This window comes from Streptosporangium subroseum (assembly GCF_900188345.1).
GTDB classification, from domain to species: Bacteria; Actinomycetota; Actinomycetes; order Streptosporangiales; family Streptosporangiaceae; genus Streptosporangium; species Streptosporangium subroseum.
This window is the reverse complement of the sequence record NZ_FZOD01000039.1, coordinates 1-57,671: the sequence shown is the minus strand read 5'-3', so window position 1 is coordinate 57,671 and position 57,671 is coordinate 1. Positions and strand designations below refer to the sequence as shown.

43 protein-coding genes (1 of these 43 running past the window's edge) are annotated in these 57,671 nt (G+C 70.1%); 25 read left to right on the top strand and 18 right to left on the bottom strand.

The features are described 5' to 3' along the window. Positions 1–2,559, top strand: the 3' portion of a protein-coding gene (locus CHC08_RS50860; RefSeq protein WP_420823592.1) for an Lhr family helicase. The gene continues 2,529 nt to the left of window position 1, outside the view; 2,559 of the gene's 5,088 nt are visible here — the last part of the coding sequence; the start codon falls outside the window, past its left edge; its stop codon occupies positions 2,557–2,559. 299 nt (positions 2,560–2,858) lie between these two features. Continuing rightward, a complete protein-coding gene (locus CHC08_RS30660) occupies positions 2,859–4,358 on the top strand; it encodes an NAD(P)-binding domain-containing protein (RefSeq protein ID WP_089210858.1) in 1,500 nt (499 codons plus the stop codon). A gap of 55 nt (positions 4,359–4,413) precedes the next feature. Here CHC08_RS30660 and CHC08_RS30650 read toward each other — a convergent pair whose 3' ends face one another. From CHC08_RS30650 to CHC08_RS30625, 6 genes are read right to left on the bottom strand one after another with little or no spacing between them, the layout of a single operon-like run. Then, positions 4,414–10,164, bottom strand: a complete 5,751-nt coding sequence (locus CHC08_RS30650; protein ID WP_245878659.1) for a non-ribosomal peptide synthetase/MFS transporter — start codon at positions 10,162–10,164, stop codon at positions 4,414–4,416. Further along, positions 10,161–11,597, bottom strand: coding sequence for a 2-oxo acid dehydrogenase subunit E2 (locus CHC08_RS50855; protein WP_245878658.1), 1,437 nt, complete (start codon positions 11,595–11,597; stop codon positions 10,161–10,163). Before CHC08_RS50855 ends, CHC08_RS30650 begins: the two co-directional genes overlap by 4 nt. Beyond that, the gene (locus CHC08_RS30640) at positions 11,590–12,573 is read right to left on the bottom strand and encodes an alpha-ketoacid dehydrogenase subunit beta (protein ID WP_089210857.1); all 984 of its coding nucleotides are present in this window, start codon (positions 12,571–12,573) and stop codon (positions 11,590–11,592) included. Before CHC08_RS30640 ends, CHC08_RS50855 begins: the two co-directional genes overlap by 8 nt. Beyond that, positions 12,564–13,487 carry a thiamine pyrophosphate-dependent dehydrogenase E1 component subunit alpha gene (locus tag CHC08_RS30635; RefSeq protein WP_089210856.1) on the bottom strand — a complete coding sequence of 308 codons (924 nt, stop codon included), beginning with the start codon at positions 13,485–13,487 and terminating at the stop codon, positions 12,564–12,566. The genes CHC08_RS30640 and CHC08_RS30635 overlap by 10 nt, the downstream gene beginning before the upstream one ends. Further along, positions 13,480–15,111 carry a condensation domain-containing protein gene (locus CHC08_RS30630; RefSeq protein ID WP_089210855.1) on the bottom strand — a complete coding sequence of 544 codons (1,632 nt, stop codon included), beginning with the start codon at positions 15,109–15,111 and terminating at the stop codon, positions 13,480–13,482. The genes CHC08_RS30635 and CHC08_RS30630 overlap by 8 nt, the downstream gene beginning before the upstream one ends. Beyond that, positions 15,111–16,685 (bottom strand): class I adenylate-forming enzyme family protein, encoded by a 1,575-nt coding sequence (locus tag CHC08_RS30625; RefSeq protein ID WP_218825567.1) that lies wholly within the window; start codon positions 16,683–16,685, stop codon positions 15,111–15,113. Before CHC08_RS30625 ends, CHC08_RS30630 begins: the two co-directional genes overlap by 1 nt. 363 nt (positions 16,686–17,048) lie before the next feature. Between CHC08_RS30625 and CHC08_RS30620 the strand changes: the two genes are divergently transcribed. The 5 genes from CHC08_RS30620 to CHC08_RS30600 are packed head-to-tail and all read left to right on the top strand — an operon-like array spanning position 17,049 to position 26,998. Continuing rightward, positions 17,049–23,270, top strand: a complete 6,222-nt coding sequence (locus CHC08_RS30620) for a non-ribosomal peptide synthetase (protein ID WP_089210853.1) — start codon at positions 17,049–17,051, stop codon at positions 23,268–23,270. A 2-nt stretch (positions 23,271–23,272) separates the two neighbouring features. After that, on the top strand, positions 23,273–23,527 hold the full coding sequence (locus CHC08_RS53015; RefSeq protein ID WP_089210852.1) for an MbtH family protein: 255 nt from the start codon (positions 23,273–23,275) through the stop codon (positions 23,525–23,527). Between the two features lie 56 nt (positions 23,528–23,583). Then, positions 23,584–23,835 carry an acyl carrier protein gene (locus CHC08_RS30610; RefSeq protein ID WP_089210881.1) on the top strand — a complete coding sequence of 84 codons (252 nt, stop codon included), beginning with the start codon at positions 23,584–23,586 and terminating at the stop codon, positions 23,833–23,835. A 14-nt stretch (positions 23,836–23,849) separates the two neighbouring features. Continuing rightward, complete coding sequence (locus tag CHC08_RS30605) at positions 23,850–25,175, top strand: condensation domain-containing protein (RefSeq protein WP_089210851.1); 1,326 nt, start codon at positions 23,850–23,852, stop codon at positions 25,173–25,175. Further along, on the top strand, positions 25,172–26,998 hold the full coding sequence (locus tag CHC08_RS30600) for a N,N-dimethylformamidase beta subunit family domain-containing protein (RefSeq protein WP_089210850.1): 1,827 nt from the start codon (positions 25,172–25,174) through the stop codon (positions 26,996–26,998). The genes CHC08_RS30605 and CHC08_RS30600 overlap by 4 nt, the downstream gene beginning before the upstream one ends. Before the next feature lie 287 nt (positions 26,999–27,285). Here CHC08_RS30600 and CHC08_RS30595 read toward each other — a convergent pair whose 3' ends face one another. Continuing rightward, positions 27,286–28,365 (bottom strand): glycoside hydrolase family 16 protein, encoded by a 1,080-nt coding sequence (locus tag CHC08_RS30595; RefSeq protein WP_179282302.1) that lies wholly within the window; start codon positions 28,363–28,365, stop codon positions 27,286–27,288. A 282-nt stretch (positions 28,366–28,647) separates the two neighbouring features. On the opposite strand from CHC08_RS30595, the gene CHC08_RS30590 reads away from it, so the two are divergent. After that, the gene (locus CHC08_RS30590) at positions 28,648–29,016 is read left to right on the top strand and encodes a nuclear transport factor 2 family protein (RefSeq protein WP_179282301.1); all 369 of its coding nucleotides are present in this window, start codon (positions 28,648–28,650) and stop codon (positions 29,014–29,016) included. Positions 29,017–29,162: 146 nt separating this feature from the next. Next, complete coding sequence (locus tag CHC08_RS30585; protein ID WP_179282300.1) at positions 29,163–31,172, top strand: elongation factor G; 2,010 nt, start codon at positions 29,163–29,165, stop codon at positions 31,170–31,172. Positions 31,173–31,314: 142 nt separating this feature from the next. On the opposite strand, the gene CHC08_RS30580 is transcribed toward CHC08_RS30585, so the two are convergent. Next, positions 31,315–31,959, bottom strand: coding sequence for a M15 family metallopeptidase (locus CHC08_RS30580; RefSeq protein WP_089210846.1), 645 nt, complete (start codon positions 31,957–31,959; stop codon positions 31,315–31,317). A gap of 284 nt (positions 31,960–32,243) precedes the next feature. Between CHC08_RS30580 and CHC08_RS30575 the strand changes: the two genes are divergently transcribed. From CHC08_RS30575 to CHC08_RS30560, 4 genes are all read left to right on the top strand, one after another. Continuing rightward, positions 32,244–33,578, top strand: a complete 1,335-nt coding sequence (locus CHC08_RS30575) for an extracellular solute-binding protein (protein ID WP_089210845.1) — start codon at positions 32,244–32,246, stop codon at positions 33,576–33,578. 2 nt (positions 33,579–33,580) lie between these two features. After that, positions 33,581–34,594, top strand: a complete 1,014-nt coding sequence (locus CHC08_RS30570) for a carbohydrate ABC transporter permease (RefSeq protein ID WP_089210844.1) — start codon at positions 33,581–33,583, stop codon at positions 34,592–34,594. After that, positions 34,591–35,490, top strand: coding sequence for a carbohydrate ABC transporter permease (locus CHC08_RS30565; RefSeq protein WP_089210843.1), 900 nt, complete (start codon positions 34,591–34,593; stop codon positions 35,488–35,490). The genes CHC08_RS30570 and CHC08_RS30565 overlap by 4 nt, the downstream gene beginning before the upstream one ends. Before the next feature lie 102 nt (positions 35,491–35,592). Beyond that, positions 35,593–37,047 carry a glycoside hydrolase family 3 protein gene (locus CHC08_RS30560; RefSeq protein ID WP_089210842.1) on the top strand — a complete coding sequence of 485 codons (1,455 nt, stop codon included), beginning with the start codon at positions 35,593–35,595 and terminating at the stop codon, positions 37,045–37,047. A 75-nt stretch (positions 37,048–37,122) separates the two neighbouring features. On the opposite strand, the gene CHC08_RS30555 is transcribed toward CHC08_RS30560, so the two are convergent. Then, a complete protein-coding gene (locus tag CHC08_RS30555) occupies positions 37,123–38,364 on the bottom strand; it encodes a condensation domain-containing protein (RefSeq protein ID WP_089210841.1) in 1,242 nt (413 codons plus the stop codon). 168 nt (positions 38,365–38,532) lie between these two features. Here CHC08_RS30555 and CHC08_RS30550 point away from each other — a divergent pair, with 168 nt between their 5' ends. Together CHC08_RS30550 and CHC08_RS30545 are read left to right on the top strand one after the other, a co-directional pair. Beyond that, on the top strand, positions 38,533–40,044 hold the full coding sequence (locus tag CHC08_RS30550) for a glycoside hydrolase family 3 protein (protein WP_089210840.1): 1,512 nt from the start codon (positions 38,533–38,535) through the stop codon (positions 40,042–40,044). A 251-nt stretch (positions 40,045–40,295) separates the two neighbouring features. Beyond that, entirely contained in the window at positions 40,296–40,745 is a 450-nt protein-coding gene (locus CHC08_RS30545) for a helix-turn-helix domain-containing protein (RefSeq protein ID WP_089210839.1), read from the top strand. A gap of 291 nt (positions 40,746–41,036) precedes the next feature. On the opposite strand, the gene CHC08_RS30540 is transcribed toward CHC08_RS30545, so the two are convergent. The 3 genes from CHC08_RS30540 to CHC08_RS30530 form a co-directional block, all read right to left on the bottom strand. After that, the gene (locus CHC08_RS30540) at positions 41,037–41,357 is read right to left on the bottom strand and encodes a type II toxin-antitoxin system PemK/MazF family toxin (RefSeq protein ID WP_089210838.1); all 321 of its coding nucleotides are present in this window, start codon (positions 41,355–41,357) and stop codon (positions 41,037–41,039) included. Then, on the bottom strand, positions 41,347–41,577 hold the full coding sequence (locus tag CHC08_RS30535) for a hypothetical protein (RefSeq protein WP_089210837.1): 231 nt from the start codon (positions 41,575–41,577) through the stop codon (positions 41,347–41,349). Before CHC08_RS30535 ends, CHC08_RS30540 begins: the two co-directional genes overlap by 11 nt. A 212-nt stretch (positions 41,578–41,789) precedes the next feature. Continuing rightward, entirely contained in the window at positions 41,790–42,968 is a 1,179-nt protein-coding gene (locus CHC08_RS30530; RefSeq protein ID WP_089210836.1) for an ROK family transcriptional regulator, read from the bottom strand. 412 nt (positions 42,969–43,380) lie between these two features. On the opposite strand from CHC08_RS30530, the gene CHC08_RS30525 reads away from it, so the two are divergent. The 3 genes from CHC08_RS30525 to CHC08_RS30515 all read left to right on the top strand — a co-directional run bounded on the left by CHC08_RS30525 (position 43,381) and on the right by CHC08_RS30515 (position 46,497). After that, a complete protein-coding gene (locus CHC08_RS30525) occupies positions 43,381–45,054 on the top strand; it encodes a condensation domain-containing protein (protein WP_089210835.1) in 1,674 nt (557 codons plus the stop codon). Between the two features lie 31 nt (positions 45,055–45,085). Beyond that, positions 45,086–45,535, top strand: a complete 450-nt coding sequence (locus CHC08_RS30520) for an RrF2 family transcriptional regulator (RefSeq protein ID WP_089210834.1) — start codon at positions 45,086–45,088, stop codon at positions 45,533–45,535. A 170-nt stretch (positions 45,536–45,705) separates the two neighbouring features. Beyond that, positions 45,706–46,497 carry an Fpg/Nei family DNA glycosylase gene (locus CHC08_RS30515; RefSeq protein WP_089210833.1) on the top strand — a complete coding sequence of 264 codons (792 nt, stop codon included), beginning with the start codon at positions 45,706–45,708 and terminating at the stop codon, positions 46,495–46,497. Here CHC08_RS30515 and CHC08_RS30510 read toward each other — a convergent pair. The 6 genes from CHC08_RS30510 to CHC08_RS30485 form a co-directional block, all read right to left on the bottom strand. Next, entirely contained in the window at positions 46,494–46,856 is a 363-nt protein-coding gene (locus tag CHC08_RS30510) for a helix-turn-helix domain-containing protein (protein ID WP_089210832.1), read from the bottom strand. The genes CHC08_RS30515 and CHC08_RS30510 overlap by 4 nt on opposite strands. A 207-nt stretch (positions 46,857–47,063) precedes the next feature. Beyond that, positions 47,064–47,567, bottom strand: coding sequence for a CinA family protein (locus CHC08_RS30505; protein WP_089210831.1), 504 nt, complete (start codon positions 47,565–47,567; stop codon positions 47,064–47,066). After that, positions 47,564–48,169: a CDP-diacylglycerol--glycerol-3-phosphate 3-phosphatidyltransferase gene (gene pgsA / locus CHC08_RS30500; protein ID WP_089210830.1), complete on the bottom strand. Its 606-nt coding sequence runs from the start codon at positions 48,167–48,169 to the stop codon at positions 47,564–47,566. The genes CHC08_RS30505 and pgsA overlap by 4 nt, the downstream gene beginning before the upstream one ends. Before the next feature lie 25 nt (positions 48,170–48,194). Beyond that, positions 48,195–49,604, bottom strand: coding sequence for a 30S ribosomal protein S12 methylthiotransferase RimO (rimO, locus tag CHC08_RS30495; RefSeq protein WP_089210880.1), 1,410 nt, complete (start codon positions 49,602–49,604; stop codon positions 48,195–48,197). Positions 49,605–49,684: 80 nt separating this feature from the next. After that, positions 49,685–50,425 carry a helix-turn-helix domain-containing protein gene (locus CHC08_RS30490; RefSeq protein WP_089210829.1) on the bottom strand — a complete coding sequence of 247 codons (741 nt, stop codon included), beginning with the start codon at positions 50,423–50,425 and terminating at the stop codon, positions 49,685–49,687. An 82-nt stretch (positions 50,426–50,507) separates the two neighbouring features. Next, a complete protein-coding gene (locus tag CHC08_RS30485) occupies positions 50,508–53,057 on the bottom strand; it encodes a DNA translocase FtsK (RefSeq protein WP_089210828.1) in 2,550 nt (849 codons plus the stop codon). A gap of 175 nt (positions 53,058–53,232) precedes the next feature. Between CHC08_RS30485 and CHC08_RS30480 the strand changes: the two genes are divergently transcribed. From CHC08_RS30480 to CHC08_RS30450, 7 genes are all read left to right on the top strand, one after another. After that, the gene (locus CHC08_RS30480) at positions 53,233–53,562 is read left to right on the top strand and encodes an ArsR/SmtB family transcription factor (protein ID WP_089210879.1); all 330 of its coding nucleotides are present in this window, start codon (positions 53,233–53,235) and stop codon (positions 53,560–53,562) included. Continuing rightward, entirely contained in the window at positions 53,555–53,788 is a 234-nt protein-coding gene (locus CHC08_RS30475; RefSeq protein WP_143653400.1) for a hypothetical protein, read from the top strand. Before CHC08_RS30480 ends, CHC08_RS30475 begins: the two co-directional genes overlap by 8 nt. A 190-nt stretch (positions 53,789–53,978) precedes the next feature. Beyond that, a complete protein-coding gene (locus CHC08_RS30470) occupies positions 53,979–54,614 on the top strand; it encodes a DedA family protein (RefSeq protein ID WP_179282299.1) in 636 nt (211 codons plus the stop codon). After that, the gene (locus CHC08_RS30465) at positions 54,611–55,492 is read left to right on the top strand and encodes a DMT family transporter (protein WP_089210825.1); all 882 of its coding nucleotides are present in this window, start codon (positions 54,611–54,613) and stop codon (positions 55,490–55,492) included. The genes CHC08_RS30470 and CHC08_RS30465 overlap by 4 nt, the downstream gene beginning before the upstream one ends. A 14-nt stretch (positions 55,493–55,506) precedes the next feature. After that, complete coding sequence (locus tag CHC08_RS30460) at positions 55,507–56,247, top strand: GNAT family N-acetyltransferase (protein ID WP_089210824.1); 741 nt, start codon at positions 55,507–55,509, stop codon at positions 56,245–56,247. Next, entirely contained in the window at positions 56,244–57,128 is an 885-nt protein-coding gene (locus tag CHC08_RS30455; RefSeq protein ID WP_089210823.1) for a lysophospholipid acyltransferase family protein, read from the top strand. The genes CHC08_RS30460 and CHC08_RS30455 overlap by 4 nt, the downstream gene beginning before the upstream one ends. A 52-nt stretch (positions 57,129–57,180) precedes the next feature. Beyond that, on the top strand, positions 57,181–57,671 hold a 491-nt coding region (locus CHC08_RS30450; RefSeq protein ID WP_476718287.1), incomplete at its 3' end, for an inositol-3-phosphate synthase.

Sequence of the window (57,671 nt, the reverse complement as noted above, 5' to 3'; positions counted from 1 at the left end):
ACCGGATACGTCCCGGACGACAGGACGCTGCTGGTCGAGCGGTTCCACGATGAGCTGGGCGACTGGCGGGTCGTGGTGCATTCGCCGTACGGCGCGAGGGTGCACGCGCCGTGGGCGCTGGCGATCGGGCGGCGGCTGCGGGAGCGCTACGGCGTCGACGTGCAGGCCATCCACTCCGACGACGGGATCGTCCTGCGCATCCCCGACACGCTCTCCGATCCCCCCTCGGACGTCGCGATCTTCGATGCGGAGGAGATCGAGCAGATCGTCACCGAGGAGCTCGGCGGCTCGGCGCTGTTCGCGGCGCGCTTCAGGGAGTGCGCGGGGCGGTCGCTGCTGCTTCCGCGCCGCACGCCCGGCAAGCGGACCCCGCTCTGGCAGCAGCGGCAGCGGGCCTCGCACCTGCTCAACGTGGCCAGCCGCTACGGCTCGTTCCCCGTCGTGCTGGAGACGATGCGCGAGTGCCTGCAGGACGTCTTCGACGTGCCGGGGCTGGTGCGGCTCATGCAGGACGTCGCGGCGCGGCGGGTCAGGCTGGTCGAGGTCGAGACCGCCCAGGCGTCGCCGTTCGCGGCATCGCTGCTGTTCAACTACATCGGCGCGTTCATGTACGAGGGGGATGCTCCCCTGGCGGAGCGCCGCGCCCAGGCCCTCTCACTCGACACGAGCCTGCTGGCCGAGCTGCTGGGCCAGGCGGACCTGCGCGAGCTGCTCGATCCCGACGTGATCGCCGACACCGAGCGTGAGCTGGCCCGGCTGGACCGTCCGCTCCGTGACGCCGAGGCCCTGGCCGACCTGCTCCGCTCGCACGGCCCGCTGCTCGCGGCCGACGTGAGCCTGCGCGAGGGCGATCCGGCGTGGCTGGCCGAGCTGGAGACCGCCCGGCGGGCCATCAGGGTGCGGGTGGCCGGGCAGGAGCAGTGGGCGGCGATCGAGGACGCCGCCCGGCTGCGTGACGCGCTCGGCGTGCCGCTGCCCGTGGGGGTGCCGCACGCGTTCCTGGAGCCGGTGGAGGATCCGCTCGGCGACCTCGTCGCCCGGCATGCCCGCACGCGCACTCCCTTCCTCGCCGGTACGGCCGCCGCCAGGTTCGGCCTCGGCCCCGCGGTCGTCACCGACACGTTGCGTCGCCTGGCCGCCTCCGGGCGGGTGGTGAACGGGGAATTCCGGCCCGGCGGGCGCGGTGAGGAGTGGTGCGACGCCGGGGTGCTGCGGATGCTGCGCCGCAGGTCCCTGGCCCGGCTCCGCAAGGAGGTGGAGCCGGTCTCCGCCGAGACTCTGGCGGCCTTCGCCCCCGCCTGGCACGGCATCACCGGTTCCGCACAGAGGGGCAGGCCGCCGATCGACGCGCTGGTGGGCGCGATCGAGCAGTTGCAGGGTGCGGCGGTGCCCGCGTCGGCGCTGGAGACGTTGATCCTGCCTTCGCGGGTGCCCGGCTACGACCCGTCCCTGCTGGACGAGCTGACGTCCTCGGGCGAGGTCATCTGGGCGGGGCAGGGATCGCTGCCGGGCGGAGACGGCTGGGTGGCGCTGTATTTCGCGGACACCGCCCCCCTGCTGATGCCCGGTCCGGCCGAGATCACCCTGACCCCGGTGCACGAGGCGATCCTGGAGGTTCTCGGCGGCGGAGGCGCGCTGTTCTTCCGCGAGCTGGCGAGCCGTACCGGCTCTCTCCTGACCGGTTCGGTCACCGGCGACATGCCCCTGGCCGCGGCGGTGTGGGATCTGGTGTGGTCGGGGCGGATCACCGGCGACACGCTGGCCCCGCTGCGGACCACGCTCGGCACGGGGCGTCCCGCGCACCGCCCGGCTCCCACGCGGAGACGGCGGGCGGTGCTGCCCACCCGGAGCGGGCCTCCGACCGTGGGCGGGCGCTGGTGGCTGCTGCCCGGCCCGGCCGACGACACGACCCAGCGGGCGCACGCCCAGGCCGAGGTGCTGCTCGAACGGCACGGTGTGGTGACCAGGGGCGCGGTCACCGCCGAGCGGTTGCCCGGCGGGTTCGCCGCCGTTTACCAGGTGCTCCGCGCGTTCGAGGAGAGTGGCCGGTGCCGCAGGGGCTACTTCGTCGAAGGTCTGGGCGGCGCCCAGTTCGCCCTCCCCGGCGCCGTCGACCGCATGCGCGCCACCCTCATGCCACCGCCGACCACGACGCCCGACCCGTGGGGCGGGCGCGAACCGGCCCGGGACACGCGGCGGGTGGTGGTGCTGGCGGCGACCGACCCTGCCAACCCGTACGGCGCGGCCCTGCCGTGGCCCGCCCATCCGGGCGAGGTGTCCCACAAGCCGGGGCGGAAGGCCGGATCACTCGTCGTGCTCGTGGACGGGCATCTGGTGCTCTACGTCGAGCGCGGCGGCAAGACCCTGCTCTCCTTCGTCGACGGCGACCGCCTCCAACCCGCCGTGGACGCCCTGGCGCTGGCCGTGCGCGACGGCGCCCTCGGCAAGCTCACCGTGGAGCGCGCGGATGGCACGGCCATCAACGACTCCCCGCTGGGAGCCGCACTGGAGTCGGCCGGGTTCCACCCGACTCCCCGAGGGCTGCGCCTGCGGGCCTGAGAAGACCCTGGAAAGACTCGTCGGCCGCCGTCGACCTGATCGACAGCGTGGTCACCGGCGCTGACGACGCCGTCCCGGAGACGTTCGAAGGACATCTGGGCCTTCGCCCGTCGTCGGTTTCGCGCGGCCGAATATGTCTCCCCGTCTTCCCGAATCCCGTCCGGGTCTCCTACCGTGGACCTTCGGGGCACAGCTTGTGGATCACTCAGATGCGAACGGAGGTTCGGCGCGCAGGCGGATGACCGACAGCTGTGGGTGGGTATCTCCAGAAAAGCGCGCATCTCCCCAGGAGGTTCTCCGTGATCCAGGAGCATCGTTATGTCATAGTCGGCGCGGGTCCGGCCGGGTTGCAGATCGGCTACTTCCTGCAGGAGCGGGGTGCCGACTATCTGATCGTGGAGCGGAAGCATTCCGCCGGAGACTTCTTCAGCCGGTTCCCCCGGCACCGCAGGCTGATCTCGCTCAACAAGGTGCACACCCTGTCGGACGACCCGGAGATCCGGCTCCGCTGGGACTGGAACTCTCTGCTGAGCGACGACCCGTCGCTGCTGTTCCCGCAGTACAGCGACGACTACTTCCCCTCCCCCGACGACCTGCGACGCTATCTCCACGACTTCCACACCACCCACGACCTGCGCATCGCCTTCGGCGTCGGGGTCGACCGGGTGGCCAAGGAGGAGGACGGGTTCCGGCTGGAGACGGCCGCCGGCCCCGAACTCCGGGCCGAGTGCCTGATCTGGGCGGGCGGGTGGGGCGCGCCAAACATTCCTGACATCCCCGGCATCGAGTACGCCGAGGGATACGAGGACATGAGCGTCGACCCCGAGCAGTTCCGCGGCAAGAGGGTGTTGATCCTCGGCAAGGGCAACTCCGCGTTCGAGACGGCCCACGAGCTCATCAGCCACGCGTCGATGATCCACCTGGCCAGCCCCCGGCCGGTCCAGCTGGCCTGGAACACCCGGCGCCCCGGGGACGTGCACGGCATGTTCGGCGCGCTGTTCGACAGCTACCAGTTCAAGGCGCTCCACGCGGTGCTGGACTGCACGGTCGACCGGATCGCGTTCGACGGTGAGACCTACACCGTCGACATCACCTACAGCCACGCCGACGGCGAGACCGCGACGCTGGAATACGACGCGGTCCTGCGCTGCACCGGCTTCCGGATGCACACCGAGATGTTCGCCGACGGCCTGAAGATGGCTCCCTGCGGGAAGTTGCCCGAGATACGGGCGGACTGGGAGTCGGCCAACCTCGACAACCTCTACTTCGCGGGCACGTTGATGCAGGCCCGCGACCTGAATCGGGCGTCCTCCGCGTTCATCGAGGGCTTCCGCTACAACCTGCGGACGATGGATCGCCTGCTCGCCGAACGCTACGACGGCATACGGCTCACGCACACCACCGTCTCCCTCGACGAGCTGACCGGGGCGATCCTCGACCGGCTCAACAGGAGTTCGGCCCTGTGGACCCAGTGCCAGTATTTGATCGACGCGCTGGTGGTCACCGACGGAGGCGTCGAGCGCTACGAGGAGCTGCCTGAGGACTACGCGGTCGAGCGCTTCGGAGACGTGATCACTGTGGGCCTGCGCTGGGGTGAGAACACGTATCCGGTCGAACGCCACCCGGTGCCGTCACGGGCAGCCGAGAGCGCCTTCATCCACCCGGTGATCCGCGTCTTCAGAGGCGGCGTGCTCACCGAGGAGCTGCATCTCCTTGAGGACCTCCTCGCCGAGTGGCGCCACCCCGACCGGCACGTGGCACCGCTGGAGGAGTTCCTGCGGCGGTTGCTGCCCCGCTGAGAAACTCCTCCCGGCCGCACCGCCGAGGTCCTCGCCCGGTGCGGCCGCGGTGAGGTCAGCTCCGGGCGGCGACCGCCTCGGCGAGCGGTTCGCGGGGTTCCTGTCCGAGGCGCTTCTGGATGGTCTGGAAACCGACCAGGTCATCCGGGAGCGCGTCCGGCACGTCCACGTCGAACCGCGACAGCGTCCGGGTCCGCATGGCGACCAGCGCCGTGACGGCGATGGCGACCGCGAACAGGACGTACATCAGGCCGACGCCCCGTCCCTCCCCCGTTCCGAGCACGAGGCCGACGGTGCCGGCGAGGGGGCCGTCCGGCGCGAGCAGCGGCTCGAACAGCGCGCTGCCGTACGGAGCGACCAGGCCGAAGCCGATCGGCAGGGTGGACCAGGCGACCAGGGTGTTGAGCGCGATGACCCGGCCGTGGAAGCGCTGGGGCACCTTGACCTGGACGATCGTGGCGTAGACGCCGTTGAGCATGGTCAGCCAGAACGACATCCCGAAGGCGCCGATCGCGATCAGGAGCAGGTTCTGCTGGAGGCCCGTGATCAGGCAGAAAACGCTGAGGAGAAGGGTGGAGATCATGACACCGTGCAGCCGCCGGCGCCGGGGCCCGCCCCAGACGGTCATGGCGAGGCCGCCGAGGAAGACCCCGAGACCTCCGGCGAACGCGATCCTGCCGACGTCCTCCAGCGTGGCGAAGCCCAGGACCAGCGGCGAGATGAGCAGGAACAGCGGGGACAGGAAGATGTTCAGCACCGCGAAGAAGAACAGCATGCCGCGGAAGCCCCGGTTGCCCCAGGAGAACTTCCAGCCCTCGACCATCTCGGCGACCAGGGTCTCCCTGCGCTTCCACCCCATGCTCTTCGGGAAGCGGACGAAGAGCAGCACGATGATCGCGAAGGCGTAGGAGCCGACGTCCAGGACGAGGATGCCCTCCAGCCCGATCGCCGCCATCAGACCGACCGCGATCAGCGGGACGACCAGCTGGGCGGTGCCGGTGACCATCTGCACCACCCCGTTGGCGTGACCGAGGAAACGCTTGGGGACCAGCTGCGGGAGGGAGGAGTTGTAGGCGAGGCGCTGGAAGGTCAGCGCGACCGACAGCAGGACCAGAAGCGGGTAGATGTGCCAGGTCTGGAGATTTCCGGTCCACAGCAGGACCCCGAGGGCCAGCTGGGTGCCGAACGCGCCGATGTCCCCGGCGAGCATGACCCTGCGCCGGTCGTAGCGGTCGACGAGGGCACCCGCGATGGGGGACACCAGCATGCCGGGGACCAGCGCGAGGACCGAGAACAGGGCGAACCTGGCGAGCGAGCCGGTGTTGATGTAGATCCACAGCGGGACGGCGAACTCGGTCAGCGACGACCCGATGATCGAGACGAGCTGCCCCGCCGCCACGGTGGCGAACCGTTTCATGCTCGGCTGTGGACCGGACCGCGCCGGAGGATCCGTGGCGGTACGGGGCCCCGCCGGTGGGGCGCCGTCCGTGCCCGAATCGGCGAGGACGGGCGCGGAGTGCCCGTCGGCTCCGTCCGGCCCGTGACCTGATCCGTTCCGCGCCGCGTCCTGAAGGACGGACCCGTTCAGCACCACGTCCTGGGTGGCGGACCCGTTCCGCGTCACGTCATGAGGGGCGGATCCGTTCCGCGCCGCCGTATCCAGAGCGGAGGCGGGTTGTGTGAGCGCGGGGTGGGCGGAGCCGCCCTGGGCGGAACGGTTCTGGGTGGAGACGCCTTCGAGCCACCAGGTGGACCGGTCGGTACGGTCCAGCCCGGCGGTGTCGCCGGAGGCGATGGCCAGGTGGGTGCCGGTGACGATGGTGGCGAGTTCCCCGGCCCGATACTTCAGGAAGAAGTGACCCGCCTCGTCCAGCACGACCACGGCGGTGGAGTCCGTCAGGAGATGCCACTCGCGGTAGCGCTCCTGGTAGAACTCGGTGGCCGGATCACGCTCACCCGCCACGGAGATGATCGGCGCGTTGAGCGGTTCGATCCCCTCCTCGAAGAGGCGGGTGAAGTAGCGTTCCGCCTCCTTCGTGCCCTTGCGGCGATTGTCGATCATCAACGCGAGCTGGTCGCGTTCGAGGTCCTCCACGTCGAGGCCGGCGGCCTGCAGGGCGTTGGCCCAGATCTGGTCGCTGCGGAGGCGGTCGGTCAGGTTCGAGAGCCAGGTCAGCACCGAGGCGGGCCGGGCGAAGGGGAAGATGCCCCCGAGATAGATGGCCTCGACCGGACGGCCCGCCGCCTCAAGCCGACGGGCGATCTCCACGGTCAGCATGACGCCGAGCCCGCAGTGCCCGTACAGCGCGAGCGGGCCCTTGATCCCCTGCAGGATCTCCTCCACGCAGCCCTGCGCGACCTCGGCCACGGGCCGGGTCTCCTCGATCAGCCCCATCTCCTGACCGGGGACGGCGACCGCGTGCAGCGCCCAGCCCGCGGGCATGGTGTCGGCCAGCGGCTGGTAGATGGCCGCGCTGCCGCCGCCGTACGGCACGCAGACCAGGGTCGAGGTGGCGGTGCGTGCCGGGGTGAGCCGGTGCAGGAACATGCGCGGCCCGTTGTCGCCCGTCTCAATGAGCTCCGCGAGCTCGCGAACGGTCTTCTGCTTGAACAGGTCCAGGATGGTCACCTGGCGCCCGCCCGCGGGGATGATTTTCCGCATACGGGCGACGACCTGGGCGGCGAGCAGCGAATGTCCGCCCAGGTCGAAGAAGTCGTCCAGCACGCCGACCTGGGCCAGACCGAGCACCTTCGCCCACACCGCCGCGATCGCCTCTTCGAGCGGCGTCCCCGGCGGGACGAATCCGGCCTGCTGATCCGGCCGCTCCTCGTCGGGCTCGGGCAGCCTGGCCCGGTCGACCTTGCCGTGCGACTTCAGGGGCAGCTCGTCCAGCCAGACGAACCGTCCGGGGATCATGTATTCGGGAAGCCGTTCGCCGAGCCGCGTCCGCAGCTCGCTCACACTGATCCGGTCCCCGACCAGATATCCGATCAGCCGGTCCTTGCGCAGCTCGACGACGGCGTACGCGATCCCGGGCTGGTCGGTGAGCACCGACTCGATCTCCGGCAACTCCACCCGGTAGCCCCTGACCTTCACCTGAAGGTCTCGGCGGCCGAGGAAGCACAGGTCGCCGGAGGGCAGCCAGCGGCCGAGGTCGCCGGTCCTGTACATGCGCGCGCCGGGCTCGCCGTACGGGTCGGGCAGGAACCTGTCGGCCGTCAGTCCGGGGCGGCCGAGGTATCCCCGGGCGAGCCGGTCGCCACCGAGGTAGATCTCGCCCGTCATGCCGGGCGGGACCAGCCGCAGGTGCTCGTCCAGCACGTAGACCCCGGCTCCGGGCAGCGGCCTGCCGATCGGCAGGTTCAACGCCCGTTCCTCCTCCCCCGTGACGGCGTACGTGGAGATGCCGACCGTGGCCTCGGTGGGGCCGTAGTGGTTGACCACCGTGGTGTGCGCGGCCAGCTCCCGGGCCCAGCTCCAGGTGGACGCCTCGCCGCCGAGGATGAGGAGCTTGCGCGGGAGCAGCTCGGCCGCGTCCACCCCGGTGAGCAGCGAGGCGAGGTGGGACGGGGTCATCTTCAGGTAGTCGGTACGGCTCAGCTGCCCGGCGAGCTCCTCGGCCGGGGTCTGCGGATCGACCAGGTGCAGCTCGCCGCCGGTCATGAGCGACAGGTAGAAGATCGTCACCCCGAAGTCGAACGAGAGCGACTGCAGCAGCGTGTAGACCGCCGCGGGCTCGACCTCGAACCGCTCCCTGACCCCGGCCAGGTAGTTCAGCACCTGCCGGTGCTGCACCCCGACGCCCTTCGGCCGCCCGGTCGTGCCCGAGGTGTAGATCACGTACGCCAGGTGGTCGGGTGAGACCTCGGGGCGCTCGAACCCGGTCTCGTCCAGCGCCTCGGAGTCCAGGCAGATCACCGGCGCGTCGGGAACCAGGTCGCGCAGGGCGGAGGTGGTGAGGACGGCGACGGCTCCGGCGTCGCCGAGCATGTACGCCAGGCGGTCGCGGGGCTGCTTGGGGTCGAGGGGCACGTAGGCGCCACCGGCCTTCATGACGCCGATGACGGCCGCCGCGAGGTCGGTCGACTGCTCCAGGAAGACGCCGACCCTGGTGTCGGGGCCCACGCCGTACCGGTTCCTCAGCAGGGCGGCGATCCGGGTGGAGCGCTCGTCGAGTTCGGCGTACGTCAGCGAACCGCCGTGCGCCGTGGACGCCGTACCAGAGCTCACGGAGCCGCCGCGCGCCGTGGACGCCGCGCCGGATCTCGCGGAGGCTCCGCGCACCGCGGGCACCGCGTCCGGGGCCAGCGCGTCACCGCAGACCACGGCCGTCGCGCCGGGGGTCAGCGCGGCCTGGGCGGTGACGAGGTCGTGGAGCAGATCGTGTCCGGCCGGCTGGGGGGCGGGGCCGGCGCCGAAGCCCAGGACCAGGTCCCGCTCGTCGCCGGACATCAGCGACAGCTCTCCCACCCGCGTCCGCGGAGCCGCCACTATCGAGCGCAGCAGCGTCTCGAACCGGGACGCCAGCAGTTCCACGGTCTCCCGGTCGAACAGGGCGGTGCTGTAGGTGATGTCGCCGAACAGCCCGTCCGGGCTCTCGAACAGATACAGGCCGAGGTCGTGGCGGGTGGTCCTGGCCGGGAGCCCGACGTAGGACACGCGCCCGTCCTCTTCGCCCGCCTTGAAGTTCTGCAGTGCGAACATGACCTGTGCGAGCGGGGAGCGGCTCACGTCGCGGACCACGTTCAGCTCGCCGACCAGCTGGTCGAACGGGAGCTCCCGGTGCGCGAGGGCGTCCAGCGCGGCCTCGCGCGTGCGGGCCAGGAACGTGTCGAACGACGGGTCGTCCGCCAGGTCCGCGCGCATGACCAGCGTGTTGACGAACATGCCGACGACGCCGTCCAGCTCGGGCAATCCCCGGCCCGCGGTCGGGGATCCGACCGCGAAGTCCTGCTGCCCCGAGTAGCGGGCCAGCAGGACCTGGAAGGCGGCCATCAACGTCATGTACGGCGTGGCACCGGCCGTCGCGCCCAGCTCGGTCAGCCGACGGGTGAGGTCGGCGTCGAGACGGACACCGACGGCGGCCCCCTCGTGGCGCTGCTCGGCGGGGCGCGGCCGGTCGGTGGGCAGTTCGAGGGCGGGCAGCCCGGCGAGCCGGTCACGCCAGTAGTCGAGCTCACGGCGGTGGTCACGGCCCCGCTGCCAGATGGCGTAGTCGCCGTAGCCGACCGGGGCGGGCGGCGGGGTCCTGCCGTCGTGCAGGGCGAGCAGTTCACGGATGATCACATCGCTGGACCAGCCGTCGGTGACGCTGTGATGGGCGGCGATGAGGAGCACGTGGTCGGCGGGCGCGAGCCGTACCAGCACCGTCCGGAAGAGCGGGCCCCGCTCCAGGTCGAACGGGGTGGCGAGGTCCGCGTCGAACAGCTCGATCACGGCGTCCAGGTCCGGCGCCTCGGTGACGCGGAACTCGGCGGGCCGGGGCTCGTCGATGACAAGCTCGGGGGTGCCGTCCTCGGTGGTGAGGAACCGCATCCGCAGGGCCTCGTGGCGCGTGACGATCTCGTCCAGCGCCCGGCGCAGCGCGTCGGCGTCCAGGTCGCCGCTCAGGCGCACCGCGACGGGAACCGTGTAGGTGGTGGTACCCGGCCGGTACTGCTCCATGAACCACAGGCGTTCCTGGGCGTGGGACAGGGGCGGGGTCGTGCCGGGGTCCCGGACCGTGATGGCCTGGGACTCGCCCCGGCGCCGGAGTCGCTGCGCGAGCAGTGCCCGCTTGGCGTCCGAGAGGGTTGTCTCCGTCATGACTTCAGCTCGATCCGGAGTTCGGTGAGGAAGCGCGAGGCGTCCCTGCCATTGATCAGTCGGTGGTCGTAGGCGAGGCCGATGTTCGCGACGGTCCTCGCCGTCACGGCGCCGTCCTCGCCGAGGACGAGCTCCTGCTGCGGCGAGGTGATCGCGAGCGCGCAGACCGTCCCGGGGAAGATGAAGGGGATCGCGAGGATGACGTCGGCGTCGGTGTGCAGGGTGACGGCGATGTTGGCGCCGGCGAGGTCCTTCTCCCGGAAGTCGCCCTCGGTGGCGGCCAGCCGGTAGCGCATGAGCGTGTCGGCGATGCTCCGGAGCGATCCGGTGTCATGGACGACCGGCACGTAGAGACCCTCGCCCATGTCGAACGTGACGCCGACGCGCGGAGCCTCCGCGGGCCGCGCCACGTCCCCGTCGATCGAGGCGAAGAACAGCGGGAACGCCGGATGCAGCCCGGCCACGGCCTGGACGAACAGCTCCGCGAGCCCGACCGGCCTGCGAACCTCCCTGGTCAGTCCCCTGGCTCGTTCCAGCAACGGCCCGACCTCGAACTTCATCAGCGTGTAGGCGGCGGGAATCGTGTCGTGCGAGACGGTGACGGCGCGCGCGACGGCTCGCTGCACCCTGGAGAGCCGGTGCGTACCCGCCGCGTCGCCGGCGGCGGCCGGGGCTTCGGTGCGGGTGATGGCCGGGACGTGGGTACGGCGGTGGGGAACCGGTCGCCGAGACCGGGCGACCGGGGCTCCGGGGCGGCCGGCGGGGGATCCCGTGTGACCGGCTCCGGTGCGGCGGGTTGCCAGGGCCTCCACATCGGAACGGCGGATGACACGCAGGCCCAGGGCCACGACCTCGTCGTGGGAGACGCCGAGCTCCTCCATGGCCGCGCGGGCGAGGTCGGTGACAACCGGCTGAACGGCCGGCTGGATGTCCGGTGCGGCGGTCTTGGAGGTCCCGCTCTCGGGAACCGCGCCCTGAGGAACCGCGGCCCCGATGACCCCGGCCTCAGAGACCGTGCGCTCAGGAATCGCGGCGTCGAGGATCGTGTTCTCGGGAACCGCGCGCTCAGGAACCGCAGCCCCGAGGACCGCGGTCCCGGGAACCGTGCTCGCGGGAACCGTGCTCTCCGGTGCGGCGAGGATTGTGGCGGCCGATCCGGCTGTCGGGGCCGGGACTTCGGGGAAGGCGAGCGGCGGGGTCGCCTCGGGGGTGACGCGGGCCAGGACCGCGCCGGGAGCGATCCAGGTGTTGAGCGCGGCGGCGTGGTGGAGGTAGCCGGACTCCTCCGCCTCCAGCTCGTCCGCCGCCTTGGAGGTCTCCAGGACGGCGACCGGGTCTCCCGCGCCGACGGACATGCCGTCCTCGACGAGCCACTGGACGATCAGATACTCGGTGTCGTTGTTGTTGAGCTTGGGGACGCGGATGTCAGCCACGCAGGGCCTCCCGTACGGCGTGGTGAATCGTGGACTCCCCCACCAGCACCTGACTTTCGAGATGCGCGGCGGTGGGGATCACCTCGGCCCGGGAGTGGACGAGGCGGACGGGCCGGCGCAGACGGTCCCAGAGGCGGTCGTGGAGGAGGTGCGCGACCTCGCTGCCCCAGGTGCCGCCGGCCGTGCTCTCCTCGGCGACCAGGACGACGTCCCCGAGGAACGGCATCAACTTCTCGACGTCCAGCGGGTAGAGCCGGGAGGGCACCAGCAGCCGGCAGGAGATCTCCTGCTCCACCAGCAGGGAGCGCATCGCGGCCAGTGCCCGGTGTGCCATCCCGCCGGGAGCGATGATCACGCAGTCGGGGTAGTCGTCCGCGTCGTGGAGCTCGACCACGGCCAGGTCGTCGTCACCGCTCACCTGGAACAGCGGGTCCACCAGGTCCATCTGCCGGGTGTAGAGGACCTTGTCCTCGAAGAACACGCACGGCTCGCCCCGCTCCAGCATCGACGCGAACACCGCGCGGTTGTCGTGGAAGGGGGACATCTCGTACAGCGACAGCCCCGGCATGCCGACGAAGTGCTTCTGCAGGCTCTGGCTGTGCGTGGGACCGTAGCCCCGGCCGCCGCCGGTCGGGCAGCGCACCACCATCCGCAGCGGCAGCCGCCTGCCGTACATCGACACCGACTTGCTCGCGAAGTTGCAGAGCTGGTCGAAGGCGAGCGCCACGAAGTCGCCGAACATGATCTCGGCTACCGCCGTGTTGCCGGTCAGTGCCAGGCCGGCCGCGACGCCGGTCAGGGCGCCCTCACTGATCGGGGTGCCGATCACGCGGCCGGGGAAACGGGTGGACAGGCCCTTGGTGACCTTGAATGCGCCGCCGTACGGGTCGAGGATGTCCTCGCCGAGCATGTAGGCGGTCGGGTCGTCGTCCAGCAGCCCGTGCAGGGCCGCGTTGAGGTTCTCGGCTACGCGCACGATTCCTCCCGGCGGGAGAGCGGGCGCGCGGCGACCTCGTCGGCGATGCCCTGGACCTGGGCTTTCACCATTCCATCGAGCCGGTGGAACTGCTCGGGGTGGTCGTGGGCGTAGCGGCCGTACCAGTCGTTGTCCCTGGCCGCCTGTACGGCGCCGGCCGGGCGGACGTCGTCGCCCTTGCTGTGCGGGCCGAGCCGGTGGGTCACGAACTCGACCACCAGCGGCCGGCCCTCCCGCACCTCCGCGACGAGGGGTTCGAGCGAGAGCCGGATGTCGTTGACGTCGGTGGAGACGACCAGGTGGTGCCGGATGCCGAACGCCGCCGCCCGGCCGGCCACCGTACCCGCCATCTGCGACGTGGTCGGCGTGGACTGGGCGATGCCGTTGTTCTCCACCACGACCAGCAGCGGAAGCCGCCAGAGCGCGGCGAGGTTCAGCGCCTCGTAGACCGCGCCCTCGCCCCAGGTGCCGTCGCCGATGTAGACGCAGGCGATCGCGCCGGGCTCGGCCCGCTTGAGGTGGAGCGCGACCCCGGCGGCGACCGGCATGCTCTCCCCCTGCACGCCGGTGGACAGGTAGCGGTCCCGGTGGATGTGCTGGCTGCCGCCGACGCCGCCGCAGACCGCGCCCTCCCTGCCCATGATCTCCGCGAGCAGCCCGTGCGGGTCGCGGAACCTGGACAGGTAGTGGCCGTGGCCGCGGTGGTTGCTGAAGACGTGATCGCCCTCGCCGAGCAGCGGGCGCAGCGCGACCGGGACGTACTCCTGGCCGAGGCAGGTGTGCGTGGTGCCGTTGAGATCGCCCCTGCCGTACAGCTCCAGGAGCTTGAGCTCGAAATGCCGGACGAGCAGCAGGAGCTCCAGGTCGTCGTCTCCGAGGCGGGAGAGACGGAGCCCGTCGAGGATCTCAGTCACCGTCGGTGCCGGTGGGGTCGTTGCCGGTCTCGTCGGCGAGGGAGTCCACGACCCCGGCGATCGTCGGGTTGTCGAAGAAGTCGTCCAGCGAGACCTCGACGTCCAGGCGCTTGCGCATGCGGGCGATGATCTGGGTGATGGTCAGGGAGTGACCACCCAGATCGAAGATGTCGTCGTGGTCCTCGATCGGCGAGATGCCCAGGACTTCCTCCCAGATCTCACGTACCTGGTCGGTCAGCGTGGTGACGGAAGCCATCTCGTTCTCCAGAAGTTCGTTCAGTCGCTGGTCGGGATCGTGAATAGCGCGTTCCAGAAGGAGACACAGGTCGGTCGCCACCCTCGCGGCGCCGGGAACGGCCTCCGGGTCGTGGCGCAGGCCGACCTCCAGCCCGCCGGGGCCGTCGACGCACTGCAGGTGCAACGCGCCGCGGACCGCGTGGTTGGAGACCGTCCACTCCACCGAGGCGTCGAGCCCGGTGAAGACCGGGTCGGGGTCGTGGCGGGTGCGGTAGCTGACGGAGACGGGGACCAGCGCGGCGTGCGGCCGGATGCGGGGCATCGCGCGAGACAGCGGCACCTGCCGGAACCGGTAGACCTCGCGGAGTTCGGCGCGGAGGGTGGTGGCGAACGCGCGGAAGGTCGTCTCGGGGGACGGGCTGGAGGCGACGGGGAGCTCGTTGACGAACAGGCCGATGTGGCCCGCCGCCTCGGAGGGCCGGGTGGACAGATCGACGGCGGTGGTCACCTCGGCGTTGCCGTATCCGAGGAGGCAGACGTGCAGCGCGGCCAGCAGCACCTCGAACCGGGTCAGTCCGGGGATCGACGGGTCGGCGGTGAACCGCACCACCCGGCCCTCGCCCGCTCGCCGGGACCGCAGCGACTGTCCGAGGACGAGGGTCTCGCCCGGATCGCGCCACCTGGGCTTCCAGAACTCCCTGGCGGCCGGGAGCATGGAGGTCACCCGGTCGCGCTCGGCTCTGCCGTGGTCGACGGCGTGCAGCGGGGGTGGCGGCTCACCGTTGTAGAGGGCGGCGAGGTCGCGTACCAGGATGTCCTTGGACTGGCCGTCGAAGACCAGGTGATGCGCGACGAAGAGGAGCAGGTGCCGTTCCTGGTCGATCTCGAAGAGGGTGAACCTGGCGAGCGGGCCCTTCTCCAGGTCGAACTCGCGCAGGATCTCCTCCCGCACGGCCGCGTGCACTCCCTGCTCCGCCGCCGTGCGCACGTCCTGTTCCACGGCGTGCACGTCCTGTGCCGTGTGCACGTCCTGCGCTGTGTGCGTGCCCGACGCGTGCACGTCCTGCGCCGCACGCATGTCCTGTGCCGCACGCGTGCCCGACGCGTGCACGTCCCGCGCCGACGTATGCCGTACGGGAACCTGGGCGCCGGGCACCAGCCGCAGCCCGTTGTCCACCTCCGTCACCACGCTGCCCAGCATCGGGTGCCGGTCCACCACCGCCGCGCAGGCCGCCAGCAGCGCCCCGACGTCCAGCTCGCCGTTCAGGTGGACGATGAGCGGCATGTGGTAGGCGGTCCCCACGCTCACGTTCTGCTCGGTGACCCACATTCCCTGCTGGGTGAAGGTGACCTCCGCTCCCTGTCCGGCGAACGCGGCCTCGGCCATCACGCGTTCTCCGTCGCCCGGCGCAGGGCCCGCTTGTCGACCTTGCCTCCGTCGTTGCGGGGCAGGGTGTCGACCGTGACGACGTGCGCGGGCAGCTCGTACGGGGCCAGCCGGTCCATGAGGAAGAGCCGCAGCTCCTCGGGCGCGAGAGGAACCCTGGTGACCAGGGCGACGGAGACGACCGTTCCGAGCACGGGGTGCGGAACCCCGAACGCCGCGGCCTCGATCACGGCCGGGTGCTGGTAGACGGCTTCCTCGACGTGGATCGTGGAGACCTTGTAGGCGCCGGACTTCACCACGTCGCTCTCGCGGTCGACGAGATAGAGGTAGCCCTCGGCGTCGATGCGGCCCAGGTCGCCCATGCGCACCCAGCCGTTGCGGAAGGTCCCGCTCTCCGGGTCGCCGTAGTAGGCGCGCGGTGCCGCCGGGGACCGCATCCAGACCTCGCCGGTCTCCCCCGCGGCCAGCGGCTCGCCCTCGGCCGTGGCGATCCTGACCCGTCCCCCGGCCACCGGACGGCCGACGCTTCCCGGCCGGTCCGGATCGAACATCATGATCGTCTGAGCCGGGGCGGCCTCGGTCGAGGTGTAGTAGTTGGTGATCGTCGCGTTGGGGAAGGCCTTGGTCAGCGCCTGGGCGACGGCGGAGGGCAGGGGCGCGGCGGCCGAGCCGAGCAGCAGGACGTCGGACAGGTCGTGCCGCTCCCCCACGCCCGCCTTCATCAGTTCGATGGCCATCGCGGGGACGAGGAAGACCGTCCCCGCGCGGTAGGACTCGATCAGCGCGGCGAAGCGGCTGGGAGTGAAGCGCGGCAGCGTCACCACGGCCGGGTGCGCGTCGAGCGCGTTGATCAGCATCGTCTGCCCGGCGTTGGTGCCGATCGGGAAGGCGTGGACGAGGTGCGTGGAATGCGCGAACGGACGGCGCTTGGCACCGCAGCCGTAGGCCAGATTGGCATGAGTGGCCGAAACTCCCTTGGGACGGCCCGTGGTGCCCGAGGTGTAGAGGATCTGCGCGAGATCTCCGGGCTCGGGATCCTTGAGGTGCGCGGACTCGACGTCCCTGAGATCTCCGAATCTGAAAGTTACATGCCCCTCGGACTCGGAACCCGTGGACCGCTCGGACCCGGAAACCGTGAGATCTCCGGGTCCGGGAGGAGCTGGATCGGCCGTCTCATAGGACGTTTCGGCATGCAGATCGGCGACCGTCGCGCTCCAGCCGATCTCGGGCACGGTGAGCCCGCCGGCGTGGATCACTCCGGTCGCGCGGCAGTTTTCCAACATGAAGCGCAGGTCAGCCGCGGCGAGGCGATCCGACAGCGGTACGGCCACGGCTCCCGACGTCAGCACCCCGCAGAACGCCACGGCGTAGTTCACCCAGTCCGCGCCTCCGAACACCAGGCCCACTCGGTCGCCTCTGGTCACACCGCGCGCGACCAGGCTGTTGGCGAGCGCGGTGGATCGCTCATGCCATTGGCCGTAGGTGAGCGGCGCCGAACCGTGAACGATCAGCGCGACCCCGTCGGGGTCGATGAGGGCTCGTTCTCTGAGCAACTGGGGGACGGTCAGGTTCACCAAGTGAACCTCCATAAAGGTCGGATGTATATGAGCTCAACACGTACAAGCGGTAGAGTCATAACAGGAAACAATCTTTACTATTTTAGGCCAAGGTTCAGTCTTACATGATCGCCTTGGCCTCGCAAGCCCCTCGCAGAGGCATGAAAGGGCGGCGAAACCACTGGTTGGACCGGTCTTGCGCCCTCGGCGCGGAGGTGTAACACTGACCCCCCAGCGCACTAACTGGAAGGTTTCTTTCCAGAAACAACCCTTCCAAATCCCCGCTTGATTCGGCGAAACTGACGCAGAACGGATTTTCGCGCGCCAGCTTTCGCCGCCATTTCGCAAATAACGAGCCCGCGGTCGACGAAGGAGCTCTGCGTGTTCAAGCCGGAGATCATTTCTCCCCGCCAGCCGGCGGCCGAGTACCCGCTGTCCTACGGCCAGCAGCGGTTGTGGTTTCTTCACCGGTTCGACCCGAGCGACCCCAGCTACAACACCTCCTATGTTTACACGTTGAAAGGTCGTCTTGACACGGTCGCGCTGGAGGCCGCGTTCACCGCCGTGGCGGCGCGGCACGAGAGCCTGCGGACCCGGTTCCGCGAGGTGGCCGGAGAGCCCCTGGCGATCGTCGACCCACCCTCGCCGGTGACCCTGGAGCGGCTGACGGCTCCGGGCGAGAAGGAGGCCTTCGCCCTGGTCTCCACGCTCACCAACGCCGCCTTCGACCTGGCGGCCGCGCCTCCGTTCCGGGTGTCGCTCATCGAGATCGGTCCCGACGAGCATGTGCTCTGCGTCGTCCTGCACCACATCAACGGCGACGGCTGGTCGCTGAACATCCTCCGCACCGAGGTCGCCGCCCACTACGGGAGCCGGGGCACCGCGCCACTGCCCGACCTCCCGTTGCAGTACGGCGAGCACACGCGCCTCCTCCACGCGTCGGGCTCCGAACTCCGCGAGCTCCAGTGGTGGGCCGGACAGCTGGCCGGGGTGCCTTCCCTCGAACTGCCCACCGACCGGCCGCGTCCCGCCCAGCGAACCAGCGCGGGCAGCGAGGTCGAGTTCCAGATCGACGCCGACCTGGCCGCCGCGGTCGGCGCCCTCGGCCGCCGCACCCGCTGCACGCCGTACATGGTGCTGCTCTCCGCCTACCAGGTCCTGCTGGCCCGGCACACCGGCCAGACCGACTTCTGCGTGGGCACCCCGTCGGCCGGCCGCGGGAGCACCGAGCTCGAAACCATGATCGGTTTCCTCTCGACCACGCTGGTCCTCCGCTGCGACCTGTCCGGCGATCCCACCTTCGGCGACCTGCTCAAGCGCACCCGCAAGGTCGTGCTGAACGCGCTCTCCCGGCAGGACGTCCCCTTCGAGCGCCTCGTGGCCGAGCTCGACATGGAGCGGGATCTCAGCCGCACCCCGCTGTTCCAGACGCTGTTCGCCTTCCACACCCACGGCGACGCGACCGATCCCCTGCCCGGAGTCGACGCCGAGCCCTTCCCCAACGGCTGGTTCCCCGCTCGGCTCGACCTGTCGATGGATCTCACCCCGATCGACGACGGCCGGCTGTTCGGCACCGTCATCTACAGCACCGACCTGTTCGACCGCGAGACCGTCGAGCGGCTGGTCGACCGGTTCAAGGAGCTGCTCGCGGCCGTCGTGGCGGATTCCGAGGCGCGTGTGGGATCTCTGCGAATAATGCCGGACACGGAGCTCGGGCTGCTGGAGCGGTGGAACGAGACAGAGGCCGAGCTGCCGGAGGTGACGCTGGTCGACCTGCTGCTCGAACAGGCCGCGGCGACTCCGGACGCGGTGGCGGCGGGCACGCTGACCTATGCCGAGCTGGCCGGACTGGCCGCGGAGCTCGCCGGGCGGCTGGCCTCCGCGGGGATCGGCCGCGGCTCCCTCGTCGCGATCCAGATGGAACGCGGCACGGACATGCTCGTCGCGCTGCTGGGCGTGGCGATGAGCGGTGCGGCGTACCTCCCCGTCGACCCCGACTACCCGCGGGCCCGCGTCTCGTACGTGATCGGGGACTCCGGGGCCGCGCTGGTCCTGACCAGCCTGGACGACCTCCCCCCGGTCCCCGGGACACCCGAGCAACCCCGCCCGGACGACCTCCTCCCGAAGACCGGGGCACCCGAGCGACCTGACCTGGAGGATCTTCTCCTGGGGGCCGGGGGACCCGCGCGGCCCCGCCCGGACGACACGGCCTACGTGCTCTACACCTCGGGGTCCACCGGGAGGCCCAAGGGCGTGGTGGTGTCCCATCGCGCGCTGACCAACTTCCTGCTCGCGATGCGGACCCTGGTCGGATCCTCGCCCCGGGACGTGTGGCTGGCGCTGACCTCGCTGTCGTTCGACATCTCCGCCCTGGAGCTGTACCTGCCGCTGGTGACGGGCGGGCGGGTGGTCGTCGCCGACGCGGAGACGGCACGCGACGGCGTACGGCTCGCGCGCCTGGTCCGGGACGAGGGCGTGACCCATGTTCAGGCGACCCCGTCGGGGTGGCGGGTCCTGCTCACCGGGGACCTGCCCCACGTGGTGGGCCTGACCGGCGGCGAGCCGCTGCCTCCCCGGTTCGCGCGCGAGCTGCGGCCCCGGGTCGACCGGCTCGTCAACGTCTACGGCCCGACCGAGACCACGATCTGGTCCACGGCCTGGGACGTCCCCGAGAATCCCGGCGAGATTGTCATCGGCCGCCCGATCGCCAACACCACCGTCCACGTTCTTGACCCCGCCGGTCATCCCTGCCCGATCGGTGTGCCGGGCGAGCTGCTCATCGGCGGCGCGGGAGTCGCCGACGGCTACCTCGGACGCCCGGCCCTGACCGCCGAACGCTTCGTCCCCGGCCCCGCCGGCTCGCGGGTCTACCGCACGGGAGACCGCGCACGCCATCGGAACGACGGCACCCTGGAGTTCCTCGGCCGGACCGACAACCAGGTCAAGCTCCGGGGTCACCGCATCGAGCTCGGCGAGATCGAGGCCGTGCTGGACGCCCATCCCGGCGTACGGCAGGCGGTGGTCGCCGTACGCGGAGACCGGCTGGTGGCCTTCGCCGTACCGATTGCGACTCCCCCGGCCGAGGGACTGCTCGACGAGCTCAGGGAACACGCCGGGCGCGAGCTGCCCGGCTACATGGTGCCCAGCGTGTTCGTCGCGGTGGAGGCCCTGCCGCTGACGCCGAACGGGAAGATCGACCGAAACGCCCTCCCGGAGGCGAGCGCGGGGCCCGAGCGGAGCGTGACCCCGCCCCGGACCCCGGGCGAGCGGCTGGTCGCACAGGTCTTCACCGAGGTGCTCGGAGAGGCGCTCGGGGGGGCCGAGGTCGGAGCACACGACGATTTCTTCACGCTCGGCGGGCACTCCCTGCTGGCCACCATGGTCACCGCACGGCTCACCGCGCTGTCCGGGGTGGAGATCCCGGTCCGGGAGGTGTTCCTGCGTCCGACGGCCGCCGGGCTGGCGGAGCTGATCGCCGGCACGGAAGGCGGCGAGAAGGACGGACCACGGCCACGGCCGGAGGGAGTGATCCCGCCGCTCTCCTACGGACAGGAACGGCTCTGGTTCCTCAACCGGCTCGACCCGGACGACGCCTCCTACAACATGTGCCTGGTCAGGCGGCTGCGAGGACCGCTGGACCGCGATGCCCTCGGCAGGGCGCTGGACGGTACGGTCGCCCGCCACGAGAGTCTGCGCACCCGGTTCCCCGAGGTGGACGGCGCACCGGTCGTGGTCATCGACCCGCCGGGCCCGGTGGCCGTCGAGGAGACGACCGCCGCGGATGAGGCTGAGGCGCTGGAACGCGTCGCGTCCCTGACCAACACCCCCTTCGGCCTGGCCTCCCGGCCGCCCCTGCGCGTCACCCTGATCAGGATCGCCGAGGACGACCACGTCCTGTGCGTCACGCTCCACCACATCCTCGGCGACGGCTGGTCGCTCAACCTCATCGTCGACGAGCTGTCGCACCTCTACTCGGGCCGGGACGCACTGCCCCCGCTGCCGCTCCAGTTCGGTGACGTCGCCCGCTGGCAGCGCGAGCGCGACACCGGCGACCTGCTCGGTTACTGGCGGGGCATGCTCGCCGATCCCACCCCGCTGGACCTGCCGGTCGACCGGCCGCGCGTCGCCGGGACCTCCAGGCGAGGCGACGTGGCGACGATCCGGCTGGCCGCGGGCGAGGTCGCCGCCCTGAGCCGATTGGGCAGGGAGCACGGCGCCACGATGTTCATGGTCCTGCTCGCCGCCTACCAGGTCCTGCTGTCCCGGCACACCGGTCAGAGCGACATCCTGGTCGGCGCGGCCACCGCGGGCCGGGACCGGGTCCAGCTCGAACCGGTCGTCGGCTACCTCAGCGACACCCTGGTCCTGCGCGGCGACCTGTCGGCCGACCCCACCTTCTCCGGCCTGCTCCGGGAGACGCAGACCCGCGTCCTGGACGCCTTCTCCCACCAGGGCGTCCCGTTCGAGGAGCTGGTCACGGCGCTGAGGGTCGAACGCGACCTCACCCGGACCCCACTGTTCCAGACCATGATCATCCTTCATACCCAGGACTCCGGCCGCCCCCGCGACGCCTTCGCCGGGCTGACCACCACGGGCTTCGACCACGGCATGCGACAGGCCAAGCTCGAACTCATGCTGGAGGCCTGGCAGGACGAGCACGAGCTGGTGCTCACCTTCGTCTACGACACCGAGCTGTTCGACCGGGCCACGGTCGAGGCGATGGCCGCACGGTTCCGCCTGCTCCTCACCGCGCTGCCCGGGGCGTCCGGCGACCAGATCTCCCGGCTGCCGCTCCGCACCGCCGACGACGACGCGCTGCTCCTGTGCCTCTCGGAAGGCCCCGCGCAACCCGCGGCCACCGCCGTACAGGATCTGTTCGCGGCGACCGTACGGACCACGCCGGACGCGGTCGCGGTTGAGTGCGGGGACGCCGCGCTGACCTATGCCGAGTTGGACACCCGCGCGGACGAGCTGGCCGCGCTCCTTCGGGCGCGCGGCGTCGTACCCGGTGACGTGGTCGGCGTCTGCCTGAACCGGTCACCCGACGCCGTCGCCGCCCTGCTCGCGACCTGGCGGGCGGGAGCGGCCTACCTGCCGCTGGATCCGGAGCACCCCGCCGAGCGCCTCGCCTTCATGCTCGCCGACAGCGCCGCCTCCCTCGTCCTCACCTCGGCGGATCTGACCGGCCGCCTGCCCTCCACCACCCCGCTCGCACGCACGGCCGATGCGCCGACCGGCCGGACGCCCAGCCCTCCGAGCGGCGAGGTGGCGGTGCCGGGTGGTGAGGCCGCTTATGTGATCTACACCTCCGGGTCCACCGGCACGCCCAAGGGCGTCGTGGTCGAGCACCGCAACCTGGCCGCCCGCGTCGCGTGGATGCGCCAGGCGTACGGCCTGCACCCCGGCGACCGAGTGGTCCAGTTCGCCTCGCTCAGCTTCGACACCCACGCCGAGGAGATCTATCCGGCGCTGGCCGCCGGAGCCCGGCTGCGGCTCCTTCCCGACGGCGGCGTCACCCTGCCCGACCACCTCGACCGGGTCACCGTGCTCGACCTGCCCACGGCCTACTGGCACGCGCTGGTCGACGAGATCGACGAGATCGCCTGGCCTCCGGCCCTGCGCCTGGTGATCCTCGGCGGCGAGCAGGTGCACGAGGCCGCGGTGACCCGCTGGCGTGAGCGCTTCGGAGATCGGATCCGGCTGGTCAACACCTACGGCCCCACCGAGGCGACGATCATCGCCACGGCCGCCACGCTGGACGGCTCCCCCGGGCGGCAGCCGATCGGCACCCCGATCGGCGACACCCGGGTCCTGGTCCTGGACGACCGCGGTGAGCCCGTACCGCCCGGGGCCCCGGGCGAGCTGTGCATCGGCGGAGCCGGGGTGGCCCGCGGTTACCTCGGCAGGCCGGAGCTGACCGGCGAACGTTTCCCCCTTCTCGGCCGCGAACGGGTCTACCGGACCGGCGACCGGGCACGCTGGCGGGCCGACGGGCAGCTGGAGTTCCTCGGTCGCGAGGACGGCCAGGTCAAGGTCCGCGGTTTCCGGATCGAACTCGGCGAGATCGAGGCACGGCTCCTGGCCCACCCCGGCGTCGGCCAGGCGGCGGTGGCCGTACACCAGGAGACCCTGGTCGGCTACACCGTCGGCACGGCCGGAGGCGAGGAGCTGGCCAGGCACCTGACCGACGGCCTGCCCGCCTACATGGTCCCGGCGCACTGGGTGAGTCTCGACGTCCTGCCGCTGACATCGAACGGCAAGCTCGACCGGGCCGCGCTGCCCGCTCCCGTGACCGAGATCCGGGCGAAGACCGCTCCACGCGGCGACGCCGAGGAGTTGGTCGCCGACGTCTTCGGCGAGGTGCTGGGGATCGAGGGGATCGGCGCCTTCGACGACTTCTTCGCCCTGGGCGGGCACTCGCTGCTCGCCACCCGCGTCATCGCCAGGCTCCGTGCCGCCATCGAGGTGGACGTGCCGATCCGCGCGCTGTTCGCGCGGAGCACCGTGGCCGGGCTCGCGGTCACCGTGGAGGAGCTGCTCGTCGCCGAGCTGTCCGAACTGTCCGACGAAGAGGCCGTCCGCCTCATGGAAACGGGGAGCTGAAAGTGAGTTACCGCGTCGTGGTCAACCACGAGGAGCAGTACTCGATCTGGCCCGCGGGCCAGGACCTTCCGGACGGCTGGCGGGCCGACGGTTTCTCCGGCGGCAAGGAGGACTGTCTGGCCCACATCGACCAGGTCTGGACCGACATGCGCCCGCTCAGCGCCAGGAACACCGGCGCGAAGGCCGCGATGGAGGCCGAAGCAGAGGTCACCGTAAAGGCTGCCGCAGAGGCCGCCCCGGAGGTCACAGGTGTCTGACAAGTGGACCCGGCTCTCGGCGGATGACGACCGGGACGGCGCGGAAGGAGCTCGGCATGGTTAGGGAACGGCTGGCCGCGATGGTGGCCTCGGCTTCGGACGGGGCGGTCACGGCCGAGGAGGCGATGGCCGCGACGGTCCCGCTGTCGGCACTGGGGATAACGTCCCTGGCGCAGATGCGGCTGATCGACGCGGTGGAGAACGAGTTCGAGGTGGAGATCGACCTGGCGGGGGACGGGTTCGAGCTGCTGGACGACCTGGACGTGCTGGAGCGCTACATCATCAAGGCCCAACGCTCCGATTCCTGAACCTGGAGAAGCACATGGACATCCGGTTCTCGGGGAGCCGATCGGAAATCGCACCGTTGACCTGGGGGCAGTGGGCCATCTGGGACGCGATTCAGAAGACGGCGCCGGACGACCACTATTTCAACTTCGGCCGCGTGCTCGCGGTGCCCAAACGAGCCCGGCCGCTCACCGTGGAACGGGCCGCCGAGCTCCTGGGCGCGCTCGTGGAACGGCACGAGTCCCTGCGGACCCGGCTGAGGACGGGTCCGTACCCGGGGGCAGGGCCGTACCAGGCGCTGGAGGCCACCGGCGCCATCCCCGTCACCGTGTCCGACGGCGACCCGGAGAAGCTGCTGGACGCGCTGGCGGAGACGGCCTTCGACTACGAGGACGAGTGGCCGCTGAGGGTCGGGCTCGTGCTCGCAGGCGGCGAGGTCACCCACATCGTGCTCGTCTTCTGCCACGTGGCCGCCGACGGCCTCGGCGCCGCGATCGCGATCACGGACCTGCGGCTGCTGCTGCTCCGCGGCGCCCTGCCGGGGCCGCCCCCGCCCTCGCCGCTGGACCTGGCCCGCCGGCAGGAGTCGGACCGGGGCCTGAAGGTCGCCGGGGCCGCCGCCGCGTACTGGGAGAGCGAGTATCGGCGCATCCCGCCGACCATGTTCGACCAGCCCACGGACGCACCCGAGAATCCCCCCGTCTGGCGGGCGCAGCTCGTCTCCCGGGCGCTGGAACTGGCCCTCCAGAAAGTCGCCGCCGCGAACACCATGAGCACCTCGACGGTGCTGCTGGCCGCCACGTCCGCGCTGGCCGGCCGCGCGGGCGACCACGACGTGTGCGCGATGCTGCCGATCGTGGGAAACCGCTTCCGCGGCGACACCGCGAACGTGGTCACCACGCTCTCCCAGGAGGGCCTTTTTGTGCTGGACCTGCGGGCCAACAGCTTCCGCGACCTGCTGAGAGCGGCCAGACCCGCCTCGCTGCGCGCCTACCGCTCCGCCTACCACGACCCGCGCGACCGCAACCGGCTGGCCGCACAGGTCAGCCTGGAGCGGGGCACGCCGATCCACCCCTACTGCTGCTTCAACGACGCGCGCCTCGCCGACCGGGTGGACCCCTCCCACGACGAGCTGACCGTGCGGCGGGCGATGGACGCCACGACCCTGACCTGGCCGCTCAGCCAGGAGAAACTCAACTGCCGGTTCTGCCTGCACGTGAGCGGCGAACCCGGCGGGCTGGGCGTCTCGCTCACCGCCGACACCCGCTTCCTGTCCCGCAAGGCCATGGAGCGCTACCTGTTCGACCTGGAGTCGCTGATGGTCGAGGCGGCGTTCCACGAGGTGCTGGAGCCCATCGGATGACGGTCCACGCCTACGCCGAGGCCACCTCCTGTGTCCAGGGCGGCGAGCTCCGCTTCCATCTCGCCCGCGCGTCCCGGGCGCCCCTCCGCGGCTCGGTGCTGGTGGAGGACGTGGCCACGGACCTGCCCGTGCTCGACGGGGAGTTCGGCGCCCCCCTGTGGACCCTCGACGTGCCCGGGGACTGGCCGAGCTCGCTCTACCGCGCGATGTTCACCGCCGACGAGGACGTCTGCGAGGTCTACTTCGTCGTACGGGCCGCCCGGCCGAGCTCGCCGATCCTGCTGTCGATCCCGTTCCCGACCTGGCAGGCCTACAACCGGGCGGGCATTCCCGGCGAGTCCATCTACTGGAGCGAGCAGCCCACCCGGGCCTCGCGCGTCTCCTTCGACCGGCCGGGCGGCGGCCCGCCTCCCGAACGCTGGGAGGAGGGAATGCTCCGCTGGCTGGGCCCGGCCGGATACGACGTGGACTACTGCTCCGGTCTCGACCTTCACGAGGGATCCGGCCTGCTCGCGGGCAGGCGGCTGCTGGTGCTCAACGGCCACGACGAGTACTGGTCGGCGGAGATGCGCGACAACGTCGAGGAGTTCGTCCGCCGGGGCGGCAACCTGGCGGTGTTCTCCGGCAACACCTGCTGGTGGCAGTTCCGGCTGGAGGACGACGGGCGGACCATGGTCTGCTACCGCGACGCGGTCGCCGACCCGATGTCCGCCGTGGAGCCCGGGCTCACCACGGTCGAGTGGTCCAGTGCGCCGGTGAACCGGCCGGAGAACGGCCTGACCGGTGTCAGCTTCCGGCGGGGCGCCGGGACCTGGGGGCCGTACATGCAGCTGATGCACGAGGAGTCCTACACCACCCGGTTCCCCGAGCACTGGGTCTTCGAGGGGACCAAGCTGGGCGAGGGCGACACCTTCGGCCGGGGCGCGATCGGCTACGAGACGGACGCCTGCGACTTCACGGAGGTGGACGGCGTTCCGGTGGCCACGGGGCGCGACGGCACCCCGCCGTCCTTCGTCGTCCTGGCCACCGCCGACCTGCGCCACTGGCACCGGTACGGCCAGGGCGGCATGGCCACCATGGGCGTCTTCGGGCTCGGTGCCGGGACGGTGTTCACCGCCTCCACCGTGAACTGGGGCAACACCCTGCACGACCCGGCCGTGGACCGCATCACCCGCAACGTGCTGGACCGGCTGGCCTCCCCGGTGAACGGGTGGGAGGTGATCGGCCCCCGCGACTCGATCCGGGCGCTGACCGTGTGCGACTCCCAGCTGTACGGGGTGGGGGTGGACGACGTCCTGTACCGCCGGGACGTCTCCGGCCAGAACCTGCGCTGGCAACGGATCGACTCCGGCGGCGGCGTCGTCGCCATGGCCACCCCGCGAGAGGCGTCCGCCACCAGACCCATCGGCCTGTACGGCCTGACCGGCGACAACCGGCTCGTCTACCGCGACCCGGGTGCGAAAGCCCCCTGGACGGTGCTCGGCAGGGGACCCTCCGGCGGGGTGGGGCTGGCCCTGGTGGACGGCGATCTGTGGGCCGTCACCGCCCACGGCGGCCTGTGGCGCCTCCCGGCGGAGGCCTCCGAATGGATCCGGGTCGACGACAGCGCGGGCGCCATCGCCCTCACCGCCCTGAACGCCCGCCTTCACATCGTCGACCCCACCGGCCGGATCCGCACCCGGATGCCCCTGCCGACCCCCACCGAGTGGACCGACCTCTGCACCGCCGGTGACTGCACCGTCCTCACCGCCCACGCCGGCCGCCTGATCGGCACCACCCCCGGCCACCCCCTCCGCTGGAGAACCCCTCTCCCCGACCTCTGACGCGGCTTCTCCGTCTCGGCGAGCTGATCCCGGACGCATGCACGGCCCGGCGCCTTCTCCGCGCCGGGCCTCGCCGCGCCGACACCACGTTCGCCTGGCGCGGGGGTGGAAGTCCTGGCCGACCTGACGGCAGGCGGGCTCACGCGTCAGCTGGACGACGCGGCGCTGTTCCCGTACCGAAGTAGCGGGTCGTCAGCGGGTGCGACCGAAGCTCCTGATGCGCACGGCGACGGCGTTGGGATCGGCGACCTGCACGACGACGAAGGCCAGCGGTCCGTCGTCAAGCTCTATCCGCAGTGCCGTCCCACGCTGTCCGCCATCGGGTTTCTGTACGCCCGGACCCAGTCCACCTCGAGCCGGGCGGGGAACACGGTGCCGGCGTCAGGCTCCCCGACCCATTCGCCGCCGCCCACGGCCAGGTCCAGGATCATCGCGTGGGGGTCGCGGAACGACTGCGCCCACGCGGGACCGGCCTGGGCCGCGGTCAGCGTACGGGTGACCACGCCGTCGACCGACCACTTCAGGTACCCGTTGGCGCCCGCGTCCCAGTCCACGGCGTAGGTGTGCCAGCCGGCGATCGTCTGCCCGGCCGGCAGCGTCGTGCTGCCGCCGAAGTCGATGTCCGGCGCCCAGTCGTGCGCGTGCCGCTCGGCCGGCGGTGTCGGGCTGCCGGCGAAGCCATCGTCCGGCATCCCGTTATGCGCGTGCTGCTCGACGAGCGTCGGATGGTCGCCGAGCGCCTCCATCACGTCGATCTCGCCGCTGGCGGGCCAGCGGACCTCGGCGCTGTTCGCACCGACCGTCCAGAAGGCCGGCCACAGGCCCTTGCCCAGCGGAGCCCGCATCCGCGCCTCCAGGTGGCCGCCCGCCTGAGCCCAGGAGGAGAGCCCCTCGCCACCTTCCCAGTCGAGCATGCTCAGCCGGGCTGAGGCGTAGCGGCAGGCGACGGGGCCGCACCGGGCGCCCGGGGTGACGGCCCGGTCGGCGGTGAGCACGAGGTGTCCCTGCCCGTCCAGCTGAGCGTGGTCGAGCCTGTATTCGGCGAGGGTGCCGGTGCAGCCCCGCTTCCAGCAGGGGTCGTTGAACCAGACCGGCGAGCTCAGGCCGGTGTTCGGGCCGGCGCCCGTCGGGCCGGTGAAGTCCTGGCCGAACGTCAGCGGGTTGACCCCGGTGAGCGTCCGCACGGCGAGTTTCCCCGGGTCGCGCGACTTGACGGCGGCGACCACGGACCCGGCCACCGGTGCGTCCGGGTTGGTCGGCGAGGAGTCCACCATAACGGTCACCGCGGCCGATGCCGGGACCGCACCGAAGGTCACCGTGACCGGTGCGACGGACAGGACAGCCAGGATATGGACGATACGACGCATGGATCGCCTTTCGCAGGGAGAGCAGGATCGAGACCTGCCGCCGATGGCTCCGTACGGGGGCCGACATCGGTCATCGCACCAAACGGGGCGCACTTGATTATTTTGACCGATCGTTACAGATAAGCGTAGGGTCCTCGCACGGCACAGGTCGGGGTTCGACGCCAAGACTGCGCCCGGGTTTCCCATGCCCAAAATCTGTAACGATCAGTCAAGATTTTTAAGAGCAGAGTCCGGACGGGTGGCAGCGGCCGTTCTTCGGCGATCACCACACTGGGAGGCCCCGTGGAAAACGACACGCTACGACGACTGTCGGACGTCGAGGAGATCAAGCAGCTCAAGGCGCGTTACTTCCGCCACCTCGACACCAAGGACTGGGATGCCTGGCGCGAGGTGTTCACCTCGGACGCGCGGGTGGAGGTCGGCGGGGTCGTCAGGACACCCGACGAGTTCGTCTCCGTCACCCGCGCGTGGCTCGGCGACGCCGTGAGCGCGCATACCGGATACATGCCCGAGATCGAGATCACCGGCCCCGACACCGCCACCGGGATCTGGGCCATGCGGGACCACATCGCCTTCCCGGAGAACGGCGGGGCGCCTCGGGTCCGCACAACACGCACCGGGCCACCATCGACGGCCCACCTCATCCTCTGAGCGGCCCGGTAAATCGGTTGCCTTCCGGAGCGGCCGTCTGCTGTCCTTCCAAGGACAGCCGATCAACCGAGGAGCCACCACCATGTGCCGAGCGTTCATGTCCATCCAGGAGGGAATCGCCATCTATCTCAAGGACATGACACATCGTGCGAACGCTCAACCTGGGAATTCTGGCGCATGTTGACGCCGGCAAGACGAGCCTGACCGAGCGGCTGCTCCACGCCGCCGGAGTCATCGACGAGATCGGCAGCGTCGACGACGGCAGCACCCAGACCGATTCCCTGGCGCTGGAACGGCAACGCGGCATCACCATCAAGTCCGCCGTCGCCTCCTTCGTCGTGGACGACGTCACGGTCAACCTGATCGACACACCCGGCCACCCGGACTTCATCGCCGAGGTGGAGCGGGTGTTGAACGTGCTCGACGGCGCCGTGCTGGTCGTCTCCGCCGTGGAGGGCGTACAGGCGCAGACCCGCGTGCTGATGCGGACCCTGCGGCGGCTGCGCATTCCCACCCTCGTCTTCGTGAACAAGGTCGACCGCGGTGGCGCCCGGTACGAACGCGTGGTGCGGAGCATCACCGAGAAGCTGACCCCGGCGAGTATCTCCATGGGCTCGGTTCTCGGGATGGGCACCCGCGACGCGCTCTCCGTGCCCTACGGCGCCACCGACGCCGGCTTCACGTCCGGTCTGATCGGCCTCCTGGCCGACCACGACGACGCGTTCCTCACCGCGTACGTCGACGACGAGGTGGCGCTCCCCTACCTCCGGCTCCGCGCCGGACTCGCGGCGCAGACCGGACAGGCGCTGGTGCATCCGCTGTTCTTCGGCTCGGCGATCACGGGCGCGGGCGTGGACGCGCTGATCGCCGGCATCACCGAGCTGTTGCCCGCGGCCGAAGGCGATGCCGACGGCCCGATCTCGGGCACCGTCTTCAAGGTCGAACGCGGTCCGGCCGGGGAGAAGATCGCCTACATCCGCATGTTCTCGGGAACGGTACGAGTACGGGACCGGCTGCGCCTCCGCGAGGACGAGGAGGGGAAGGTCACCGCGATCAGCGTTTTCGAGCGCGGCTCGGACCTGTCGCGTGACGCGGTGGCCGCGGGACAGATCGGCAGGCTCTGGGGACTCGGCGACATCCGCATCGGCGACGCGATCGGCGTGCCGCGCACGACGACTTCGGACGGCCGTCACTTCTCCCCGCCGACCCTGGAAACGATCGTCGCCCCCTGCCGCCCCACCGACAGGGGAGCGCTGCACCTCGCGCTCACCCAGCTCGCCGAGCAGGACCCGCTGATCAACCTTCGACAGGACGACCTCCGGCAGGAGACGTCCGTCTCGCTCTACGGCGAGGTGCAGAAGGAGGTCATCCAGGCAACGCTGGCGGAGGATTTCGGCGTCGACGTCACCTTCCGCGAGACGACGACCATCCACATCGAACGGCCGGTCGGCACCGGCGCGGCCGCCGAGATCCTCCACGCCGAGTCCAACCCGTTCCTCGCGACCGTCGGGCTGCGCGTCGAGCCGGCGCCGATCGACACCGGCGTGGAGTTCAGGCTGGGCGTCGAGCTCGGGTCGATGCCGTTCTCGTTCATCAAGGCGGTCGAGGAGACCGTGCGGGAGACCCTGAACCAGGGGCTCTACGGATGGCAGGTCACCGACTGCACGGTCACCCTGACGCATTCCGGTTATGCGGCGCGGCAGAGCCATTCCCACGGCGTCTTCGACAAGAGCATGTCGAGCACCGCCGGGGACTTCCGCAACCTGACGCCGCTGGTCCTGATGAGCGCGCTGACGCAGGCCGGCACCAGGGTGCACGAGCCGATGCACCGCTTCCACCTCGACCTGCCGGCGGACGTGTTCGGATCGGTGCTGCCCGTGCTGTCGCGGCTGCGCGCCGTGCCGCAGACCTCGGTGACGCGGGGCTCGTCGTATCTGGTGGAGGGTGAGATCCCGGCCGCTTCGGTGCACGGGTTGGAGCAGCGACTGCCGTCGCTGACCAGCGGCGAGGGCGTGCTGGAGTGCGCCTTCGACCACTACCGGCCGGTCCGCGGCACGGTCCCGACCCGGCCGAGGTCGGACCACGACCCGCTCGACCGCAGGGAGTACCTGCTGCGTGTCGTGCGCCGGGTCGGCGGGCGCGGGGAGGGCGCGTGATCGCGGCGGTGCCGTACGGAGCCGGAGGCCGAGACCGTGGACGGTGCCGGACGGGGTCCTGAGGCCGGGGACCGTAACCGGCGCCGGTGCCGTACAGGGTCAGGGGAGGCGGGCACCGTAGAGGCGGCGGTGCCGTACGGGATCAGAGGAGGCGGGGGCCGTAGAGGGCGGAGGCGGCTCCGGTGGTCATGGCCCAGTAGCGGTCGCCGTAGGACCAGTGCCACCACTCGGTGGGGTAGTTGACCAGGCCCGCCGACTCGAGGGCGACGCCGAGGAGTTTGCGGTGGTGGCGGGCCTCGGGTGACAGTCCTGGAGCGTCGGTGTAGCAGGCGCCCTCGCTCTGCTCGGGGGTGGCGTTGAGCGGCGTGCCCATGTCGAGTTCGACGCCGTCCTCGGTGCACAGCGTCAGGTCCACCGCCGCGCCGGCGGTGTGCGGGGCCACCTCGACGGGCGAGACATAGCGACTGGCCGCCACCCGGATCTCCGCGGGCGACATTTCCGGGAATGTCGCCCGCAACTCCGCCGAGTACTTCTCGAAGATCTGTCGCTGCGTCGCCAACGGCCGGTAACCCTCCACGACCAGGAACCGGTATCCCGGCGGAAGCTGCGTCTGTGCGCCCTCCAGCCGGCCCAGCACTCCCTCCCGCAGGTGCGCGAAGGCCCCCTCGGGATCGGCCAGCCGGTCGTCCGTTCGCAACCGCCCCCGGACGTCGATCAACCGCTCTCCGGACTCCTCGACGGGGATCGAGGAGACGCGGGGGTCAGAGATCAAAACGATGTCGCGCATGCCGGTAATTCTCACACCGTTTCAGAGAGCGCCTGTTCCCGGGCCTGCCGGAGCACCGGAACCAGGGCGTCGGAGCGAGATCGACCCCCGTCACGATCCGCTAACGATCGTTTCTTTTAAGAAAGTTTCTTGTTAGTTTAGCGAGGGTCAGCCCGCCGGCAGGCAATCCAGGCCGCGGGTTGTGGCAGCTCCGATCGCTCCCAGCGAGCACAGAGGGTCGCGGGGACCCCAGCCGATAACAGATGAGCGCAAACCCCGGCGAAAGCCTGAAAGGGAGACCTCCAGTGAAGTTCGCGAGAATCGCCACCACGACGGCCACCACCGCCGCCCTCGCCCTGGGCCTCGCCGCCTGTGGTAGCAGCGAGCCCGCGTCGACCTCCGAGTCCGCCGCGTCCGCTCCCGCCGCCTCCGGCCCCAAGTTCGCCGGCCAGACTCTGACCGTGTGGCGCCTCGGCGCTCCGGACGAGAAGCAGAACGCCCTCATGACCGACTTGAACGCGAAGTTCAAGGAGACCACCGGCGCCGAGGTCAAGGTCCAGTGGGTGCCGTGGCCGGACGCGCAGGCCAAGTGGACCGCCGCACTGGCCGGCGGAGAGGGTCCGGACGTCACCGAGTTCGGCAACGACCAGGTGGCCGCCTGGGTCGCGCAGGACGCCCTCACCGACATCACCGAGGTCGTCAAGGGCAACCCCGACTTCCAGCAGATCCCGCAGAACCTGTGGGGATACGAGACGGTGGACAGCAAGATCTACGCCGCTCCGTGGGGCGGCGGCACCCGCGCCGTCCTCTACCGCACGGACTGGTTCAAGGAGCTGAACATCGAGGTTCCCAAGACCTGGGAGGACCTCGTCGCGGCCGGCAAGAAGATCGTCGCCGAGAAGGGCAAGGACGTCGACGGCTTCGCCTTCAACGGCGGCTCCGACGCCAACATGTCGCTGTCCCCGTTCGTCTGGTCGGCCGGTGGCGACTTCGCCGCGTTCGAGGGCGGCAAGTGGGTCGGCAAGCTGACCGAGCCCGGCTTCAAGGAGGGCTTCCAGTTCTACACCGACCTGGTGGTCAAGGACGGTGTCTCGCGCAAGTCGGCCCTGACCCAGAACTCCGTGGACATCGCGACCCGCTTCGCCAACGGCAAGGTCGGCATGTACGTGACCGGTGGCTGGGACATCACCACCATCAAGGAGCAGAGCGGCGGCAAGGTCGACGACGCGAAGATGGGCTTCTTCTCGCTCCCGGCCAAGGACGGCAGCGGCCCGGCCCCGGCCTTCCAGGGCGGTAACGACATCGCCATCTGGAAGGACGCCAAGAACGTCGAGCTGGCCGGCGAGTACGTGAAGCTGGCCGCCGGCAAGGAGTTCGGCACCCGCTACGCCAAGGACGGCGGTCTCCTGCCGCTGTATCCGGAGGCGCTGGCCGAGTACGCCGCCGACCCCGTGCAGGCGCCGTTCGCCGAGACCTTCAAGGTCGCCAAGGGCTTCCCGAACGACACCAACTGGGCCGAGGCCAATGACACCAAGGCGGTCCTGCAGACCGCGGCCCGCTCGGTCATCGAGGGCAAGAAGGACGTCGACACCGCTCTGGCCGACGCCAACAAGGAACTCGAAGAGATCCTGAACCAGTAGCCATGGCCAACACCTCAACCGTCGCCCGGGACGGGGGCTCGTCCCTCGCCCCGGCGCGGGGGCGCCACACCGGCAAATCCCCGCGCAAGCCAAGCGGACTGCCCGACTGGGTGGTCCCCTACGCGCTGCTCCTTCCCGGTCTCGTGGTCATCGCCGGCCTGCTGCTCTACCCGCTGTACCAGATGGTCGTCATGTCCTTCCAGAACGTGGGACTGCGGCAGATCCGGGGGGTGCCGGCCGAGTCCGTCGGCTTCGAGAACTACCAGAAGCTGTTCGAGTCGGAGCTGTTCTGGACGTCGCTCCGCAACACCGTCGTCTTCGCGGTCGTCACCGTGGCGCTTACCCTGACGCTCGGCACGCTGGTCGGCCTGCTGCTCCACAAGCTCGGCAAGAAGATGTCGACCTTCCTCATCGTCGGCATCATGGCGGCGTGGGCCACCCCCCAGATCGCCACCGCGATCATCTGGCGCTGGCTCTTCGACGCGGAGTCGGGTGTCATCAACTGGGCGCTCAACATGCTCCCCGACTGGTTCTCCTCCCTGCTGTTCGGCCGCTCCGACTGGACCGGCGAGCCATGGCTCAACGACGCGCTCACCATCTACATGGTGCTCATCGTCGCGGTGGTCTGGGCGTCGTTCCCGTTCATCGCGGTCTCGGTGCTCGCCGGGCTGAAGAGCATCTCCCAGGAGCTGTACGAGGCGGCCCGGATGGACGGCGCCTCCGCGTGGCGCATCTTCTGGCGGATCACCTTCCCGCTGCTGAAGCCGGTCTTCGCGGTGCTGGTCGTGCTCTCGATCATCTGGGACTTCAAGGTCTTCACCCAGCTGTTCGTGCTGGCGGGCGGAACGTCCAACCGTGAGGCCTTCAACCTGTCGCTGTTCGCCTTCACCCAGGCCTTCAGCGCGCCGCCCAAGATGGGCATGGGAGCGGCCATCGCGGTGGTGCTGACGCTGATCCTGCTCGTCATCACCTTCTTCTACGTCCGCCAGATCGTGAAGACGGAGGACGTGCGATGACCACTTTCGAGACACCCGGGCGGTCCGGGCAGCTCCAGGCCAGCAGGAAGCTCAAGCAGCGCAAGCAGCTCGGCAAGTTCGGTCTCAACACCGCGGCCGTCGTGGTGTTCGTGTTCGCGGTGTTCCCCGTCTACTGGATGGTGACCACGGCGTTCAAGAGCAGCGAGCAGATCTTCACGACGGACTTCATCCCGTTCCCGACCGACCCGACCCTGGACCACGTCAAGCGGGTCTTCACCGAGGGCGTCGCGGGCCACTCCATCTGGCGCTACCTGCTCAACAGCTCCATCGTGGCCCTCGGCACCGTGCTCATCGGCGCCGTCTTCTCCCTGCTCGCGGCGACCGCCGTGGCCCGCTTCCGCTTCCGCGGACGCGCCCCGTTCCTGGTCCTGCTCCTCATCGTGCAGATGGTGCCGGGCGAGGCCCTGCTCATCCCGCTCTTCATCATGGTCCGGCGGGCGGGACTGTACGACCAGCTCTTCGGGCTCATCGTGGTGAACATCGCGATGACGCTGCCGTTCGCGATCTGGATGCTCCGCACCTTCGTCGCGGCGGTGCCCAGGGAGCTGGAGGAGGCGGCCTGGATCGACGGCGCGAGCCGGTTCACCACCTTCTGGCGGGTCCTGTTCCCGCTGGTGGCGCCCGGTCTCGTCGCGACGAGCATCTTCTCGTTCATCACCGCCTGGAACGAGTTCGTGTTCGCGCTGACCCTGATCAGCGACCAGGGCAGCTACACCATGCCCGTGGCGCTGCGCTACTTCGTCAGCCAGCGGTCGGTGGACTGGGGCGGCATCATGGCCGCCTCCACCCTGATGACCATCCCGGTGATCATCTTTTTCCTTCTGGTGCAGCGACGGATGGTCTCCGGCCTCGTCGCGGGCGCCGTCAAGGGCTGACCCCCCCGGTGCTGGTACGGCTCGCACCCACAAGGAGCGAGCCGTACCAGCCCTTTCCCTATCCGACACCCCCCTATCTCAGGTAAGGAACTACATACCGCCATGTCTGAGTTCATCGCGGAACACAGCGATCAGGGGCTGCACCGTCTCGCGGCCGGCACGTTGCTCGTCGCGTTCCAGGGCACCACCGTCCCCGGGTGGGTCCTGCGTGATCTGGAGAACGGTCTCGGCGGCGTCACCCTCTTCGGGTTCAACGTCGCCGACGCCGCCCAGCTCTCCACCCTCACCGCCCGCCTGCGCGAGGCCGGTGAGCCGGTCATCTCGCTCGACGAGGAGGGCGGCGACGTCACCCGGCTCGCCTACCACGTGGGCAGCCCCTACCCCGGCAACGCCGCCCTCGGCGCCGTCGACGACGCCGAGCTGACCCGGCGCGTCTACCGGTCCATCGGCGACGACCTGGCCCGCTGCGGCGTCAACCTGGACATGGCCCCCTCGGCCGACGTGAACACCGCCGACGACAACCCGGTGATCGGCACCCGCTCGTTCGGGTCGGACGCCGCCCTGGTCGCCCGGCACACCGTCGCCGCCGTCCACGGCCTGCAGTCGGCGGGCGTGGCCGCCTGCGTCAAGCACTTCCCCGGCCACGGAGCCACCCGTCAGGACTCCCACCTGGAGATCCCGCTCGTCGACGCCTCCCTGGAGCTGCTGCGGGAACGCGAGCTCGTCCCCTTCCGCGCCGCGATCGCGGCCGGGACAAAGTCGATCATGACCGCGCACGTACGGGTCCCCGCCGTCACCGGCCTGATTCCCGCCACGCTCTCCCCCGCCGCCCTGACCGGTCTGCTCCGCGGCGAGCTGGGCTACGACGGCGTGGTCATCTCCGACGCCCTCGACATGAAGGCGGTCACCGACGCCTACGGCCTGGCCGGCGGCGCGGTGCTCTCCCTGGCCGCCGGGGCCGACCTGCTCTGCCTGGGCCCGCTGCCGACCGAGGACGACATCCGCCGGATCATCTCCGAGATCGTCGCCGCGGTGCTGGACGGGCGGCTGCCCCTGGCCCGCCTGGAGGCGGCGGCCGAGCGAGTGGCCCGCCTGCGCACCTGGTTCGGCACGCCCCACACGGGCCAGGCCGAGGAGAACGTGATCGGCCTGGCCGCCGCCCGTCGCGCGATCAGCCTCACCGGATCGGCGTCCCCGCTGATCAACCCCCTGGTGGTCGAGGTCGACACCCCGCCGACCATCGCGGTCGGCGACGTGCCGTGGGGCTTCACTCCCCTGCTGCCGCAGGCGGAGGTCCTCCGGGTCAAACCGGAGGACGCCGACGTGCCGGGCATCCTGGAGCGCGCCGCCGGCCGCTCCCTGATCGTCGTGGTCAAGGACGCCCACCGCTACCAGGCCAGCCGGTCGGTGGTGTCCGCGCTGCTGTCCGCCCGCCCCGACGCCACCGTGGTCGAGATGGGCCTGCCGATCTGGCGCCCCGAGGGCGTCACCTACCTCGCCACGTACGGCGCCGCCCGCGCCAACGCCCAGGCCGCCGCCGAGCTGCTCGGCGTCTGATCCGGCGTCCGGTTCGGCGTATGCGGCACGGCTCGCGCCCGAGGGAATCCCCGGGCGCGAGCCGTCGGCATGCGATCAGAACGCGTTCGCGGGGATCGGACGGAGGATCTCCTGCCAGATCTCGCGCATCTGCGTCATCACGGGCCCTTCCGCACCATCCAAGGACAACGAGCCGGCCGCCACGGATTCCTCGTCCGGCTCGGGGTCCGGCGCGGGAAGCTCCGCGATCCTCGCGTGGGGCTCGGCGGCGATGGCGCGCAGGAGCGTGCGCAGATACCTCGCGATCTGGGACACGTCGTCGTGGTCGATCGTGGCGGGGTTGAAGCGGAGCCCGAGGGTGAGACTCCGGTCCGCGTCCACCGCCTGGAGGTGCAGCGCGCCACGGGCCACACCGTTGAAGACCGTCCACTCCACGCCGGTCCCGACCCCGTGGAAACGAGGGGTGGCCGCCCTTCTGCGGTAACTGAACAGGACCGGCCGGGAGGTCCTCTCCGGCGGCAGGTGCCGGAACCGGTACAGGGCGCGGAGTTCGGCCTGGACCGTACGCAGGTAGGTCGGCAGATCCTCGTCCGGGCCGGGGTGCGGGGCGAACGGCACCTCCGCGACGAACGGCCCGATGTGGTCCCGTGTCTCGCCGGTCCGGGTGCCGAGGTCGAGGGCGATCGGCGAGCCGGCGGTGCCGTAGCGGCGCAGCAGCACGCCCAGGGAGGCCAGGAGCAGTTCGAACCGGGTCGCGCCGAGTGCCGTGGCCCCGGCGGCGAACCCCTCGAACTCGGCTCGGCCGAGCACCATCTCAACGATCTCGCCGGGACCGACGTCGTGCGGGTTCGCCCGCAGGCCGGGCAGGACCAGCTCGGCGGGCTCACCGGCACGTTCCCTCCAGAACGCCTCGCTCTGCCGTACGGACAGGGCGCCCCGGGGCGCAGACGGCTCGCCGTACGGCAGGGGCAGCCTGGGCAGCGCGGCGCGCGAGAAGTAGGCGTCGGCCAGGTCGCGGACCAGGATGTCCTTGGAGCTCGCGTCGAACACCCGGCCGTGCGCCGTGAAGATCAGCCGGTTGCGGTCCTGCCCGACCGTGACCAGCGTGAACCGGGCGAGCGGGCCGCGATCCAGGTCGAACGGGCGAGCGGCCTCCGCCGTCGCGACCTCGGGGTAGCGCTCGGGAGACGTCTCCACCCGGGTCACCCGGACCCGGCCGAGCACCGCGTGCCGGGCGGCTACGGCGGCGCATGCGCTCAGCAGTGCCGGAACGTCGACGGGGCCGTTCAGGTGGAGCACCAGCGGGATCCCCCGCAGGTCGAAAGAGGCGTGCGACATCGTGTCCGTCTCCCTCGTGGATGACTCCTCTTCGGCGGGCGACGGGGGCGCGGGTCACCCCGAACAGGCATTTATTAGGAAAGTTTCCTGTCTATTCCAGCATTTGAATGCTACACATGTGCTACGCCCGAGACAAGCGGCTTGCGGCGAACCGACCTGGAGGCGTCGATGACCGTTCGCGGGGAACTCAGTGGTGGAAGCCCCGAACTCGCCGGACTTGCCAACACCGTGCTGCAGCCCGGGTTCGTGGGTGCAGAGGTGCCCGACTGGCTGCGCAGGCGGCTCGGTGAGGGTCTCGGCGGGGTTGCGCTCTACTCCCGCAATCTTGTAGACAGTGTGCAGATCAGAGCACTGACCGCGGCCCTGCGCGCGGAGAACCCGGACGTGGTGATCGCCACCGACGAGGAGGCCGGCGACGTCACCCGGCTGGAGGCGCTCACCGGCAGCTCCCGTCCTGGAAACCTCGCGCTCGGCGCGGTGGACGATCCCGAGCTGACCGAGCGGGTCGCCCGCGAGATCGGGCGGGACCTGGCCCTCGCGGGCATCACCCTGAACTACGCCCCCGTGGTGGACGTCAACTCCGACCTGGACAACCCCGTCGTCGGCACCCGCGCGTTCGGCGCAGACCCCCTGCTGGTCGCCCGGCACGCCCGCGCGTGGGTCACCGGCCTCCAGTCGGCCGGGGTGGCCGCCTGCGCCAAGCACTTTCCCGGCCACGGCGCCACCGCGACGGACTCCCACACCGATCTGCCGACCGTGTCCTACTCGGCCGAGGAGCTCGCCGTCACCACGCTCCCGCCGTACCGGGCGGCCATCGAGTCCGGGGTCCGGGCCGTGATGACCGGTCACCTGCTCGTCCCCGCCTACGACGCCGACTCCCCCGCCACCATGAGCAGCCGCATCCTTGTCGGGCTGCTCAGGCGGGAGCTCGGCTTCGACGGGCTGATCGTGACCGACGGCGTGGAGATGCCCTCCGTCGCCGAGCGGTACGGCGTGACCGGGGCGGCCGTCCGCGCCCTCGCCGCCGGCGCCGACGCGATCTGCGTGGGCGGCGAGCGCAAGGGAGCCGGAGTGGTCGGATTCATCCGCAACGCCATCATGGCCGCCGTGATCGACGGCACGCTCCCCGAGGAGCGCCTGGCCGAGGCCGCCTCCCGGGTCCGCCGCCTGGCCGCGTGGTCCGCCGAACGGCGCCGGGCCACCTCGGCCACCGCTCAGACGCCGGAATCGGCCGGTCTCGCGGCCGCCAGGCGAGCCGTGCGGGTCCGTGGCGACGGGCTCCCACTGACCGCGGCCCCACAGGTGATCGAGTTCGTGTCCGAGACGAACATCGCCATCGACCGGGCCACCCCCTGGGGCGTCGCCGCGCCGCTGGCCGAGCTGCTCCCCGGCACGACCGCGGTACGGCTCGGAGCCGAGGACCCGCTTCCACCGCAGGCCGACGGCCGCCCCCTGGTGATCGCCGTGCGCGACGCCCACCGGCACGCCTGGCTGTCAGCCCGGCTCGACGCCCTGCTGTCGCGGCGTCCCGACGCGATCGTGGTGGAGATGGGGTTGCCGGGGCCCGAGACACCCGGTGGCACGCACATCACCACGTACGGCGCGACGACCGCCTCCGGCCGGGCCGCGGCCGAACTCCTGACCGGCCATTCTTCGACGGCCCGGACCAGCTCCCCCTGAAGTGACCCCGGTCTTCCGAGAAACCCTCGTGGTCGCACGACAAGCAGCGTGGCCGGAGGCATTTCTCACAGTCCGGCGGAAAACAAACACCCTGCGGCGACTCCGCACTTGGACGTTGGCGATCGTTCGCAGGCGAACCTCTCGCAGAGGCCCTGAACCGGCCGGAACTTCGGCTCGGTTGCCTGCGCTCACCTTCGAAGTTACAGTTATTTCAGATATAGAGTGTTGCCTGGTACGAAGGAGAGGCGAATATGGCGCGCACCAGTGTCCTGGCGAAGGCCACCAGGGTCGTCCCCTGCCCGTCCCATCAGAACGCACTGACCGAAACCAGCCGGATGACAGCCGACCAGGTCGAAGTGGTGCTGCGAACATCCGATGGCAGCGAGCTGGTCCTTCCGATCGAACTGGTTCAGGTTCTCATCGCTTCAGCGGGTGAGCTGGCAATCGGGCACGCGGTCACCATCATGGCTTCCGAAACGCAACTGACTCCGGCCGAGGCTGCCGAGATGCTGGGTCTGTCTCGCCCGTTCGTCGCCCGCCTGCTCGACTCCGGCGACATTCCGTCGACGTGCTTGCCCGGAAGTCGCCACCGGGTGGTGCGTCTCGCCGATATCTTGGCGTTCCAGGCGGCTCGCGACCGCCGAAAGGAAGGACGCCGGCAGATCGCCGACGCGATCGAAGAGGCCGGGCTACCGTACTGACCTTTCAGCTCACCGAGCCAAAGCCTTGCCCGCCGAAGCACCGGGACGGCTCCGACCAAATGGCCGAGCATTCCGAGCCAATCACTGGGCGCGGCTCTAAGGACTTCGATGGCCTCAACCCGTCTTTCCCGCTGCCGAGTGAGACGCCTTCATCGATGGCGTGAAGGCGAACGAGTTCGGCAAGGAGCGCCAGGGGTGGAAGTCCCAGATCACCCGATCCTCCTGCCGTAATCCGGACCCGCTGTGAGGCTACGGCAGAGGGAAGTCGACTCGATTTATTTTCCGCCTCCGCTACTGGAGCATGCCGAGGACGGTGTGCAGGGCGTCATCGATCTCTTCAAGCTCGGCCGGGTCCAGACGTCCCGCGAAATCGCCCAGGCGATGCGGGGCAACGGCCATGGTCTGCTCGACCATGATTCGTGTCTGCTTACCAAGGAGTTCGACCTCGGGGCGGAAAGGTGCGGCAGGCGCGCTGGCCGAGGTGGGGGCGATGAGCACGGTGGAGAGATGGGTCAGGAAGTCCGACTGAAGGATCACGGCGAAACGCTCGCCTCGCTGTTCATGGGCCATCGCGTCGCGGGGAGCGCGCAGTCGATACACGTCACCACGCACGCAGGTGCTCCGTGTCCTTCATGATCGCTTCTGCTTCGGCCCTGTCGGCGGGATCGTTGGCCAGCCTCTCGGCTGCGATCCGAGCCAGTTCCATGCGGTGAAGACGCTGAGCGATGACAAGCGCTTCGCGGACAGCTTCGGTCGCGGAACGACCATCGGAGGTCAGCTCGTTCAAGGCCTTCTCCGCCTTGGCGTCGAGATCAACGGTCAACATGCCCATATCTTCACTGTACGACTAGGCATCCCGCAGGTCTTCGACTAAATTCAGTGATCACTCAGATGCTCACAGTGATCAAATTGTGGAGCCCGCCACACAGTCGACGATCCACCCCGTCTTGAGCGCCCTCCACCGCCGCCCAGCAGACGGCTGCGGATCGAGGATGAGGCGCACGCTCTCACAGCACGCTTGAGGAGTCAGTTCTGGTGGGATCCTCAGGAGGCGAAGATCTCCTCACGGGCCTGGTCGAGGGCGGCGAGAACGGCACCGCGCAACACCGGGTTACCGGCCACCGCGGTGGGCACCACCTGCGGGCGGATCGGGCACATGCGGGCCACCGCCTCCTCGATCCTGGAGGTGAGCGCGCTTCCGCCCGCCTGACTGACCTCTCCGGCGAGCACCACGAGCCCGGGGTCGAGCACAACGCACACCGACGCCACACCCAGCGCCAGCCGCCCGGCGATCTCGTTCAGCAGGGGCTCTCCCCGCTCCCCCGCCTTGACCGCGGCCGCCACGCACTCGGCGGCGCTGCCACCCGAGAAGCCGTACGTCTCGGCGAGCTCGGCCACCGCCTCGGCGCTGACCAGGGACTGCAGGCCACCGGCGAGCGAGGGCAGCCTTCCCGGCACGGCTCGCACGTCCTCGGCCAGGGGCACGCCGGGCACCGGCAGATAGCCGATCTCGCCCGCGCTGCCCGACCGGCCGCGGTGCAGCCGGCCGCCGAGCACTACACCGAGGCCGATGCCGCGGCCCACCCAGAGCAGTACGAAGTCGTCGGCGTCACGGGCGGCGCCCAGGGTGCGTTCGGCGAGGGCGACGAGGTTCACATCGTTTTCGATCTTGACGTCGCGGCGCAGGTCGCGGGCGAGTCGCTCGTGGATGCCCTCGTGCCATCCCGGCAGGTCGAAGGAGAACCGCACGTCCCCGCTCCGAGGGTCGACCACACCGGGGGTGCCGATCACAACCGCCCGCAGCTTGGAGAGCGCCACCTTGGCCGACCGGCAGGCCTTGACGACCGCGCTGTGCACGAGGGCGACCGGATCGTCGTGCCCATTCGGCGCGACTTTCACCTCGGCCACGATCTCCCCGTGGATATCGGCGATGGCGGTCGTCACGAATTCCGGTCCGACATCCAGGCCTGCCACATAGGCCGAGGAGGAAATAATCCCATAAAGCGCCGCATTAGGCCCTCTACCCCCGGCCTGCTCCCCTGCCACCTCGACCAGACCGCGCCCCTCCAGCCGGGCGAGCGTCTGCGACGCGGTCACCTTGGAAAGGCCTGTGAGCTCCCCGATCTGGCCTCTCGTCAGTGGTCCCGAGGCGAGCAGAAGCTCGAGGGCGGCCCTGTCGTTGATCTCCCTCAGTAGCCTGGGCACGCCAGGACGTCGCTCCATACGCATGCTCTCTTGTCGCCGTTTCCCCGTCGTAATTATATTCAATCAAAAATAGCGGTTCTATTCATTAATAAAGCTTCCTGATAGTTTAGCCCCGCGGAGGCCTCGCGGGGGGCCACGGGGGTGCCCCCCGCCGTGCCGCGCCGGAGGTTCTCCTCCGCCCGGCGGCCCCGGCCCCGCGCCGCCCGTCCCTCGGGCTCTCCGGCTTTTCGGCCGTCCCACTCCTGGTTTTCGGCCCCGAGAGCCTCTCCCACCTGGGGTTTCCTCCACGCCACTGTGTCGTCCCCCCGTATCCGCCTTGTGCCCGGAAAGCAAGTCTTGCGACGCTCGCCCACCGCATGGAACACTCCCGAAAACGGTAAAGGTTCTTTTTAGTAAGACCCTTGCCGCGCGTGGCGAGGCAGGTCTGGACATGGATACCGTCATCACGATCGCAGCCGAATACACGGGACAGCCGACCCGGTACGGCCCCGTCACGATGGGACAGGCCAACATGGCGCGTTGCGTGCTCCGCGACCCGCCGCTCCACATGAACTTCCGCGTCGTCAAACGCCTTCCGGCGGGCACGACCCTCGATGCCGTCGCCGAGTCGGTCGGCCGGCTGCTCTCCCGGCACGAGGGTCTCCGGGCCACCATCCACTCCGATACCCAGTGCGTGAGCGGTTCGGGCGCGCTCCCCGTCGAGGTGCACGATGTCGAGCCCGGCGGAGGCGGATCCGGCCTCGCCGACCTCGCGGAGGAGGTCGGCCTGCGGATGCAGGGCACCCGGTTCGACGTGGAGGCGGAGCTTCCCATCAGGGTCGCCGTGATCACCGAGCGGAACGTGCCACGCCTGGCGGTCTTCGTGCTTCCCCACACCTCGGTGGACGCGATCGGCCTGGCCACCGTCATGCGCGAGTGGGAGCGCCTGATCCGGGGCGGCGCCGTACTCTCGCCGTGCCCGACGCAGCCCCTCGAACTGGCCGAGGCCGAGGGAGGACCGCTCTCCCGGCGCCGCACCGCGGCGGCCCTGCGGCACTGGGAGACCCAGCTTCGGCGGGTTCCGCAGTCCATGTTCGCGATCGACATCGACGAGGTGCCCGACGCCGACGCGATCTGCCCCCGGCTCCGGGTCCGCTCCGCGGTGGCGGGCGGGGCACTGGGCGCCATCGCGAACCGTACCGGCGCCAGCCGCTCCGCGGTCGTCCTCGCCGCGCTGGGGGTCCTGATCGGCCTGCGCAACGCGCAGCGGACCTGCGTGATCGCCTCGCTGGCGAGCAACCGGGTCCGTCCCGAACTGCGCGACTATGTCGGGCCGCTGGCCCAGGACGCCCTGATGGCCGCCGACCTCGACGTCTCCACCTTCGACGAGGCGATCCGCCGCTTCCGCACCGCCTCACTCACCGGATACCAGCACAGCCGGTTCGACTCCACCGCGCTCTGGGAGGTCATCGAGACCGTCAACGCCGAGCGGGGCGTGAACTTCGCGCGCGACTGCGTCTTCAACGACATGAGCGGAGTCACCGTCTCGGCGCGCGAGCCCGCGCCGTCCGCCGAGATCGAATGCGACTGGCTGCCCGCCGCCTCGCTCCCCGCCCATCTCGCGCTCTGGGCCAACCGACTGGAGGACGAGGAGGTGGACCTGACGTTCTGGATCGACCCCCGGGTCATGACGCGTACGGAGGCGGAGGCCTTCGGGACCGGGCTCGTCAAGCTGCTGATCAGGGCCGAGAACCGAATTGTTCGTCTGTCGGATGTCCTGGCGATCGCCGGGGTCGCCCCCGTCGAGTACGGCCCCGGCTGGATCCACGTCGACTCCTGCTGGGTGAGCCTCGACGCGGTCGAGCGGCTGGTCGGTGAGGCCGTCGGCGGGCGGCCTCACCGGGTGATCCACGACGCCAATGGGCGTCTGACCTGCCATTTCTCCTCCGGAACGCCGGAGGAGATTCACGCCGCCTGCCTCGCCCTGCTCCAGGGCCGCACCTCCGCCATGGCGCCCCACCACTACGTCATCCACGAGCCCGCGCCCGGCGAAACGTGGCTGCAGAGCCCTGTGATCGCCGAAGGCGACGGCCGAGATTTCATTTTGCGCGGGCCTCGCGCATAAGGAATCAATAGCAGGCGGGATAATCGGTTACATGCGTCTATCCGCTCGTGTCGACTATGCCCTACGTGCCGCCGCCGAACTCGCCGCTGCGGGTGACGGACCTACCACCGTGGGTGAGCTGGCGAAAGAGCAGGACATGCCCCCTAAATACTTGGAAAACATTTTGCTTCAGATGCGCCGAGCCGGGCTGGTCCGCGGCCAGCGTGGCCCCGAGGGCGGTTACGTGCTGGCCCGCCCGGCCGCCGAGATCAGTCTTGCCGATGTGATCCGCGCCGTGGACGGCCCGCTGGCCAACGTGCGGGGCGAGCGTCCCGAGCACGTCGACTACCGCGGCCCCGCCGAGTCCCTTCAGCAGGTCTGGATCGCACTGCGCGCCAACGAGAGGGCGATCCTGGAGGAGGTCACGCTGGAGAACGTGGCGACCGGAGCCCTCCCGGAGAGGGTCCGGCAGCTGTCCGCCGACCCCGCCGCCTGGGACTAGACCCGTGCCGCTCAGGTCCCGCACCCGAGCCGTACCGCGCCGACCTCGTATCCAGGCCGTGCCCACCCGGGCCGTGCCGCTCAGGTCCCGCACCCGAGCCATATCGTGCCGGCCTCGTAACCGGGCCGTGCCCACCCGGGTCGTGCCGCTTGGGCCGCTGGGCAGGTCCCATGCCCGAGGGTGACGTCGTCTACCGCACCGCCAGACGGCTCGGCCGGGCACTCGACGGCCGGGTCCTGACCCGCTCCGACTTCCGCGTGCCACGTCACGCCACGGCCGACCTCACCGGCCGGACCGTGCTGGAGACCGTCTCACGCGGCAAGCACCTGCTCACCCGCGTCGAGGGCGGGCTGACCGTTCACACCCATCTCCGGATGGAGGGCAGCTGGCAGATCTCACCCGCCGGCCGTCGGCTGCCCCCGGGCGACGTGATCCGTCTGGTGCTCGCCAACGCGGAGTGGCAGGCGGCGGGAGTGCGACTCGGCATGGTCGACCTGGTCCCGGCAGATGAGGAGGCCCGGTTCGTCGGGCATCTCGGGCCCGACCTGCTGGGGCCCGACTGGAATGAGGCCGAGGCCGTGCGACGGCTGGCGCGGAGGCCGGAGACGAGCATCGGGGAGGCGCTTCTGGACCAGCGCAACCTGGCGGGGATCGGCACCATCTATCGGGCCGAGACGTTGTTCCTCGCGAAAGTCTCGCCATGGCGGCCCGTGGGCATGGTCGAAGACCTGGGAACGATCGTGACGCTGGCGCACCGGTTGATGGACGCCAACAAGGAACGTCCGAGCAGGGTGACGACCGGTGACCTCCGTCCGGGACGGAGCACCTGGGTCTACGGCAGGGCCGGAAGGCCTTGCCTGCGCTGCGGGCGTCGAATCAGTCGTGGGGAGATGGGCGCACAGCCGCAGGAACGGCTGATCATCTGGTGCGGCCACTGCCAGCCGGAAGAACCGACCGACTAGGCGGCGACCATGTCGTTGACCTCGGGAAAGACGGAGTCCGGGATGGCACCTGGCGGCACGGTCTCCGGAATCGGCAGACGCTCCCGCTCGGGGACGTCATTTGCCAGCACCGGCGCATGCTGCAGCTCGGCCAACGCGAACTGATCGGAAACCTCACGCAGCACCTGTGAAAGCGGCACGCCCAAGGCACCGCAGATCGACGCGAGCAGCTCTGAGGAGGCCTCCTTCTGACCGCGCTCCACTTCGGACAGATATCCGAGAGAAACACGAGCCAATGTGGACACCTCACGCAGGGTGCGACTCTGCCGCACCCTCAGCCGCCGCAGCACGTCACCGAGCAGCTGACGCAGCAGGACCATCTGTCGCTCCCTCCCCGGCGCGGATGCCTTGACAACACTCCGCGCGACCGGTTCGTGCCGCCCGTTCTTTGAACGCGACCCTTGGTACATACTCCTCGCCGTCATCATCGCTTGACCTTTACATCACTCACAGTTCCACCGTACCCGTAACCACGGACACCACGGCAGACCATGGCGGGCATGTTCGCTGGGGACGTAACGCGGTAATCATCCGGAATGTTCCCTCACGCTCGCCTCCAGCACGCCTTGGAGCAGGTCCACGGCCTCGTTCACAGTCCATTCGCGAATCTCCTCACGCGTCCCGGCGAGGTGTAGATCTCGGTGCCATACCCGCCCATCTGAGCCGCTAACGGCAAGGTGAACGGTGCCCACCGGTTTACCGTCCTGCGGCTCCGGACCGGCCACTCCGGTGGCCGCCAGGCCGTACGTGGAGCCCGTGAGGCGGCGGACGCCGTCGGCCATGGCCGCGGCGACCTCCGGATGCACGGCCCCCTCACGCTCCAGCAGGCCCGCAGGGACCTCCAGCAGGCGATGCTTGAGCTCGGTGGCGTAGGAGATGACCCCGCCCACGAAGGCGGCAGAGGCCCCGGAGGGGGCCGTGAGCGCCGCGCCGATCAGGCCGGCGGTCAGCGACTCGGCCACCGACACCGTCTCCCCCTCGCGGACGAGGAGCGAGAGCACGTTGGTGGAGCTGCGCAGACGGTGACTCATCGGGCCCGCGCCTGCTTCGCCACCTGACGCAGCTTGATCGCGCGGATCACGTAGTCGAGGCCGGTGCCCACCGTCACGATGGCCGCCGCGCCCATGACGATCCAGCGGATCGGCTCCGGCACTCCCGGCCAGATGTAGGAGACGATCGCGGCGATCTGCAGGACGGTCTTCACCTTGCCACCGTAGCTGGCGGGGATGACCCCGTGCCTGATGACCGCGAATCGCAGGATGGTGACGCCGAGCTCCCTGCCCAGGATCACGATGGTCATCCACCAGGGAAGCTCGTCCAGGATCGAGAGGCTGATCAGCGCGGCACCGATGAGGGCCTTGTCCGCGAGCGGATCGGCGATCTTCCCGAAATCGGTGATCAGGCCGTAACGGCGGGCCAGCTCACCGTCGAGCAGATCGGTGAGCGAGGCGACCATGAAGACCACCAGAGCCGCGGCTCGCCAGCCGGATCCCGGCAGGAAAAGGCAGACCACGAAGAACGGAACCATCGCCAGTCGTATCACCGTCACAACATTGGCGATGTTCCAGGCGCTCACCTTGGGGGCCATGGATGCCGCGGTCGAATCGGTGCCCGTCTCTGGCGGGTTGGTCATACGCCCTCCCGGCCCGGTGGCGCGCTCATGTGGCCGCCTTGATCCGTGCGATCAGGTCGACCCCTTCCGAGTCGACCACAACGGCCCGGACGATCTGACCCGGCACCAGGCCGATGCCCTGGACCGTTACAGAACCGTCGACCTCGGGCCCCTGGTGGGCCGCACGGCCTTCGTAGCCGCCGTCGCCGAGGTCTTCCTCGATCAGGACGTCCACCTCGGTGCCGATCCGCTCCTCGGCCCGCTGGGCCATGAACTCCTCGGCCAGCTCGGTGAGCGCGGCCACGCGGGCGTCTACGGTCTCCTGGTCCAGCTTCCCGGGGAGTGACGCCGCCTCGGTGCCGTCTTCGTCGGAGTAGCCGAAGATGCCGATCACATCGAGCCTGGCCTCCTCGAGGAAGGCCACCAGCTCGGCGAACTCCTCCTCGGTCTCGCCGGGGAAGCCCACGATGAAGTTGGAGCGCACACCCGCCTCGGGAGCGATCTCCCGGACCGACTCCAGGAGGTCGAGGAAGCGCTTGGGGTCGCCGAAGCGGCGCATCCGGCGCAGCACCGAGCCACTGGCGTGCTGGAAGGAGAGGTCGAAGTAGGAGGCGATCCCCTCGGTGGAGGCGATCATCTCCAGCAGCCCCGGGCGGAGCTCGGCGGGCTGCAGGTAGCTGATGCGCACCCGCTCGATGCCCTCGGTCGCGGCGAGGGAGGGCAGCAGCTTCTCCAGCGCCCTCAGGTCACCGAGGTCCTTGCCGTATGAGGTGGAGTTCTCGCTGACCAGCACGAGCTCCTTGACGCCCTGCTCGCCCAGCCACGCGGCCTCTCCGAGGAGCTCCGAGGGGTTGCGCGAGACGTAGGCGCCGCGGAAGGCCGGGATCGCGCAGAACGTGCAGCGCCGGTCGCAGCCGGAGGCCAGCTTCAGGGAGGCCACCGGGCCGTCGCCCAGGCGCTTGCGCAGCGGCCGGGGGCCGCTGGCCGGGGCCACTCCCTCGGGCAGCTCGCCGTGGCCGGGGATGTTGACCTTTGGCGCGGCGGCGCGCTCGACCGGGGAGATGGGCAGCAGGGTCCGGCGGTCGCGGGGACTGTGCGGGACGAGCGGTGTGCCCGCCAGCACGTCGTCGAGACGCCTGCCGATCTGTGTGTAGTCGTCGAAGGAGATGACAGCCGTGGCCTCGGGCAGCGCCTCGGCGAGCTGGTCGCCGTAGCGCTCGGCCATGCAGCCCGCGGCGACCACCTTGGCCCCGGAGTCGGCCGCGGCGAGCAACGTGTCGATGGAGTCCTTTTTCGCTGAGTCGATGAAGCCGCAGGTGTTGACGACGATGACATCTGGGTCGTCGTCGCCCACCTGCCAGCCGGCAGCCTCAAGACGCGCGGCGAGCTCCTCGGAGTCGACCTCGTTGCGCGCGCAGCCCAGTGTGATCAGCGATGCGGTTCGGCGGGATGACATGGTGAACACTACGGTATCGGGAGTTGGCCACTACCCGATGCACCTCCCCCATTCCAACCCCGTTGCAACCGCGCGAACGGCTAGGGCTTCCGGGGTTCCGCGATCCCGTAAGAACGGTTGAGAACCTCCCCGGCACGGCCGGGAGCACCCATGTCCTTGCCGTTCACCTGCAGCAGGACGGCTCCGCCGTCGCCGAAGGTGACCTTCAGCTTCTTCTTCGCCTTCCAGACGGAAGTTCTGCCCGCCTTGAGCGTGCCCGAAAAGAGCACGTGGTCGCCCCCGTCCTTCACGTCGAGCCAGGACGTGCGCTTCGCCTTGACCTGAACGACGACCAGCTCGCCCCGCTTCTCGGCGGCCAGCGACGCGGCCCGGCGCGGGTCGGCCGCCTTGGACGGCGGCACCTTCGTCGGGGCGGGGAAGATCTCCGCCGTGGGCGCGCTCTGCCCGCCCATCGTCTTCACCACGCCGAAGACCGCGAGGATGATCAGCGCTACCGCCATGGCCATCGTCCAGTTGGGCGAACGGCGCTCGTGGATCTTGATCGGTGTGTCGGCCTGGAACACTCTGGCCGCCCGCACCGGCGGCGGCACGTCCCCGCGCTGCTCGTCGTATCGGTGAACCGCGGCCTCGGGATCGAGCCCGAGGACCCTGGCGACGTTGCGAACGTGCCCCCGCGCGTAGAAGTCACCCCCGCAGAGGGAGAAGTCCTCCCTCTCCATAGCGTGGATCAGCGCCTCACGAACGCGCGTGCGCTCGCTCAGCTGCCCGACGGTCAGTCCCATCGACCGGCGGGCCTCCGCCAGATCGCTGCCAATACCCATAGCGCACGCCCTTCAGCCCCCGACGCTGCGTAGTGGGTCCCATTCAATCAGTAACCAAATGGGAGCCGTACGGCGGGGGGCGTCATTGTCCACGCAGGTCGGCGAGTAGTCCTGGAAGCTCGTCGGGCTTGACCATAACCTCGCGCGCCTTCGACCCCTCGCTTGGTCCGACCACGCTCCTGCTCTCCAGCAGGTCCATCAGGCGACCCGCCTTGGCGAAGCCCACCCGCAGCTTCCGCTGGAGCATCGAGGTCGACCCGAACTGGGTGGTCACGATCAGCTCGGCCGCCTGGACCAGCAGGTCGAGGTCGTCGCCGATGTCGTCGTCGATCTCCTTCTTGACGGAGGCCGCGGCCGTGACGTCCTGGCGGTACTCGGCCTGCATCTGGGTCTTGCAGTGCGCGACAATCTCGCCGATCTCCTTCTCGGAGACGAAGGCGTTCTGCAGGCGCATGGGCTTGCTCGCGCCCATCGGCAGGAACAGCGAGTCACCCTGGCCGACCAGCTTCTCCGCGCCCGGCTGGTCCAGGATGACCCGGCTGTCGGCGAGGCTGGAGGTGGCGAACGCGAGGCGGGACGGCACGTTGGCCTTAATCAGGCCGGTGACCACGTCCACGGAGGGGCGCTGGGTGGCGATCACCAGGTGGATGCCCGCGGCCCGGGCGAGCTGGGTGATGCGGACGATGGAGTCCTCGACGTCTCGCGGGGCGACCATCATCAGGTCGGCGAGCTCGTCGACGATCACCAGCAGGTAGGGGTACGGCGTGTAGACCCGCTCGCTGCCCGGTGGCGGCACGAGCTTGCCCGCGCGCACGGCCTTGTTGAAGTCGTCGACGTGCCGGAAACCGCTGGCGGCCAGGTCGTCGTAGCGGCGGTCCATCTCGCCCACCACCCACTCCAGGGCCTCGGCGGCCTTCTTGGGGTTGGTGATGATCGGCGTGATGAGGTGCGGGATGCCCTCGTAGACGCTCAGCTCGACCCGCTTGGGGTCGACCAGGACCATCCGGACCTCGTCCGGGGTGGCGCGCATCAGGATCGAGGTGATCAGGCCGTTGACGCAGACCGACTTGCCCGCGCCGGTGGCTCCGGCGATGAGCAGGTGGGGCATCTTGGCCAGGTTGGCCACTATCGTGCGGCCCTCGACGTCCTTGCCGAGACCCACGATCATCGGGTGGTGGTCGGCCTGGGCGACCGGGGAGCGCAGGATGTCTCCCAGCGAGACGAGATCCTTGTCGGTGTTCGGGATCTCGACGCCGATCGCCGACTTGCCGGGGATCGGGCTCAGGATCCGGACATCTGCCGACTTGACCGTATAAGCAATGTTTTTGGTGAGCGCGGTGACCTTCTCGACCTTGACCGCGGGGCCGAGCTCGATCTCGTAGCGCGTCACCGTCGGACCCCGGGTGAAGCCGATCACCTGCGCGTCGATGGCGAACTGCTCCATCACGCTGGTCAGCGCGTTGACCACGACGGTGTTGGCCTTGGTCTGCGGTTTGGGCGCGCTGCCGGGGCGCAGGAGCTGCGTCTCCGGCAGGGTGTACGGCCCCGACTGCGAGGACAGGACGAGCTGCTCGACCTTGCGCGGCGCCGGGGTCGGCGCGGGCGGCTCCACGCTGCGGACCGGCGCCTCCTCCTCGTCCTCCTCGGCCAGGCCGGGCACGATCTCCGGGGAGTGCCCGGCGAGCTTGTCGGGCGACTCGGTGATGACGGGCGTGTCGTACGGCTTGACGTTGTCGCCGATCGGCCCCTCGCTCGCCGGCTTCTTGCGCGAGGGCCGCTTCCTGGGCGCGCGGGGCGTGGCCGGGGTCTCCCGGTTGAAGAGCATGTGCTTGATCTCGGACAGCCGCTCGGGAACCCGGTGCACGGGGGTGGCGGTGATCACCAGGACCCCGAACCCGGACAGGATCAGCAGCAGCGGGATGGTGATGAAGACGGGCAGGATGCTGGCCGGGGGCGCCGAGATGATGAAGCCGATCATGCCACCGGCGGCCGACACCTTGTCCATGCCGTCGGAACCGCCCCCCGAGGGGTACGGCGTGCCCTGCGCGACGTGCACGATGCCGAGCACTCCCGCGGTGAGGGCGGACCACCCGATGATCATGCGGCCGGTGTCCGCGTTCTGGTCCGGGTGGCGCAGCAGCCGCCAGGCCAGCAGCACGAGCAGGACCGGGATGAGCCAGGTCAGCGAGCCGAAGACGCCGTGCATGACGTCGTTGACCACGCCGGAGACCGTGCCCACGTCCTCACGCCAGGTCATGGCGGCCAGCACGATCGCCCCGGCGAACACCGCCAGGCCGAGCCCGTCCCTGCGGTGCACCGGGTCGAGCTCGCGCGCGTTCTGACCCAGGGCGCGCGCCGCGCCCCCGATGCTCCCGGCGAGCAGCATCCAGATCCCCATGAACAGCTTGCCGATCACGGTGAGCACCCAGGTGATCGGATCATGCTGCGGCGAGGGGGGCCTGCGGCCCGAGGAGGTCGTGGTCTTCGCCCGGCCCGAGGAGGTGGTGCTCCTCGCCCGGGTGGTGGACGCCCGTTTGGCCGGAGCCGTACGGGCCGAGGAAGACCCGGACCGACCAGAGGCCCCCTTGCCGGGGGGCTTTCCTGAGGCGCCTTTAGACGTACGGGTGGCCATGGTAGGGAGGCTAGCGAGGCGAATGGTGTATCGGGCGGAGACTCGCCGGGAGCACCGCGAAGCGTGCCCAAACGGGCATGGCAAACCGATTAGCGCCACATGACCGCTCCCGTTTGCCGTTGACAACTATCCACACCTCATGAAAGCTTTTGTTTACACATGAAAGGTCGAGGTGGTGAGCAAGCCGAATGATGTCAGCGGCGACGCGCTCATAGCAGCGCTCTCCGCCCTGTCAAACCCTCATCGGCTGCGCGTGATCGCGGTCCTGGCCGACGGAAGGCAATATGTCAGCCAGCTGGCAAGGGAGATGAACATGAGCAGACCACTCCTCACCGTGCATCTGCGCAAGCTGGAGGCGGCGGGACTGGTGAACGGATCACTTGAGTTGTCGGAGGACGGAAAGGCGATGAAGTTCTACGAACTGGCGCAGTTCGAGATCGTGCTGACGCCGGAGACATTGGCCGAGGCCGCGAAGACCCTCTCGGGCGGTGGCTCCGATGTTTGACAACCTCTTCGCCCTCGGGATCATCGTCATCGTCGCGATCTTCCTTGGGGTGGTGATCTGGCAGGGCCTGGCGACCTACCGCATCAAGATCGAGGCTTCCAAGGACCAGAGCTACCGGATGCTGGCCCATGAGGCCGTCTTGGCCCAGACCCGCGCGGCCGATGAACTGGCCGAGCTCCGGAGCCGTCTCACCGAGGTGGAGCGGTTGCTGAAGGAGATCGACTAAACGAACGTGGGTCGTCGAGCGGCAACTCGACGACCCACGGCGGGATCACTTTTCACCCGGCCGGCAAGCCGGGATCACGTACCAAGCACAACTCGCGGGCGAGCACCAACTCACTTCACCGCGAAAACCGTGCTGACCAGTACTTACGTCCCATGGAAGGACAGCACACCGTGCACTCGTCATGCAAGTCGTGCCGCCCGTGTTCCGGCGGTGCGCGATGATCTCACCGCTGAGCCTCGTCGACAGCCTCGCCGCGCAGTCGCTCACGGTCGTCGCGCTCACCACGTTCCTGTTCATGATGGCCGAGACCTCGCTCTTCGTCGGCCTCGTCGTTCCCGGCGACGTCGCGGTGCTGGTCTCGGGTGTCACCGTCGGCTCCCCCGCCGAATACTTCTCCCTGGTCGCCGTGGCGGCCACGGGGGCGATGCTGGGCGAGACGCTCGGCTACTTCCTGGGCCGCCGGTTCGGCCCGCGGATCAGGACCTCACACCTCGGCATGAAGCTCGGCGAGGACCGCTGGGCCCACGCCGAGCGGCTCGCGAGCGGCCGGAACACCGGATGGGCGCTGGTGACCAGCCGGTTCGTCCCGATGCTGCACTCCATCGTGCCGGTCGTCTCCGGAACCCTGGGCATGCCCTACCTGCGATTCATCGCCTGGGAGGCCGCCGCCTGCACGGTGTGGGCGGCGACCTACCTCGGGATCGGCTCCCTGGCCGGCAGCGCCTTCCACGACCACGGCAGCCGGATCGGCTATGCCGTCTCGGCCGTGCTCGTGCTCGTCATCCTGACCGCGGCCACCGTGAGCAGGAAGGTGCGGACCCGATGAGCTCAACCCTTCTCGCCGCCGAGGTCGCGCTCGCCGGCTCGCTCTCCTTCGCACTCGGCGCGGCCCTGCAGCAGCACGAGGCCGCCGGGACCACCGGTTCCACCCTTTTCGGGCGGCTGAAGCTGCTGGTACGCCGCCCGCGCTGGCTGCTGGGCGGTCTGGCCATCCTGGTCGGCGGGGTGGGCCACTTCATGGCGCTCGGCCTGGGCCCGCTGACGGTCGTGCAGCCGGTGACCGTGGCCAGCCTGATGTTCGCGGTGCCGATCGCCGCCGCGCTGCACCGTCGTCGCCCCAGCCGGGCGGAGCTGGTCGCCGCGGGTGCGGTCACCGCCGGACTGATCGCCTTCGTCCTGGTCATTCCGCCCACCACAGTGCGGCCGACGCTGACCGCCCTCGACATCCTGCGCTTCCTGCCCTGCGCCGTGCTGATCGCGCTGGTCTGCCACCGTGTCGGGCAGCGGTCCACCACGCACGGGCGCGCCATACTGCTGGCCGTCGCCTCGGGCGTGATGTACGCCTCGGCCGCCACCCTGAACCGGGTGCTGTCCAACGGTGCGATGCATGACCTGTCCCACCTGCTCAGCTGGATCACCCTCCTGATGCCGGTGGTGGCCGCCGCCGCGCTGGCCCTGCTGCAGAGCGCTTACGCGACCGGCCACTTCGGGGTCGCGTACGCCACCGTGCAGATCGCCGACCCGCTCACCGCCGTGACGATCGGCGCGCTGATCCTGCACGAGCGGCTTCCGTCGGACCCCGCCAGCCTGCTCGCCGCCCTCGGTGCGGGAGCCCTGGTCCTCGCCGGAACCGTCGCGCTGGCCAGGATCAGCCCGGCGCCGGAGGCCGCCGAGCGGCCGATCCCTGTCTCCTCCCCCGCGTAGGAAGGAACCCGCCAATGTCCGTCTTCAACGCGCCCGCGAACACCCCGGCTTACTCGATCTCCCTCGCCCAGGACAGCGCCGACGTGTGGGACGTGCTGCGCCTGCGGTACCTGGTCTTCACCGGCGAACCCGGCGTCCGGCTCGACTCGCCCGTTCCCGGCATCGACATCGACGAGTTCGACACGCGGTGCGAGCACCTGATCGTCCGCGAGAACGCCACCGGCCTGGCGGTCGGCACCTACCGGCTGCTGCCGTCGGAGGACGACGAGCCGCTCTACTCCGACACGCTGTTCGACCTCTCCCGGCTGGCGGACCTGCGCGGCTCGATGGTCGAGATCGGCCGGTTCTGCGTGCACCCGGGCCACCGTGACGGCGCCGTCCTGAAGTTGCTGCGGACCGGCGTCACCCGTTACCTGCTGGACAGCGGCCGCGCCTGGCTCGTCGGCAGCTGCTCGGTGCCGCTGCGCGACGGGGGCCGCCAGGCCTCCGCCGTCTGGAACCGGGTCCGCCGGGACCACCTGGCCTGGGCCGGGCACCGGGTCGTTCCGATCACCGCCTGGAACGCCGGCTCGGCACCCGATCCCGATCGGATCCCGCTGCCGTCGCCGTTCGGCGACTACCTGCGGCTGGGCGCGCGGGTCTGCGGCCCGCCCGCCTACGACGCCGCCTTCCACACCGCCGACTTCCTCATGTTGCTGTCCACGGACGAGATCGACTCCCGCCACATCCGTCACCTGCTCGGAGCCACCGCATGAGCCCCTGGTTGCCCGTCTCGCCGTGCACTCCGCGTTCCTGCATCACCCCGCCGGCGGCATCGGCCGGGATCCGGCTCCGCCTGTCCAGGTATCTCGCCGCCCTGGGTCTGGTGACGGTCGCGGTGGTGCTCTCGGTGGTGGCCCGGCTGCTGCGCTCCCCGCTACGCGCCCGCCTGGCCAGGGCGTGGACCAAGGTGGCGGTCAGGGCGCTCGGCATCCGCAGGACGGTCAGCGCCTCCGATACGGCCACGCACGGCGCGCTGGTCGTGGCCAACCACATTTCCTGGGTGGACCCGCTGGTGCTGGCCGCCTGGCGGCCCTGCCGGATGGTGTCGGAGATCGAGGTGAGCACCTGGCCGGTGATCGGCGCCGTGGTGGCGAGCTCCGGGACCATTTTCCACGACCGGGACAACCTGCGCCTGCTGCCGGTGACGATCGAGAAGGTCACCCAGGCGCTGCGCCAGGGCGACACCGTTGTGGTCTTCCCCGAGGCCACCACCCTGTGCGGGGGTGAGATAGGCCGCTTCCACCCGGCGTTCTTCCAGGCCGCCATCGACGCGGGAGTGCCGGTACGGCCGCTGGCCCTGCGATACCGCGCGGGCGGGCGGATGGCCACCGATCCCGCCTACCTCGGCGAGGACACCATGGCGAACTCCATGCGCAGGATCGTGCGCTCCAGCGGGGTGGTCGCCGAGGTGATCGAACTGCCCGAGATCGCGACCGGCGACCTGCCGGGATCCCGGTACGACCGGCGGGTCCTGGCCGGGCTGGCCTGGGCGGCGGTGTCCGGAGCGCTGCGCCCGGACACGGTCGCGCCTGCCGTCCAATACCCGAAAGAGCGGTGTCCGGTATCCGACAACGCCCTGGTGACCGCCTCCTGATCTGGTCTTTGATGGCAACGCGAATCACCCTATACAGCGACAGGAGAACCGAATGGGTTCGGTGCGCGTAGCCATCGTGGGTGTCGGCAACTGTGCGGCATCACTTGTCCAAGGCGTCTACTTCTACAAGGACGCCAACCCCGGCACGCGGGTGCCGGGCCTGATGCACGTCAAGTTCGGCGACTACCACGTGGGCGATGTCGAGTTCGTCGCGGCGTTCGACGTCGATGCCAAGAAGGTCGGGCGTGACCTCTCCGAGGCGATCGTGGCCTCGGAGAACAACACCATCAAGATCTGTGACGTACCGCCGCTGGGCATCACCGTCCAGCGCGGTCACACCTTCGACGGCCTCGGCGAGTACTACCGCGAGATGATCGAGGAGTCCGACGAAGCCCCGGTGGACGTCGTCAAGGTCCTCAAGGACAACCAGGTCGACGTCCTGGTCTCCTACCTGCCCGTGGGATCGGAGGAGGCCGACCGCTTCTACGCCCAGTGCGCGATCGACGCCAAGGTCGCGTTTGTCAACGCGCTGCCGGTGTTCAT

Coding starts and splice junctions, on each gene's coding strand:
- CHC08_RS30650 (WP_245878659.1), bottom strand. CDS start 10,164: ATGACGGAGACAACCCTCTCGGACGCCAAGCGGGCACTGCTCGCGCAG.
- CHC08_RS30550 (WP_089210840.1), top strand. CDS start 38,533: ATGACCGTTCGCGGGGAACTCAGTGGTGGAAGCCCCGAACTCGCCGGA.
- CHC08_RS30580 (WP_089210846.1), bottom strand. CDS start 31,959: ATGCGCGACATCGTTTTGATCTCTGACCCCCGCGTCTCCTCGATCCCC.
- CHC08_RS30465 (WP_089210825.1), top strand. CDS start 54,611: ATGAGCTCAACCCTTCTCGCCGCCGAGGTCGCGCTCGCCGGCTCGCTC.
- CHC08_RS30530 (WP_089210836.1), bottom strand. CDS start 42,968: ATGGAGCGACGTCCTGGCGTGCCCAGGCTACTGAGGGAGATCAACGAC.
- pgsA (WP_089210830.1), bottom strand. CDS start 48,169: ATGACCAACCCGCCAGAGACGGGCACCGATTCGACCGCGGCATCCATG.
- CHC08_RS30460 (WP_089210824.1), top strand. CDS start 55,507: ATGTCCGTCTTCAACGCGCCCGCGAACACCCCGGCTTACTCGATCTCC.
- CHC08_RS30515 (WP_089210833.1), top strand. CDS start 45,706: ATGCCCGAGGGTGACGTCGTCTACCGCACCGCCAGACGGCTCGGCCGG.
- CHC08_RS30555 (WP_089210841.1), bottom strand. CDS start 38,364: ATGTCGCACGCCTCTTTCGACCTGCGGGGGATCCCGCTGGTGCTCCAC.
- CHC08_RS30520 (WP_089210834.1), top strand. CDS start 45,086: ATGCGTCTATCCGCTCGTGTCGACTATGCCCTACGTGCCGCCGCCGAA.
- CHC08_RS30600 (WP_089210850.1), top strand. CDS start 25,172: ATGACGGTCCACGCCTACGCCGAGGCCACCTCCTGTGTCCAGGGCGGC.
- CHC08_RS30560 (WP_089210842.1), top strand. CDS start 35,593: ATGTCTGAGTTCATCGCGGAACACAGCGATCAGGGGCTGCACCGTCTC.
- CHC08_RS30485 (WP_089210828.1), bottom strand. CDS start 53,057: ATGGCCACCCGTACGTCTAAAGGCGCCTCAGGAAAGCCCCCCGGCAAG.
- CHC08_RS30535 (WP_089210837.1), bottom strand. CDS start 41,577: ATGGGCATGTTGACCGTTGATCTCGACGCCAAGGCGGAGAAGGCCTTG.
- rimO (WP_089210880.1), bottom strand. CDS start 49,604: ATGTCATCCCGCCGAACCGCATCGCTGATCACACTGGGCTGCGCGCGC.
- CHC08_RS30545 (WP_089210839.1), top strand. CDS start 40,296: ATGGCGCGCACCAGTGTCCTGGCGAAGGCCACCAGGGTCGTCCCCTGC.
- CHC08_RS30565 (WP_089210843.1), top strand. CDS start 34,591: ATGACCACTTTCGAGACACCCGGGCGGTCCGGGCAGCTCCAGGCCAGC.
- CHC08_RS30490 (WP_089210829.1), bottom strand. CDS start 50,425: ATGGGTATTGGCAGCGATCTGGCGGAGGCCCGCCGGTCGATGGGACTG.
- CHC08_RS30455 (WP_089210823.1), top strand. CDS start 56,244: ATGAGCCCCTGGTTGCCCGTCTCGCCGTGCACTCCGCGTTCCTGCATC.
- CHC08_RS30595 (WP_179282302.1), bottom strand. CDS start 28,365: ATGCGTCGTATCGTCCATATCCTGGCTGTCCTGTCCGTCGCACCGGTC.
- CHC08_RS30475 (WP_143653400.1), top strand. CDS start 53,555: ATGTTTGACAACCTCTTCGCCCTCGGGATCATCGTCATCGTCGCGATC.
- CHC08_RS30505 (WP_089210831.1), bottom strand. CDS start 47,567: ATGAGTCACCGTCTGCGCAGCTCCACCAACGTGCTCTCGCTCCTCGTC.
- CHC08_RS30510 (WP_089210832.1), bottom strand. CDS start 46,856: ATGGTCCTGCTGCGTCAGCTGCTCGGTGACGTGCTGCGGCGGCTGAGG.
- CHC08_RS30610 (WP_089210881.1), top strand. CDS start 23,584: ATGGTTAGGGAACGGCTGGCCGCGATGGTGGCCTCGGCTTCGGACGGG.
- CHC08_RS30525 (WP_089210835.1), top strand. CDS start 43,381: ATGGATACCGTCATCACGATCGCAGCCGAATACACGGGACAGCCGACC.
- CHC08_RS30570 (WP_089210844.1), top strand. CDS start 33,581: ATGGCCAACACCTCAACCGTCGCCCGGGACGGGGGCTCGTCCCTCGCC.
- CHC08_RS30605 (WP_089210851.1), top strand. CDS start 23,850: ATGGACATCCGGTTCTCGGGGAGCCGATCGGAAATCGCACCGTTGACC.
- CHC08_RS30630 (WP_089210855.1), bottom strand. CDS start 15,111: ATGGCCGAGGCCGCGTTCGCCGGACAGGGAGCGGAGGTCACCTTCACC.